Here is a 57,506-nt window from a genome sequence, read left to right as displayed (position 1 = left end):
GTAGTCGAAAAAGCCGGAACCGGTCTTGAGGCCGATCCGCCCCTCTTCCATGTTCCTGCCGATGATGTCGGGGGCGGCGTAGCGGTCGTCGCCGAAGGCCCCGGCGAGATAGCGGCTCGCGTAATAGAGGATGTCCCCGCCGCCCCAGTCGATGAATTCCAGCAGGCCGAGCACGCCGAAACGCAGACCGAAGCCATAGGTCACCGCCTTGTCGACATCCTCGGCGCTCGCCACGCCTTCCTCGACGATCCGTGCTGCCTCATTCATGGCCAGCGCCTGAATGCGCGGCACGATGTAGCCGGGGGATGCCTTGCAGACGATCGGCACCTTGCCGATGCCCTCCAGGAAGCCTTTCACGAAGGCCAGCGTCTTCTCGCTGGTCTCGTCGGCCGGGCTGAGCTCGACGAGCGGCATCAGGAAGGCCGGGTTGAGCCAGTGGGCGTTGAGGAAGCGCGCCGGCGCATCGGTCAACCCCGCAAGCTCGGTCGACAGCATCGTCGAGGTGGTCGAGGCAAGCACCGCCGCCTCGTCGGCATGGGCATCGAACAGGGCGAAGGCATCGCGCTTGGCCTCCATCACCTCCGGCACCGCTTCGAAGACGAGGCCGGCGCCGGCCATGGCGGCAGCCGCCTCGCCGCGCGGCACCACGCTGATGCGCGCCATGACGGCCGGGATCGCCGCGGCTTCAAAAGCGCCGAGAGCGGCGATCGACTGCAATGCCGTGCGAACTTCCTCGAGGGCTTCATGGGCAAGCTTTGCAAAGGCCGCGGCATCGCGTTCCTTGGCGTCGATCAGCCGCACGGCATGCCCCGCATAGGCAACGCACTGGGCGATGCCGCGCCCCATGCGCCCGGCGCCGATGCAGGTGACGATCAGCCCCTCGCCCATCATAACCCCTCGCGCAACATGGCCTGCAGCCCCTCGCGGCTCTCGCCGGCCAGGCCGAGGCGCTCCATCGTGCGGCCTTCGGTGCGAAAATCGCGCTCGGCAACGGCGCCGGCGATGGCCAAAAGGCCGGCAGCCACCGGACACGGGATGCCGGCCCAGTCACCGACCGAGACCAGGAAGGCGAGCCCCATACCGACATCCTCCAGCATGTAGCGGTGGGTCTTGAGGTCGAGGGTCTCGTGCCAATCGCCCGACCCCACCAGCTTGTCATGCGCGAGGTTGCCGTACATCCAGTCGCTGGTCTCGTAATGGTCGGCGAGCGGAAAATGCGGCGCCCGGTAGCCGAGCGCCTCGCGGATCGCTATGCGCTCATTGTCAAGCGCAGTGTGGGTGCGGCGGATGGCCGGCTGCGTGCCTTCATTGTGGATGTCCCAGCGCTCGAAATGCTCGATCGGGCCGGCGTTCATCAGGATCAGTGGCGGATGGATTATCGGGCCTGCATTCATCAGCGCGCCCGACAGTGCGTCCTCGACCGGCTCGATGGAGGCCGGAAACGCTGCGGCGATCACCGCAATCGCACGGTCCGTGTGCCGCGCCGGCAGGACACCGGTCGGCAGCCGCGATGCGCGCGTCGTCACGCGCACCTCAAGCGGCCCCTGCTTGCGCGTCAGCCATGGAAGCGTTCCCGTCTCGGCGATGGCAATGTCCGCCGTGGACCCCGCCTCCCGGATCCGCTTCATCATGATGTAGGACCCGAACGTGCCGGGAGGCAGGTAGATCACCTGCCCGTCTTCCAGGATCGGTGCGAGCCGGGCGGCGATGCTTTCCTGGGCGAAGGCCGGCGTCGGCGCGACGATCAGTTCCGCCCCCTTCACCGCCGCCGCCAGATCGTCGGTCGGCACGACGGCGACCGGGCGGCTGCCCTTGTGATCGGTCAGCGTGATGCCGCCCGCGGCGGCAACATCGGCGAAGCTCTCGCGATCGCGCCGCCACCAGCGCACCTCATGGCCGCCCTCGGCGAAATCGGCCGCCGCCGCGTAGGATCCGTTGCCGCCACCCAGCACTGCTATCTTCATGCCCGCTTCCCTCCATTGGCCCGGCTGATCGGCAAGACCGCCGTGGCCTCGATCTCGACCAGCGCATCCGCTTCCACCAGGCGCGTCACCTCCACGGTCGCCATCGCAGGGAAGCAGCGGCCGAAGACGTCCCGGTAGGCCTGCCCGAGCCCCTTCGGATCGGCCAGGTACTCCTCGATGCTCGTGACATACCAGGTGAGCCTGGTCAGATGCTCCGGGCCGGCGCCGGCCACCGACAGCACTTCGCGGATGTTGCGGAAGGTCTGATGCGCCTGCGCCACGAACCCGTCGGGGAAACGCCCTTCAGCATCCCAGCCGACCAGCCCGCCGGTGTAGATCGTTCCGCCATCGGTCATGACCGCGTTGGCATAGCCCTTCGGCACCGGCCAGCCCTGCGGCTGGAGCACATGGTGCAGAAGCCCGGCGCTCTGGCTGTCGGCCGGGTTTGTCGTTCCGTTCATCGTGAGGTCTCCTCCGTCTCCTCAAGCGCGACCGGGACACCCCCTCCGGCCCGATAAAGCGCGTGAATGTGCTTCAGCGCCTCCTTCAGGAGCGCCGCCTCGCCCGGCCGCATCTGCCGGACGATCGAGCGCTCATGCGCCCTTGCCGCCTCGACCAGCTCGGCGCCGAGCAGACGGCCGCTGTCCGTCAGATAGACGCGGACGCGGCGGCGGTCGCGGGCATCGCTGCGCCGCTTGACCAGCCCCTTGACGGCCATCTGATCGACGATCTTGGTCAGATGCGACTGTTCGATCAGCGAGAGCTGCGCGAGCTGGGTGACCATCTGCCCGTCCTCGTCGCTGAGGCAGGCGAGGATCCGCCATTCAGGCGCCTTGAGCCCGCGCGCCCGCACCCGGGCATGAAAATCCGCGCTGGCGGCATCGCTGGCGGCGGCCAGAAGATAGAGCAGGTACCCGCCGACAAACCCCTTGCTGTCCGAAACATCGACCCCTTCCTGCTTTTTCGCGATCGTGTTCATCGGCGCACCATCACATGGAATTCGGGATCAGAAGGGCCATGGCGGGGATCGCGATCAGCAGCCCGAGGCGGACGATGTCCATCACGACGAAGGGGACGATCCCGGCGAAGATGCGCTCGATCGGGATGTCCGGCGCGACGGTGCGCATGACGAAAACATTCATGCCGATGGGCGGCGTTATGAAGCTCAGCTCGGTGGCGATCACCACGAAGATGCCGAACCAGATCGGATCGAAGCCGAGGCCGGTAACGATGGGGAACAGGATCGGCACCGTCAGCGTGATCATCGAGATGCTCTCCAGCAGGCAGCCCAGTACCAGATAGATGACGACGATCATCAGGATGACCGGGTAGGGACCGACGCCGAGCGCGTTGATCCAGGTTCTCAAGTCGCCGGTCAGTCCGGAGAAATTGACATAGTTGAGGAAGTAGAGCGCGCCGAACAGGATGAAGAACATCACCGCGGTCGTCTTGGCCGTGTCGAACAGCGTCGCCAGCGTGTCCTTCAACGTCAGCCGTCCGCGCATGAAGGTCAGAAGAAAGGCCCCGCCCGCCCCCATTCCGGCAGCCTCGGTCGCCGTGAAGATGCCAAGATAGATGCCGCCGAGGACGAACACGAACAGGCCCAGCGCCCAGACGACGCCGCGCAAGGCGCGGAGACGGTCTGCAAGCGGCAGCTTCGCTTCCGTTTCCAGATGCTCGCGATAGACGGCCAGCGACAGGCGAACGGCGATCATGTAGCCGACGATGCCGATCAGGCCGGGCAGAATGCCCGCCAGAAACAGCTTGCCGATGTTCTGCTGGGTCAGGATGCCGTAGATGACCAGGATCACCGAAGGCGGGATGAGAATGCCGAGCGTGCCGCCGGCGGCGATGGAGGACGCCGCCAGGCGGTCCGAGTAACCGTATTTGCGCATGGCCGGCAGCGAGATGCGGGCCATGGTCGCGGTGGTGGCGAGCGAGGAACCGCAGACCGAGGAAAAGCCTCCGCAGGCGACGATGGTCGCCATGGCGAGCCCTCCCTTGCGGTGCCTCAGCCAGGCATTGGCGGCCGCATAGAGGTCCCCCGCCACGCCCGACTGGACGACCAGATTGCCCATCAGCAGGAACAGGGGAACGACGGACAGCGTATAGCTGCGGCCACTGTCGAAATAGACCTGGCCAAGCATCGCCAGGGCTGGCTGCCAGCCGATGATCGAAACCACGCCGATGAGCCCGACCGCAGTCATCGCGAAGGCGATCGGCACGCCGGCGAAGATCAGGGCGAGCAGCGCCGCCATGCCGACCGGCCAGGCCATCACACGCCCCCGCCGTCGCCCTTGGGCAATCTGAGCAGCGCCGTGACGAAGGTGATGAGCGAGCAGATGCCGGCGATGACGGCCGTGACCTGGGCGAACGGCCCGAGCGGCGCGCGCAGGAAAACGGTGACCTCGTTGTAGCTGGCGAGCTGAGAGCCGTGCTTCCAGAGCTGCCAGGCGACGACGGCCAGCATGATCGACACGATGAGCCGTGCGGCCATCAACTGCAGCTTCTCGGCCGCGCCGCGCAGGCCCGCCGTCAGGAGATCGACGCTGATGTGCCCGTCATCGAGGCACACCGCCGGCAACCCCACGAATACGATCGCCATGAGCAGGATCTCCGTGTATTCGGAAGCGCCCGGCAGCGGACTTGAAAGCAGGTAGCGGCCGATGACGTCGATCACGGTGACGAGGGTCAGCGTGACGAGGAAGGCGCCGCAAAGGACTGCGGTCGCCAGTCTTAACCACCGCCGAGCCCGCATTGCGACCTGCTCGGAGGAAGCGGCCATTATTCGGCCGCCACCGCTGCGATTTCCTTCTTGAGCTTGGCGAGCATGGCGTCGAAGTCGAGCCCCTTCGCCTTGTACGCCGCCGCCAGGTCGTCGAACATCGGCTTTGTCCGCTCCTGCAGCTCGGCCAACTCCTCCTCGGTCGCGTCGTGGAACGTCACCGTCTCGCCGATGACCTCCATCCCGGCCGCGTCAGCCGCGTCCCAGGCCTTGCCGGCCATGCGCGAGAAGGCCTCGCCGGACACCGCCTCGATGGCCGCCTTGTCCTCGGCGGAGAGGCTGTCGAACTTTGCCTGGTTCATGACGAAGAAGAACGACACGTTGTAGAGGCCGCCCGGCACGCGCAACGCCGTGTCGACGAGGCTTTCCAGCTTGAAGAACGGCACGGATTCGACGGGGAAGAAGATGCCGTCGGCGATGCCGCCGGAAAGGATCTCGTAGGACTGCGGCGACGGCGCCTGGATCGACACCATGCCCATGGCTTCGGCCAGCTTGTTGGTGATGTTGCCGGCCACGCGCACCTTGGCGCCCGCCAGAGAGGAGAGCGGCTCGACGGGCTTGCCCTTGGTGAAGAGAAGGCCCGGGCCATGGCCGAAGACGCCGAGCACCTTGGCGCCCCGATGCTCACCCGCCTGCGCAAGATCGCTCGCATAGAGCCGCCAGAAGGCGACCGAGAGGCTTTCTGACGTGTCGGCGAGGAACGGCATCTCGGCGATCTCGGTCAGGGTGAAGCGTCCCGGCGTATAGCCATGGACGCCGTAGGTGAGATCGACGGCGCCGTTAGCCGCGAGATCGAAGTGGGCCGGCGGCGGACCGAGCGGCGCGTCGAGAATCTGGACCTCGATGCGTCCGTTGCTCGCCTCCTTCAGCTTCTCGGCCCATGGGATCATCATGTCCCTGACGATGGGATGAGAGGGCGGAAGCCAATTCGACATGCGCAGGACCGTCTCCTGCGCTGTCGCGCTCAAGCTCAGTCCGGTCAGAATAATAGATGCAGATACAAGCTTTTTTATCGTGCTAGCCATCTTATGTTCCTCCATGATGGCATTCCCCTTTTCCCGAGGCTTCCACAAGTTTCGCCGCTCTTCAAGCTTAAAAAGATGAAATTTCACTTTTTTAAGTTTGAAGCTTGACAGGCAGAAACATGCGAATTCATATTCTTGCGACCCGTGGGAGAAGGCCGGCGCACGACAAGGCCAAACGAAGTCCCCGCGGATGGAGGAGATTTCGGGTATGGGCGAGCTCAGGCTCAAGGTGCGGAAGACGCAAGCGCCGACGGCACAGATCCGGACGCTTGAACTTGTCGCCGAGGCCGGCGGCTCGTTGCCCGGCTACGCGGCCGGCGCGCATATCCGGGTCACCCTCCCCGACGGCAGCGACCGGCACTATTCCCTCGTCAACGTTCATGCGGCACCGGGCGCGACCCGCTCACCCGAGGCATACCGGCTCGGCGTGCGGCTCGAGGAAGAGAGCAAGGGCGGGTCCCGCTTCATGCACGGCCTGAAGGAGGGCGACGTGATCACCGCGTCGATGCCGCGTAACGATTTCGCGCTCGCCGACACCGATGCCCCCGTCCTGCTGATCGCCGGCGGCATCGGCGTGACGCCGCTGATCTCGATGGCGGCCGAGCTGAAGGCGAAGGAGCACCCGTTCGATTTTCATTATGCAGGCCGCTCGCGCCCGATGCTCGCCTTCGTCGACGAACTCACGGCGATCGATGCCGGCAAGCTGAGCATCCACTGCGACGACGAACCCGACAACTCTATCGACCTGAAGGCGCTGATCGGCCAGGCGCCGGCGAACGCCCACATCTATGTGTGCGGCCCGCGCGGCATGATCGAAGCGGTGCGCGAAACCGCCCATGCACGCGGCTTCGCCAAGGACCACGTGCATTTCGAGCTGTTCGAGGCACCGCAGACCGAGACCGGCGACAAGGCCTTCGAGGTGGAGATCAGCTCGACAGGCCAGGTCTTCACCGTGCCGCCGGGCAAGTCCATCATCGAGGTGCTGGAAGCCGAAGGCGTCGATCTCCTCTATGATTGCCAGCGGGGAGATTGCGGCATCTGCCAGACGACGGTGCTCGAAGGCATTCCCGACCATCGCGACGTGATCCTGACCGACGACGAGCGCGCCGCCAACAACGTCATGCAGATCTGCGTTTCTCGCGCCAAATCCGAGCGGCTGGTCCTCGACCTCTAGGCGTGGACAGCGCACCACAAGGGAGCCCGCAAGCCATGAGCCGATATGCCAGCGACCGCAGAGCCATCGAAGCCCTGGTGCGGCCGACCGAAGTGCATCGCGATATCTACATCGACGAGGAGGTGTTCGAGCTGGAGATGAAGCATCTCTTCGCCAACACCTGGGTGTTCGTCGGCCACGAGAGCCAGACGCCCGGCAAGGGCGACTACATCACCACCGAGATCGGCACGCAGCCGGTCATCATGGTGCGCCACACCGACGGCGAGATCCGCGTCCTGCACAATCGCTGCCCGCACAAGGGCACCAAGATCGCCATCGACCGCGCGGGCAATACGGGCAAGTTCTTCCGTTGCCCGTACCATGCCTGGTCCTTCAAGACCGACGGCTGCCTTCTGGCGATCCCGCTGCGCAAGGGCTACAAGGACACCGGTCTCGAGGAGAGCGAATCCGTCAAAGGCATGGCGCCGGTCGGCGCGGTGAAGAACTATCGCGGCTTCGTCTTCGCACGCCTCAATGCGGAAGGCCCGGACTTCGAAGATTTTTTCGGCCAATCGCTGAGTTCCATCGACAATATGGTCGACCGCTCGCCGGAGGGCCGGCTGGAGGTCGCCGGCCCACCGCTGCGCTACATGCATCGCTGCAACTGGAAGATGCTCGTCGAGAACCAGACCGACACCTGCCACCCGATGGTGGCCCATGAGAGCTCGGCCGGCACGGCGATCGAGCTCTGGGAGCAGATGGAAAAGCCGGAAGGGACGAAGAAGCCCATGGCGATGGAGGTCATCGCCCCCTTCATGAGCCCTTACGAGTTCTTCGAGAACATGGGCATCCGCACCTGGCCGAACGGCCACGGCCACACCGGCGTGCATCACTCGATACACTCCGACTATTCGGCCATCCCCGGATATTTCGAGCAGATGGTGGCGGCCTATGGCGAGGAACGCGCCAGGGCCATTCTCGGCGAGAACCGTCACAACACGGTCTATTTCCCCAACATCATGATCAAGGGGCCGATCCAGCAATTGCGCCTGTTCAAGCCGGTCGCCGCCAACCGCACCCTGGTCGAAAGCTACATCTACCGGCTGGTCGGCGCCCCCGACATGCTGCTCGAGCGCACCGCCATGTACAACCGGCTGATCAACGCGCCCACCTCCATGGTCGGCCATGACGACCTGGAGATGTACGAACGGGCGCAGGAAGGCCTGCATTCGGACGGGCTCGAATGGGTCAACGTGCAGCGGCTCTACGCGCCCGACGAGAATTTTGATGAAATCGCCGTCGAGAACGGCACCACCGAGCGCCAGATGCGCAACCAGTTCCACGCCTGGACGAAATACATGACGATGACGATGGGAGGAGACGCGTGATGGCTTTCCCGACCCGCGACGACCTGATCGATTTCGTCTACGAGGAAGCGCGCATGCTGGACGACGGGCGCTTCGATGAATGGCTCGATCTGTGGACGCCCGACAGCTTCTACTGGATGCCGCTCGATTACAACCAGCAGGACGACAGGCACGTCACGTCCCTGCTGCACGAAGACGCCTTCATGCGCAAGCTGCGCATCGAGCGCTTCAAGGGCGAGCGCACCTTCTCGCAGAAGCCGAAGACGCGCTGCCACCACGTCCTGCAGCGTCCTTTCATCGACCATCGGGACGACGAGAAGGGCGAATACACGACCCACACCTCGTTTCACTACGTGGAGACGCGTCTCGACGATCAGATCCTGCTCGCGGCGACCGCGCGGCACGAGCTGAAGCTCATCGACGGCAGGCTGAAGATCACGCACAAGCGCGTCGACCTTTTGAATTCCGATGCCGCCTTCGGCAACATCCAGATGTTCCTTTGAGGCTGCCCGGCACATGACCAGCGAAACCCCGCCCTTCGACACGGTCTTTGCCGCATTCGAGGCTGCCGCCCGGCGCTGGCCGGAGCGCCCGTTCCTCAACGTGATGCGGGAGACCGCCGACATCTACGGCATTCCCGCCGGCGAGATCCCTTACGGCGCGGCGCTCGAGCGGGTGGAAGCGTTGCGCGACGCCTATCGGCAGGCGGGATACCGTGTCGGCATGCGGGTCATGCTCCTCATGGAGAACCGTCCCGCATTCTTCCTGCACTGGTTCGCGCTCAACGCGCTGGGTCTCTCGGTCGTGCCGATCAATCCCGACCTTCAATCGGCGGAACTCGAATACATGGCCGGCCACGCGCGTCCGGTCCTGGCGGTGGCCATCGAAGCGCGCGTTGCCGACCTCGAACGCGCATCGCGTGCCTCGGGCGTCGGCTTCCCGGTCACGACACCCGAGGCCGCCCCGCCCGTGCTGGATCGGCCCGTTTCCGATGAGAATGCGTCATCGCCGGCTGCGCTCTCCCGCGAGGCCGCGATGCTCTACACGTCCGGCACCACGGGCAAGCCCAAGGGTTGCGTGCTCTCGAACCTCTATTTCCTGCACTCGGGCGGCTGGTATGCGCGGGCCGGCGGGCTGTGCGCCATGAACGAGGACGGCGAGCGGATGATCACGCCGCTGCCGATCTTCCACATGAACGCCATGGCCTATTCGCTGATGGCGATGGTGACGGTGGGCGGCTGCCTGACCGCGCTCGACCGTTTTCATCCGCGCACATGGTGGCAGAGCGTGCGTGACAGCCGCGCCACCTGCCTGCATTATCTCGGCGTCATGCCCTCGATGTTGATGAAAGCCGCCCCCTCGCCCGAAGACCGCGCGCACTCGGTCCGTTTCGGCTTCGGCGCCGGCATCGATGCGAAGCTGCACGGACCGTTCGAAGAACGCTTCGGCATCCCCCTGATCGAGGGTTGGGCGATGACGGAGACGGGGGCCGGGGCCGTGATCGTCGCCAATCGCGAGCCGCGCAAGCGCGGCACCAACTGTCTCGGCCGGCCTGGCCCGGACATCGAGGCGCGCGTCGTCGCCGAAGGCGGCAGCGAAGCCAGACCCGGAGAGCCCGGGGAACTCCTCGTCCGGCATGCGGGCGAAGATCCCCGCTTCGGATTCTTTTCCGAATACCACGCCAATCCGCAAGCCACCGCCGAAGCCTGGGAAGGCGGCTGGTTCCACACCGGCGACGTCGTCATGCGCGATCAGGACGGCGACTTCTTCTTCGTCGACCGCAAGAAGAACGTCATCCGCCGCTCCGGCGAGAACATCGCTGCGGTGGAGGTCGAATCCTTTCTCATGCAGCATCCCGAGATCAAGGCGGCGGCGGTCGCCGCCGTGGCCGACGATCTGCGCGGCGACGAGGTCTTTGCCTGCATCGTGGTCGATGGCGAGCGCAGCGAGGCACGGGCGCGGACGATCGCGGAGTGGTGCCTGGAGCGTGTCGCCTATTACAAGGTGCCGGGCTATTTCTCCTTCGTCGACAGCCTGCCGCTGACCTCCACCCAGAAGATCCAGCGAGGCGAGCTGAAGACCCTGGTGGCGAAGCTCGTCGGCGATCCGGCAACGGTCGACACGCGCTCCATGAAGAAGAGGCGGGCAGCCTAGTGGCGGGACGTCGCCACAGGCGCCAGAGCTATGACGGCGTCGTGCTCGCCGCCCCCGCCACCGTGCCCTATCAGCGATTTTCGAAGGAAACCGCCCACTGGTGGATCGCCCGCGCCCTGCGGCAGTCACTGCAGGCGGCGGGCATGACGCTGCGGGATGTCGACGGATTTTCGGTGGCGAGCTTCTCGCTGTTTCCCGACACGGCGGTTGGCCTCACGCAGCATCTCGGGCTCACGCCGCGCTGGCTGGACCACATCCCGATGGGCGGAGCGAGCGGCGTTGCCGCCCTGCGCAGAGCCGCCCGCGCCGTGCAGGCGGGCGATGCCGACGTGGTGGCCTGCGTCTCCGGCGACACCAATCATGTGGACAGTTTCCGCCGCATGCTGTCGAGCTTCAGCCGGTTCGCCCAGGACGCCTCCTATCCCTACGGGGCGGGCGGACCAAACGCCTGCTTCGCGCTTCTCACCGATCACTACATGACCAGCTATGGCGCCAGGCGCGAGGATTTCGGACGCATCTGCATCGCACAGCGCGACAATGCGCTGAAGAACCCGCATGCGGTGATGAAGACCCCGCTGAGCCTCGACCAATACATGGAAGCGCGCATGATTTCCGACCCGATCGCGCTGTTCGACTGCGTCATGCCGGTGAGCGGCGCCGAGGCTTTTCTGGTGATGCGGGAGCAGGACGCCCGCGCGGCGGGTCTCCCTCATGCCCACATCCGCTCCACCATCGAGCGCCACAACGCCTTTCCCGACGACCCGATCCAGATGCGCGGCGGCTGGGCCATGGATGTCGACGAGCTCTATGCCATGGCCGATGCCAGGCCCGACGACATCGACCTGTTGCAGACCTATGACGATTACCCTGTCATCTCGATGATGCAGATGGAGGATCTCGGCTTCTGCAAGAAGGGCGAGGGGCCGGCGTTCGTGCGGCAGCACGATCTGACCATCGGCGGCGATTTTCCGCACAACACCTCCGGCGGGCAGCTTTCGGCCGGCCAGGCGGGAGCGGCCGGCGGGTTCATCGGACTTGTCGAAGCGATCCGCCAGGTCATCCGAACCGCTGGGCCGACGCAGGTGCCCGACGCCAGGACAGCCCTCGTCTCGGGTTTCGGCGTCATCAATTTCGACCGCGGCGTCTGCTCCGACGCGGCCATCATTTCGGGGGCGGCATGACCTCGCCGATCGTTCCGCCACCCAAGAAGGACCCGCAGAAGCGCACCCGCACGCAGACGCTGCCTTCGGGCGCCAGAAGCAGGGCCGCGCTCGGTCTGACCGCGGCGGCCGCCGAAGGCCGCTTCATGCTGCAGGTCTGTGCCGAATGCGGTGCCGTGCAGTATCCCCCGCGGGATGCCTGCAGCGCCTGCCTTTCGACCGACCTGCCCTGGAAGGACATCCCGCCAGCCGGCCGGCTGATCGCGGAAACGACCGTGCGCACGAGCACCAGCACCTATTTCCGCGAGCGCACACCCTGGCGCGTCGGCACGGTCAGGCTCGACGCCGGCCCCTCGGTCATCTGCCATGTCCATGGCGATGTGGCGCGGGGCGGCGCGGTGCACATCATCAACAGGCTCGACAAGTCGGGACAGGGCGTGCTGTTCGCCCTGCCCGCCGAGAGGACGCAGAACATGGAAGACGACCCGCAACTGCGCGAACTGACGGCCAACCCGAAGTTCCGCCGCGTGCTGATCACCGATGCACGCAGCGAAAACGCCCTTGCGCTGGCGCAGGCATTCTCGAAAGCCGAGGCTTCGATCATCTTCCTCGGCGAGGCGGAGGGCTGGCGGCCCTATCCGCACCGCGCGGCGCTGGCCGCCATTCCCGGGGTCGAGCTCGTGCCGCTCGACGTCACCGACACGCGATCCGTCGCCGAGCTCGCCGGTGAGATCGGCGGCAAGACCGATATCCTCGTCAACAATGCGCGCTTCATGCGCCCCGGCGGCATCATGGACCGCGGCGACACGATCTTCGCCCGCGACGAGATGGAGGTGAACTATCTGGGGCTGATGCGGCTGGCCCAGGCCTTCGGTCCGGCCATGCGCGGCCGCGGTGCCGACGGGCAGAACAGCGCCGCCGCCTGGGTCAACATCCTGTCGGTGTATGCCTATGCGAACCTGCCGGCCTTGGGAGCCTTCTCGGCGGCGAGCGCCGCCGCCTGGTCGCTGTCGCAGTGCCTGCGCGCCGAGATGCGGCCAGGCGGCGTTCGGGTGATGAACGTCTACACCGGACCGACCGACGACGACTGGCATCAGCCCCTTCCCCCGCCGAAGGTCGCGCCTTCCGTCTTGGCAAAAGCGGTCGTCGCCGGGTTGAAAGACGGGCTGGAAGACGTCTTCGTCGGCGACGTGGCGCGGGACCTGATCGACCGCTGGCGCGCCGGCCCGAAAATCCTCGAACGCGAGATGAGCGAAACCGACGGAGGCGGCGCATGACGGCCAAGACATCCAACCCCGCCGCCCTCATCGGCGACCTGGCGTTGGCGCTCGCTTCGGGCGCGATCGAGGTCGTCGACCTCACCCACACGCTCGACCAGGATTTTCCGGTCATCGTCCTGCCGCCGGAATTCGGCCAGTGCGCCCGTTTCCGCATGGAGGAGATCTCGGCCTACGATCATCGCGGCCCGGCCTGGAAATGGCACAATTTCACCTGCTGCGAGCACACGGGGACGCATTTCGACGCGCCCTCGCACTGGATCTCCGGCCGCGACGTGCCGAACGGCAGCGTCGACGAGATCCCCGCCGCACGCTTCATCGGCCCGGTCTGCGTCATCGACTGCTCGGAAGGCGCGAAGGCGAACGAAGATTTCGAGCTGACGCCGGAGATCATCGCGGCATGGGAGGCAGAGCACGGCCGCATTCCGCAGGAGAGCTGGGTCCTGATGCGCACCGACTGGTCGAAGCGGCGTGGCGCCGCCTATCTCAACATGCGCGAGGACGGCGCCCATTCGCCGGGCCCGACCCCCGAGGCTGTCAGGCTGCTGGTCCATGAGCGGGGCATACGCGGCTTCGGCACGGAAACGGTGGGCACCGACGCCGGCCAGGGCGCCCATTACACGCCGCCTTATCCGGCTCACCACTACCTTCACGGGGCGGGCCGTTATGGCCTGCAATGCCTCAACAATCTCGACCGGCTGCCGGCGACGGGCGCCATGCTGATCGCCACACCGCTGAAGATCAAGAATGGCACCGGCAGCCCCCTGCGCGTCGTTGCCCTTGTGCCGAACAGGGAGTCGGACTGATGGATCAGGACCTCACCGCCGTGATCACCGGCGGCAACAAGGGGATCGGCGCCAATCTCGCCCAAAGAATGCTCGACGAAGGATACCGCGTCGTCTCGGTGGCCCGCCGAGCCCCGGAGTTCACGCATCCGCGCCTGAGCTCGGTGGAAGCAGATCTGCTGGATGCCGCTGCAGTCGCAGAGGCGGCGAGGGAGATCGCAGCCGCACACCAGGTCACGCATTTCGTGCAGAATGCCGGCCTGATCTGGCCGAACCTGATCGAGGACGTCAAGCCGCAGGACATCACCGGGCTGGCGCAGCTTCACCTCGGCTCGGCCCTGACGCTGCTGCAGGCCTTCCTGCCGGCCATGAAGGAGCGCCGGTTTGGGCGCGTTCTCTTCAACGGATCGCGGGCGGCGCTCGGCGCCAAGACCCGCACGGCCTATGGCGCGTCCAAGGCCGGCATGATCGGCATGGCGCGCACCTGGGCCCTGGAGCTCGCGCCGCACCAGATCACCGTGAACGTGGTCGCACCGGGGCCGATCCTGACCGATAATTTCTGGGGCATCATCCCGAAGGGCAGTGCGCAGGAGGCGGATCTGGCCGCCCGCATCCCGGTCGGCCGCCTCGGCGTCGCCGAGGACGTCACCAACGCCTTCATGTTCTTCGCCGATCCGAAATCGGGCTTCGTCACCGGGCAGACGCTCTATGTCTGCGGCGGCGCCAGCGTCGGCAGCCTGCAGCTCTGAGCGGCGCGAGCCGAGGTTTGCACCAGATCTGCAATACGGGCTGAAGCCCGCTTCATAGAGGTTCCGCATGACCGTGAGGATCGAAACGACGCAGGCTCCCGCCGTCGAGGATCTGCGGTTTCTTGAGAAAAGCCTTTCCGCCTTCAACGACAGCGATGTCGGCCCGTCCGGCAAGACGCCGCTGGCGGTCTTCGTGCGCACCGAGGCCGGCGAGATCGCCGCCGGCGTGTCGGGCTACACCGCCTGGGGCTGGCTCTATGTGCAGTGGCTGTGGGTGTCGGAGAGCCTGCGCGGCCAGCGCATGGCCGGCAGAATGCTGGAGGCGGCGGAGCGGGAAGCGGTTCGCCGCGGTTGCCATGGCGCATTCATCGACACGTTCAATCCGAACGCCGCCAAGGCCTACAAGAGACAGGGCTATGAGCCTTTCGGTGCGCTCGAGGACTTTCCTGCCGGACGCAGCCGCACCTTCCTGCAAAAGAGGCTGCAGCCGGGACCGGGTGAGGATTAGCCGGCAAGCCGGCCGCCGCGCATCGGCTCGGGCACGCCGGTGGTGGTCGGGAAGCTGATCGGCATGTTCCGGAGCACGCGCACGGCAAGGAAGGCAAAGCACTCCGCCTCGATGGCATCGCCGCGCCAGCCCACCGTCTCGGCGGGGACCGCCTCGACGCCGGCCCGCACGCCGAGCATCTCCATGATCGCCGGGTTGTGACGCCCGCCGCCGCAGACGACGAGGCGGCGGGGCCGCTTCGGCAGGAGGTCGAGCGCCTTGCCGACGGCCGAGGTGGTGAACGCGGTCAGGGTTGCCGCCCCTGTCTTGGCATCGAGCCCGTCGGCCATCGACGCGCCGAAATCGAACCGGTCGAGCGACTTCGGATAGGGCGCGGCGAGGTAGGGGTGCTCGAGCAGGCGCGAAAGCCGCGCCTCGTCCACCGTGCCCGAGAGCGCCAGCGCACCGTCCCGGTCCATATCGCCAAGACCGAGACCCTTGACGAAATCGTTGATCGGCGCATTGGCCGGGCCGGTGTCGAAGGCGATGACCCGGTCCGCGCCGTCCCACCAGGTGACGTTGGCGACCCCGCCGAGATTGAGGACGGCGGTTTCGCCCGAAGCATCCACATCGCGCAGGAGCGCGGCATGATAGGCGGCCGACAACGGAGCCCCCTGCCCGCCCGCCCGCATGTCGGCGGAACGGAAGTCGTAAGCCACCTTGCAGCCGAGGATGGACTGCATCAAAGCGCCATCGCCGAGCTGACGGGTCTCGCCGAGGCATCCGGGCCGGGGGGCGCGGTGCAGGACCGTCTGACCGTGGAAGCCGACGATGCCGATGTCGGCCATCGCCAGGCCGGCGCTCTCGACCAGCTGGCGCACGGCTTCGGACTGGGCGCGCGTCAACACCTCCTCCGCCTCGCGGAAGATGGCCGGATCCGGCCCCTCAAAGTTCCAGGCACGCGCCTGCTGCAACGTCTCTTCCAGGAGATCCCGCGTGGCGCGCGGATAAGGCGCCAGCGTATAGGCGCCGAAGCGCTCCACCCGCTCGCCATCCGTCTTCAGGAGCGCGACATCGATGTTGCCGTCGAGAACGGTCCCGGTCATGAGGCCGACGGCCCAGATTGGTTCGAACTGTTGTCCCATGGTCGAGGTCCTAAACTTGATTGACGAGATCGCAGACGGCCTGGCGCAGAGGAAAAATGCCACTGTCGAAATGCCTTGTGGGGTGGATGCGGTTGGTGAGCAGCGTCCAGGCGCGGCCCCGGTCGAAATCGACCCACAGCGCGGTGCCGGTGAACCCGGTATGGCCGATGGTGCCGGGGCTGGCGAGCGTGCCGCCGTGCCACTGCGGATAGGGTCGCTCCCAGCCATGCGTGCGGTTTTCGGAGAGCGGGGTCCGCATCAGTGCCACCAGCGGATCGCCGGCCGCATCCTTCTCCAGGAGAGACTTCGCAAAATCGAGGACCGCATCGGCGGTGCCGAACAGGCCGGCATGGCCGGCTCCCTCCAGGGCGGAGCAGTTGTCGTCGTGGACTTCGCCGCACAGGATGCGATGACGCCAGGTGCAGTCCTCGGTCGCCGCCGCGACCTCGGGCGCGGCCGAGAAGGCGAAGCCCGGGCCGGAATCGAAATCCCTGAGCCGCTTTCCTTCCAGCCGTTCCATGGCAAGGCCGAGCAGGATGAAGTTGATGTCGGAGTAGACGGGGTTGGTCAGCCGCCGCCATTCCCGCTGCAGGACGAACGCCCGCAGAAGCTCGGGATCGCGGCCATAGGTGTAGATCGGCTCGACCGCCGGAAACGGCGTCTGATGGCCGAGGCACTCGCGGAAGGTGACCTTCCGCTCCCAGGCGGTCGGGTCGTATTGGCGCAGATCCGGCAGCACCGAGACCAGCGGCGCGTCGAGATCGATCACGCCATCGCGTGCATAGGCGAGGATGCGGGGGGTCGTGAAGATCACCTTGGTCAGCGATGCGAGATCGAACCATGTGTCCTCGCGCATTGCCCGCCGTTCCGGCACGGTCTGCGCACAGCCGGTCGCCCGCACGAGACGGGCACCGCCCCTATCGACGATACCGAACACGGCGCCGGGGATGCGCGCCGCCTGCACCGCGGCTTCGACAGGCTCGAAAGCCCGCTCGAGGAGAGGCGTCAACGGATGGCCGGCAGACACGTGGTTCCCTCCTCCTCCATTCACCGACTCAGGCCTCCGCAAGCGCCTTGTGATCCGGCCCGTAACGTTGCCACGCGGCAGGGTCCGGCTCGTAGCCGAGCGGGCGCACGAGCGAGGGAACCTGCCGGGTGTCGAGATCGAAGGTCTGGTGCCGCCGGTCTATGCTCGGCACGGCGGCGATCAGTCGCTTCGTATAGGAATGTTTCGGCTTCGAAAGGATAGAGGTCGCATCACCTATCTCGACGATCCGACCGGCATAGACGACGGCGATCCGGTGCGCGATGCGTTCCACCACCGCCATGTCGTGCGAGACGAACAGATAGGCAAGGCCGAATTCCTGCTGCAGCTCGACCAGAAGCTGCAGGACCTTTGCCTGCACCGAGACGTCGAGCGCCGACACCGCTTCGTCGAGCACGACCACCGAAGGGTTGAGCATCAGGGCGCGGGCGATGCAGAGCCTCTGCCGCTGGCCTCCCGAGAACTCATGCGGGTAGCGCTGCAGCGCGTCCTTCGGCAGGCCGACGCGCTCCAGAAGCTGCGTCATTCGCTGCGTCGTTTCCGCGGTGACGCGCCGGCCGGCCGCGATCACCGGCTCGGCGAGGATGCTGTCGACGCGCAGGCGCGGGTTGAGCGAAGCGTAAGGGTTCTGGAACACCATCTGCACGGCCGAAGACCCTTGGCCTTCCCGCAGATTCGTGTTGGCGGAAAAACGCCCCCTGGTCGGCGGCACGAGGCCGAGGATGGCGCGCGCCGTGGTAGACTTGCCGGAGCCGCTTTCCCCGACGATGCCGAGCGTCTCGCCCGGCATCAGATCGAAATCGACCCCGTCGACGGCGTGCACAGCCCCTGTCTGGCGGCGGAACAATCCGCTCGTCACCGGAAAACGCACGGTCAGCCCTTCGACTTTCAAGGCCGGCGCCGCCGGCGTGTCGGGCCTGCGAAAATCGGTTCGCGCCGCGCGGCCGGCCTCGAAATGCGGAACGGCGCTCAGGAGATGCCTGGTGTAGGGGTGCTGCGGCGTATCGAGGACCGTATCGAGCCTGCCCTGCTCCACGACCTCTCCGCTTTGCATCACCATCACCGTGTCGGCAATGCCGGCGACGAGGCCGATGTCGTGGGTGATGAAGATCATCGCCATGTCGGTCTCGCGCTTCAGTTCGGCGAGCAACGCCATGATCTGCGCCTGCACGGTTACGTCGAGCGCCGTGGTCGGCTCGTCGGCGATCAAGAGGCGCGGATTGCAGGAAATCGCCGCGGCGATCATCACCCGCTGCAGCATGCCGCCGGAAAGCTGGTGCGGGCAGTATTTCAGGCGTCGGGCAGCGTCGGGAATACGCACGCGGTCAAGCGCGTCCTTTGCGGCCGCAGACGCCTGGCGGCCGGTCAGGCCGCGATGCAGGCGGAACGATTCCTCGATCTGCTCACCGATGGTCAGCACCGGGTTGAGCGAGGTCATCGGTTCCTGAAAGATCATGCCGATCTCGCCGCCGCGGATCTTCGTCAGCTCTCGTTCGGAGGCCTGCGCCAGATCGAGCGTCCTGCCGTCGGCACGCGTGTAGGCGATGGACCCACGGGTGATCTGCCCACCCCCGTAATCGACCAGACGATTGATCGACAGGGCGGTGACGGATTTGCCCGAGCCACTTTCGCCGACGATGGCGAGCGTCTCGCCGGCGGCGAGGTCGAAGCTCACGCGCCGGACGATCTCGCTGGCCCTCGGATCGCGGCCGAAACCGACATGCAGATCGGAAACGGAAAGCAGCGGTGTCATGCGGCAACCCTCCGCGTCTTGGGATCGAGAATGTCGCGCAGCGCATCCCCCAGGAGGTTGAAGCCCAGGATCCCGATCATGATCGCCAGACCCGGGAAGACGAGCAGCCAGGGCGCCATTTCCATCAGGTTGCGGCTGTCGCTGAGCATCAAACCGAGCGAGGAGGCCGGCGGCTGGGTGCCGAGGCCGAGGAAACTCAAGCCCGCTTCGGTCAGAAGCGCCCAGGCGAGCGCCAGTGTCACCTGCACGGTGAGCGGGGCGACGAGGTTGAGCATCAGATGACGCGTCAGGATGTAGTATCGGCTGCTGCCGAAGGTGCGGGCGGCATCGACGAAATCGCGGGTCTTGAGCGACAGGGCGGGACCCCGCACGACACGGGTGAAGATGGGCGTGTAGACGATGGCGATCGCCATGACGCTGGTCCAGGTGCCCGGCCCCACGACCGCGATGATGAGCAGGGCGAGCAGGATCGCGGGAAAGGCAAGCAGGACGTCCATGATGCGCATGATCAGACCGTCCCAGCCCTTGCCGGACCAGGCGGCGGCAAGGCCCAGCACGACGCCCGCCGAGGCAGCGAGCGCAACGGAGGCAAAGGCGACGACGAAGGACTGGCTGATGCCCACCATCAACCGGCTTGCGACATCGCGTCCGAAAAGGTCCGTGCCCATCCAATGGACGGCATCGGGCGCCTGCAGGCGATCGATGCGGAACTGCATCAGCGGGTCATGCGGTGTGAAGCCCAGAGCACCGAGGATTGCGACGACGAGATAGAGGCCGACGATGGTTCCACCGATGCGGCCGCTCGGATGGGTGAAGATGGCCCGGAGAATGCGCATCAGCGATCTCCCAGTCGGATGCGCGGATCGAGCATCGCATAGGCGAGGTCGACGAGAAGATTGACGATCATGAAATTGAGCGCGATGAACAGGACGCTGCCCTGCACCAGCGCATAATCGCGCTGCAGGATGGCGTCGAGCACCATGCGGCCGAGACCCGGCAGCGCGAAGATCTGCTCGACGATGACGGCGCCGCCCAGCAGATAGCCGAACTCGACACCGCTCAGCGTGACGACGGGAATGAGGGCGTTGGGCAGCGCATGGCGCCAGAGCACGCTCATCGCCGGAGCGCCCTTGCTTCGGGCGGTGCGCACGTAGTCCTCGCTGAGCACATCGAGCATAGCCGAGCGCGCGATGCGCGTGACGGACGCCGCAAAGGCGAAACCGAGCGTCAGCGCCGGCAGGATGAGCTGACCCAGATTTTCCAGAGGGTCTTGGAAGAGCGGCGTGAACGCTCCCATGACCGGCAGCACGCCGAAGCCGACCGACAGGATGTAGATGAGCAGAAGCCCGACGACGAAATTCGGCGTCGACTGACCGATCATGGCGAAGATGCGTACGCCGAGATCGGACGGTTTCTCGTTGCGGGTGGCGGCGAAAACGCCGGCCGGAAGCCCGATGAGCAGCGCGATGGCCATGGAGAGCAGCGCGAGTTCCAGCGTCAGCGGAAAGCGCTCCAGGATCACGTCCAGCACCGGCTTGCCGAAGGTCACCGAGATGCCGAGATCGCCCTTCAGCGCCCCCAGAAGCCAGCGTCCGTATTGAACGGGCCAGCTCTGGTCTATGCCGAAATAGGCTTCCAGCGCAGCGCGCTGTTCGGGCGTCAAAAGTCCGGCCTCGGTTCCGAGCATCGCCGTGATGGCATCGCCCGGAACCAGACGGATCGAGATGAACACGAGGACGGACACCCCAAGCATGACCAGCGGAAAGGTCACCAGCCGTCGGGTCAGATAGTTCATGAAGCGGCCACCCCGCGTCCTTCCAACTGCAATTGTCTCATGCCCTGGCGTTCAATTCAAAGCGCCGCCGCCCTCTATCCCGCCGGCGCGGTTCGACACGCTCGCCACGGGGGCGCCTGGTGGGCCGCACCGGTCAGGCGCGGCCCCGCCATTCTTCATTTCGCTACCGAAACCTTGCTCAATCCGAACAGGGATCCGGTCGGGGTGGGCACGAAGCCCTCCACATTGTTCTGCTGCGCGGTGTAGCTGTAGGACGTGTAGAGCCAGATCCAGGGCGACACCTCGGCAAGGTGCTTTTCGAAGGCCGCGAAGATTTCCCGGCGCTTTTCCGGATCGCTCTCCACACGGCCCTGCTGCATCAGATCGTCGAGCGTGTCGTCGATGTAATTGGCCACCTTCTGCAGATTGCCGGCCTTCGTCCAGTAGCGGTTGTACATGGAATAGGGATCGGCGCGGCCACCGTTCAGCGCCACCGCCATGTCGAAATCGCCCTTCAGCCAGGTGTCGACATAGACGTTCAGTTCCATCAGCTTGATGTCGAGCTTGATGCCGATCTCGGCGAGCTGGGACTGGAGGACCTGCGCCTCCGCCGCGGCCGTGGGCGGCTCGCCGGTGGCGGCGATCACCGTGGCGGAAAATCCGTCCGCATAGCCGGCATCGGCCATCAGCTGCTTCGCCTTGTCGAGATCGCGCTCGTAGCAGAAGAGCTGCGACGGGTCGATGGCATAGGCGGGCATGGTGAGCGGACCGGTCACCTTGCCCTCGCCGAGCAGAGCGGTGTCGAGCACATCCTGGCGATCGACGGCGCAGGAGATCGCCTGACGCACGCCGAGTTCCGTCATCGGCGTGCGCGACGGGTTCAACTGCAGGACATGGTAGTTGAGCACCGGGGTACGGTCGAGCCGGAGGCCGGCTTCGTTGGGAACGAGCGTTGCCACCAGAGGGTCGTTGATCAGTGCGAAATCCACCTGCTTGGCGCGCAGCGCCGCCAGGATCGCCGTCTCGTCCGGAAGCACGCTGATGTCGATGCCGTCGATGGAGGTCTCGCCGCCGGCCCAATCCTTGTTGGCACTCAGCACCTCCTTGGCGTTCGGCTCCCATTTGTCGAGCTTGAACGGTCCGGAGCCGATGGCCTTGGTGCCGATCGTGCCGGCCGCGATCTCGCTCGCCGGAACCACCGCCGCGTTGATGTTCGTCATTGCCGTCAGAAGCGGCACGTCGGGCTGCGACAGATTGAAGACGACGGTCGTCTCGTCCGGCGTGTCGATGCTGGCGATCGACAGGAAGTTGGCACGCGCCGCCGCACCCGTCTCCTCGGCCATCAGGCGTTCGAACGAGGCCTTGACGTCGGCCGAGGTCACCTTGTCGCCGTTCTGGAACGTCGCGTCGGGATCGAGCTTGAAGGTCAGCGTCTTGGAATCCTGCGAAAACTCCCAGGACTGCGCCAGGGCGGGCACGATCTTCAACGCGTCGTCGAGGCGCACGAGAGGCTCGTAAATCAGCTCAAGAAGGCGCAGCGACGAGAAGGCCGTCTGCTTGTGCGGGTCGAGGCCTGTCGCGTCCTGCGACCAGGCCATGCGCAGCGTGGCGGCGGCGGCCGGCACGGCAAAGCCCGCCGCACCCAGCGCGACGGACAGTGCAACGCCGCATATCAGCTTTCCAGAAAATGACTTACCCATGTTTTTCTCCCTCTGAGAACAAGGACTGCTCCGCGTCCGAACCGGCCGGTTCGCCCGCCCCATACTTACTTCCAATCCTGCGCAGCCTCAGGCCGTCTCTCGTTGATCGCCTTGCGCAGGAACCCGCCGGCATCGGCGAGCGCCGTCCGCGCATCCTCCGCCTCCAACCCCGTCAGGGCAATCATGATCGCCAGCTTCACGTCGTTGTCGGCACTCTGCAGATAGCCCTTCGCCTCGTCGAGCGTGCAGCCCGTCGCCTCCATGACGATGCGGGAAGCACGGGCGAAGAGCTTCTGGTTGCTGATCGTCAGGTCGACCATCAGGTTCTGGTAGATCTTGCCCATGCGGATCATGCTGGCCGTGGTCAGCATGTTGAGAATGAGCTTCTGCGCGGTGCCGGATTTGAGGCGCGTCGAGCCCGTGAGGATCTCCGGACCGACGACGGGGGCGATCGCCAGGTCGGCGATGCCGCCGATCACCGAATCGGGATTGCACGACAGGGCGACGGTCGTCGCACCGATCTCCCTGGCATAGTTCAGACCGCCGATGACATAGGGGGTGCGTCCGCTGACGGCGATGCCGACAACCACGTCGCGCGCCGTAAGGCCGGCCTCCCGCAAGGCCTCGCGTCCTTGCGCCGGGTCGTCCTCGGCCCCCTCGACGGCATGCGTCAGGGCTTCGGGACCGCCGGCGATCAGGCCGAACACCATGTCTTCCGGCACGCTGAAGGTGGGCGGGCATTCCGAGGCGTCGAGCACACCCAGCCGACCGCTCGTGCCGGCCCCCATATAGATCAGACGGCCGCCGTTGCGAAAGGCTTCCACGACCTTGTCGACGGCGGCGGCGATCTGCGGGATCACCTGCTCGACGGCATGCGGAACGCCCTTGTCCTCATCGTTGATCAGCTTGAGGATTGCCGGGGTCTGTTGAAGGTCGATGTGCATCGTCTTCGGGTTCCGGCCCTCCGACACCAGCTTTTCCAGCTCTGACATCAACGCTTTTTCATTCATGACTTCTTCCCGAAACTCGGATGCTCAGACGTGCAAAGGGAATGGCGTCAAAATACCGCTCGCGACCGTCGGTCGAGAGCCGGTGAACCCGTGCGGCGCTGCCTTTTGTTTATCGCGCCTTCCCTGTCGTATCCGCAAAGGATTATAATTGAAAATTCCCACCGTCAATCGCCATTTGGAATAATGTATTCCTAATGTCGGCTCGAGAGAAGCTCTCAAAGTGCCCCGGCCGCTCTCCTGGCCAGGATGATCGCACCGGAGACGGCATCCCCGTCGGCGGGCTTCAGGCGGCGGCGCACGTCCGGCGACAACCACGGTTCCAGCGGTCCCGCGAGACCGCCGAGCAGGGTCACCCGCGGCGCACCCTGGTCGAACAGCGCGCGCACCAGCATGTCGATCTGCCCCGCCGCCGTTTGCACGATGCGCCGTCCGGCCGCATCGCCCTGGTCGGCGTGGCGCAGCACCATCGGCGCAAAGGTCGCGTAGTCGGTGGCCGTCGCCCGGTCCATCCACTGGACGACCTCGGCGGGATCGTCGCCGAAGCGCTGCAGGACTTCCGCCAGGAGGAGGCTCTTCTCGATGCGCCCGTCATGCGCCTGCAGCGCCAGCCGCAAGGTCATCAGGCCGATATCGGCTCCGCTGCCCTCGTCGGAGATCGGGAAGCCGTAGCCTCCCATGCGCAGGTCGCGCCCGCCGACGATGCCCAGACCGATGGAGCCTGTACCGGCAATGACGATCGCCCCGTCGAGGCCCGAATGCGCCCCGAGACAGGCACCGATGCCGTCGCTGACGAAATCGATGCTGGCGAACGGGTGGGAAAGCCGGCGCAGCGCCTCGAGAGATCCTTTGCGGGTCATGCCGGCAAGCCCTACGCCGGCATGGATGCGGGCGATGCCGGCTGCATCCAGTCCCGCCTCGGCGATGGCCGCGCCGAAGGCGCGCGACACCGAAGCCCACGCTTCCTCGATGCCGAGCCGGGTCGTGGCGGGGCCGGAAAGGCCCTGCCCGAGCACGGTTCCCGCCGCGTCCTCGATCCGCGCGCGGCACCCGGTCCCGCCGCCGTCCACGCCCAGAAAATAGCCCTTGTCTTCTGCCGTTTCGGTCATGGCTGTCTCAGTCATGGCTTCAGTCGCGCAGCCTTTCGATCTCGGCACCGCATTGGGCGAGCTTGCTGTCGATCTGCTCGTAGCCGCGGTCCAGATGATAGACCCTGTTGATGATCGTTTCTCCCTCGGCAGCCAGCGCGGCCAGAACGAGCGAGACGGAGGCACGCAGATCCGTCGCCATCACCTGCGCCCCCTTCAGGGCCGCTCCGCCGCGCACCGTGGCCGCCGTCCCCTGCAGCGCGATGTCGGCGCCCAGCCGCACCAGCTCGGGCACGTGCATGAAACGGTTCTCGAAGATCGTCTCGCGGATATGCGAGGTGCCCGCCGCGCAGCAGGCGAGTGTCATGAACTGCGCCTGGAGGTCGGTCGGAAAGCCTGGATAGGGCTCGGTGACGATATCGGCGGCGCGCAACGGGCCGCCGCGCGCGACCACCAGGCCGCGATTGCTTGGCCGGACGCTCGCCCCCATGATCTCCAGAACCTGGATCACCGCGGCGAGGTTCTCGATGCGGGCGTTGGTCAATTCCAGCTCGCCGCCGGTAATCGCAGCAGCGACCGCATAGGTGCCGGCCTCGACGCGGTCGGCGATGCCGTGATGCTTCGCCGGCTGCCATCCGGTCGGACCCTGGACCAGGATGCGGTGCGTTCCGGCGCCTTCTATCTCGGCCCCCATCGCGGTGAGGCAGGCGGCCAGATCGGCAACCTCCGGCTCGCGCGCGGCATTCACGATCTCCGTCTCGCCGACGGCCATGGTGGCGGCCATCAGCGCCGTTTCCGTCGCCCCGACGGAAGGCGCGCCAAGCAGGATACGCGCCCCTTTCAGCCCGCCGCGCGCGGAAGCCACGATAAGGCCGTTCTCGATGACGATCTCCGCTCCCAGCGTGGCGAGCGCATCGATGTGCATGTCGACCGGCCGCGCGCCAATCGCGCATCCGCCGGGCAGCGAGACCCGCGCCTCGCCGAAGCGGGCCAGCAGCGGCCCGAGAAACAGAACGGTCGCCCGCATGCGCCGCACCGTATCGTAGCTGACTTCACGCGATACGATGTCGCCGGCATCGATCGTCGTCGAATGCGCATTGCGCTCGACGCGGGCGCCGTAAAGCCGGGCCACGCTCAGCATGTTGTCGACGTCGGAGACCTGGGGAAGGTTTGTAAGCTCCAACGGATGAGGACTGAGCAGCGCGGCGGCGATCTGCGGGAGCGCAGCGTTCTTCGCGCCGGCGATCGTTACCGTGCCTTGCAGCCTGCCTCCGCCGACGATCCGCAATCTGTCCATGGCCGCAACCCCTCCGATATGATGGCGGCCACCCCGTGGGCCGCCGCATTGAAGGCCACTATTGGTATATTCCATTGTCGCATTGCTCAACGGAATATATTATTCCCATCGGCATTCGGCGCAGGCCGGTGCGCGCAGCTGTGAAAGGAATGCATGTCGATTCTCAAGGTCATCCGCGCGAAACTGGAGTCGATGGCGCCGGCCGATCGCCAGATCGGGCAGTTCATTCTCGACAATCCCGATAGGATGCTGCGCCTGTCGTCCGCCGCGCTTGCCGCAGAAACCGGGCGCAGCCAGTCGAGCGTGGTCAAGTTCAGCCAGAAGCTCGGATATGAGGGATATCAGGACCTGAAGCTTGCCGTCAGCAAGGCGAAGGCACAGGAATGGCACGTTCCGACCGAGATGATCCACAGCACCATCGAGGTCGATGACAGCTATGCCGTGGTCCTGCAGAAGCTGATCGGCAGCAAGCTCCTGTCGATGCAGGAGACGGTCGCCGCCAACAGCGAAACCGAGATCGGCAGGGCGCTTGCGGCACTCAACCGGGCTCGCCGCGTGCATATCGCCGGCGTCGGCGCCTCCTCGCTGGTCGCCCGCGATCTCACCTACAAGCTGCAGAAGCTCGGGCGATATGCGTTTCACGACAGCGACAGCCATGTGCAGATGGGCAGCGTCTCGGCGCTCGGACGGGAGGATGTCCTGTTTGCGCTTTCCCATTCCGGCAAGAGCATCGAGACCCTGCGCATCGCGGAGTTGGCGCGCAAGCGCGGCGCGACCGTCATCTCCGTCACGCGGCTGCAGGAAAATCCCCTAATGGGCGCCGCCGACATCCGTCTGCACACCGTGGCCGACGAAGAACGCGCGCGGTCGTCTGCGATCACTGCACGCGACGCGCAACTGGCCCTGACGGATCTGCTTTTTCTCCTTCTGGTCCAGCGCCAGCCCGACGCGAACGAGTATGTCCACAACAGCGAAGCCTCGGTGGCGGTCCTGAAACTGTAGCTCCACTTGCTGCGTCGGCCTCAAGGCCAGGCAGCAAAAGACTCCCCGCTCTTCGACTTGCGCCGCACGGCCTCCCTGCGCAGGCGGCCGGGAGCAACGCCGGTTTCCCGCTTGAAAAAGCGGTTGAAACATTCGGCATCCTTGAAGCCCGGGGGTTCGGCAACGAAAGCGCGGTGGTGGAATAAATCTTCAGCGCGCGTCCGCGAGGATCATGTCTGCCGCCTTCTCGGCGATCATCAGCGTCGGCGAGTTGGTGTTGCCGGAGGTTATGGTGGGCATCACCGAGGCATCGGCGATGCGCAACCCCGCCACCCCGTGCAGGCGCAGCCGCGGATCGACGACGGCATCCGGATCGACGCCCATACGGCACGTTCCGACGGGGTGGAAGATGGTCGTCCCCACCTGGCCGGCCGCCTCCACCAGTTCCTCCTCGCTCTGATAGCGATCTCCCGGCTTGAACTCCTTGGGCGCGTAACGCTGTAGGGCGGGCTGCGCGACGATGCGGCGGGTGAGCCGAATGGCATCGGCGGCCACGTGCCTGTCGCTCTCCGTCGACAGATAGTTGGGGCGGATCGCCGGCTGCTTGCGGAAGTCTCCGGAAACCGCGTGCACCGAGCCGCGGCTGTCGGGCCGTAGATTGCACACGCTTGCGGTGAACGCCGGAAAGGGATGCACCGGCTCCCCGAACTTGTCGAGCGACAGCGGCTGCACGTGATATTGCAGGTTGGGCGTCTCGCGCGACGCATCGGAGCGCGTGAACAGGCCAAGCTGGCTCGGCGCCATCGACATGGGACCGGAGCGGCTGACAAGATATTCCAGCGCGATCGCCGCCTTGCCGGCCAGGCGGCTCGCCTGCTCGTTGAGCGTGCGGATGCCCGACACCTTGTAGGCGCAACGCAATTGCAGGTGATCCTGCAGGTTCTCGCCGACAGACCGGTGCTCCTTCAGGACCGGAATGCCGGCGTTCTGCAACACGGCGCCACGACCGATGCCTGAGAGCTCCAGGATGTGCGGCGAGCCGATGGCGCCGGCCGCCAGCACCACCTCGCGCCGGCAGCGCGCCTCCTGCGCCGTCCCGTCCCGGTCATAGGCGACGCCGCGCACGGCACCGTCCTCGAAGAGCAGCGTGCGCACATGTGCGCCGGTCTCGACGCGCAGGTTCCTGCGATGGCGGACCGGCTTCAGAAAAGCCTTCGAGGCGTTCCAGCGCACACCGCCGCGCTGATTGACCTTGAAATAGGACGAGCCTTCGTTGCTGCCCCGGTTGAAATCGTCGACCCGCGGAATGCCCAACGCCTCGGCGGCGTCCTGGAAGGCGTCGAGGATGTCCCAGCGCACGCGCGCTTCCTCGACGCGCCACTCGCCGCCTGCCCCGTGCATCTCGTCGGCGCCGCGATAATAGTCCTCCGGCTTGCGGAAATAAGGGAGCACGTCGTCCCAGCCCCAGCCGGTGCAGCCCATCTGCCGCCACTGGTCGTAGTCGCGGGCCTGGCCGCGCATGTAGATCATGCCGTTGATCGACGAACAGCCGCCCAGCACCTTGCCGCGCGGATAAGCGAGCGAGCGGCCGCCAAGCCCGGCTTCCGCTTCCGTGGTGAAGCACCAGTCGGTGCGCGGGTTGGAGATGCAGTAGAGATAGCCGACCGGGATGTGGATCCAGGCATAATTGTCGCGCCCTCCCGCCTCGAGCAGGAGGACGGAAACGTTCGGATCGGCCGACAGACGGTTTGCCAGAAGGCAGCCGGCCGTTCCCGCGCCGACGACGATGTAGTCGAAAGTCCCGGTCATGGCGGTCAGACTTCTTCCCCGGAACCGCCACGCGCGAGGCGCGCCTGGATCTCACCGACAATGCCGCGCCGGAAGAGCAGGACGCAGATCATGAAGATCGCCCCGGTGATGATCGTGACGGGGAACTCGGACGTTGCCAGATAGTTCTGCAGCGCCACGACCAGCCCGGCACCGATGATCGGACCGAGCATCGTTCCGATGCCGCCGAGCAGGGTCATCAGGATCACCTCGCCCGACATCTGCCAGGTGACGTCGGTGAGCGTGGCGAACTGGAAAACCAGAGCTTTCATGGCGCCGGCAAGGCCCGCCAGGGCTGCGGACATGACGAAGGCGGCGAGCTTGTAGCGGGCCACGCTGTATCCCAGCGAGGTGGCGCGATTCTCGTTCTCCCGGATCGACTTCAAGATCATGCCGAACGGCGAGTTGACGATGCGCCAGATGGCAAAGGCGCCGAGCAGAAAGCAGCCGAGCACGAAATAGTACATGTTCAGCGACAGGCCGAGGTCGATGAACCCGAAGAGATGGCCGCGCGGCACGCCCTGAATGCCGTCCTCGCCCTTCGTGAACGGAGCCTGCAGGCAGAAGAAGTAGAACATCTGCGCCAGCGCGAGCGTGATCATGGAGAAGTAGATGCCCTGCCGGCGGATGGCGAAGAAGCCCATCACCAGCCCGAGGAGCGCCGCGCCGGCGACGCCGAGGAGGATGCCGGCCTCGGGAGTCCAGCCCCACTCCTTGACCGCATGCGCTGTGAAATAAGCGGCGCCGCCGAAGAAGGCGGCATGGCCGAAGGACAGCAGGCCGGTGAAGCCGAGCAGAAGATTGAACGCACAGGCAAACAGCGCGAAGCACAACATCTTCATCAGGAAGACCGGATAAAGAAAGAAGGGGGCGGCAAGGAGCGCGGCAACCGCCACCCCCACCAGCATCCATTCCGTGCGCGCACGGGTCCTGTTGCGGATACCGCTTGTCGTCAGAGCAGCCATGTCACGCATCCCTTCCGAACAGGCCGGCAGGCCGGACAAGCAGTACGATCGCCATGATGACGAAGATGACGATGTTCGAGGCTTCCGGATAGAACACCTTGGTCAGACCCTCCGCGAGACCCAGCATGTATCCTGTGACGATGGCGCCGAGGATCGACCCCATTCCGCCGACGACCACCACGGCGAAGACGACGATGATGAGGTTCGACCCCATCAGCGGGCTCACCTGATAGACGGGCGCGGCCATGATGCCGGCAAGGCCGGCCAGCGCCGAGCCGATGCCGTAGGTCAGCGTCAGGAGCAGGGGCACGTTGACGCCGAAGGCCTGCACCAGCGTCGGATTTTCCGTCGCTGCCCGCAGATAGGCGCCAAGCTTGGTCTTCTCGATCAGGAGCCAGGTGCCGAGGCAGATGAAGAGCGAGGCGACGACGACCCAGCCTCGATAGTTCGGCAGGAACATGAAGCCGAGATTGGTGCCGCCGGTAAGCTGCGACGGCGGTGTGTAGACCTGGCCCGAGACGCCATAGAAATAACGGAACGCTCCTTCGATGACGAGGGCGAGGCCGAAGGTGAACAGCAGACCGTAGAGCGGGTCGACATTGTACAGCCTCGACAGGGCCAGCCGCTCGATGATCATGCCGGTGACACCGACGATCAGCGGCGCCAGGATCAGCGCCGGCCAGTAGCCGATGCCGAGATAGGCCAGAAGCAGATAGCCTACGAAGGCGCCGAGCATGTATTGCGCGCCGTGCGCGAAATTGATGACCCGCAGCAGGCCGAAGATGATGGCAAGCCCGAGGCTCAACATGGCATAGAAGGAGCCGTTGATGAGGCCGACCAGCAGCTGCCCGAGGAGGGCCTGGATCGGAATCCCGAAAATCATGGTCATGGCTTCAAACTCCAATCACCTCATGCAGCACGGCCATGCGCTCCTCCAGCTCGCCGACCGGGAAGTCGACGGTGATCCTGCCGTGTTCCATGAGATAGAAGCGATCCGCGATGCGGCTGGCGAAACGGAAATTCTGCTCGACCAGCAGGATCGTCATGCCGCGCGCCTTGAGCGTGGCGAGCACCTCGCCGATGCGTTCGACGATCACCGGGGCAAGACCCTCGGTGGGCTCGTCGAGCAGCAGCAGCTTCACCCCGGTGCGCAGCATGCGGGCGATCGCCAGCATCTGCTGTTCACCTCCCGAAAGCTTGGTGCCGGAGCTGTTGCGCCGCTCCTTGAGGTTGGGAAACAGGTCGAATATCTCCGCGATGCTCATGCCGCCATCGGAGACGACGGGAGGCAGGATAAGGTTCTCCTCCACCGTGAGCGTCGAGAAGATGCCGCGTTCCTCGGGCACGAAGCCGAGCCCGGCATGCGCCGTGCGGTGCAAAGGCGTGTGCATCAGGTCGCGGCCGCCGAACTCAATCACGCCCTTGCGTTTGCGGATGATGCCCATGATGGCCCGCAAGGTGGTGGTCTTGCCGACCCCGTTGCGTCCGAGCAGCGTCACGGTCTCGCCCCGCATCACATCGAGGCTCACCCCGTGCAGCGCATGACCTTCTCCGTACCAGGCGTTGAGGTCGCGAACCTTCAGAAGCGGGCTTGCCTGCCGGTCAGTCATAGGCCGTCCCCATATAGGCCACCTTCACCTGCTCGTCCTGGCTGACCGTCGCGTAGTCGCCGGCGGCGATGATCTCGCCGCGCTGCAGGACCGTGATCCAATCGCACAGATCGGCGACCACCTTGAGATTGTGCTCCACCATCAGCACGGCGCGGTCCCGGGCGACGTCGCGAATGATCTCGGCGACGATGCCGACATCCTCGTGGCCCATGCCCGCCATGGGCTCGTCGAGCAGCAGGACCTTTGGATCGAGCGCCAATGTCGTTGCGATCTCCAGCACCCGCTTGCGCCCGTAGGAAAGATCGGCAGCAAGCCTGTGCCGTTCGTTCTGCAAGCCGACCGTCTCGAGCAGGGCCTCGGCGCGCGGGGTCAGGAGATCGAGGGCGCCCAGGGAGCGCCAGAACTGATAGCCGAGCCCGCCCGGCCGCTGCAGCGCGACGCGCACATTGTCGAGCACCGTCAGATGCGGGAAGATCGCCGAGATCTGGAACGAACGCACCAGCCCAAGCCGCGCCACCTTGGCGGGCGGCGTGTGGGTGATGTCGCGTCCAAGAAGCTCGATCCGGCCGGCACTGGGCGCCAGAAACTTGGTGAGAAGATTGAATACCGTGGTCTTGCCGGCCCCGTTGGGGCCGATCAGTGCGTGAATCTTCGCATGATGAACGTCCAGATCGACGTTCTTCACGGCGACGAAGCCGGCAAAGTCGCGCCGCAAACCGCGGGCGGACAAGACCACCCGCGGCTCTGCATCGACGCCCGCGCCGCCGGCAACGGCCTGCGCATTCATCATTTCAGCCGTCGTCACTGCGTGACCAGTGGGCAACCGCTCTCGGACGGCTTGATATAGGCTTCATCGCCGGGGATGGTCGCCAGAACCTTGTAATAGTCCCAGGGCTCCTTGCTCTCGTCCGGCGTCTTCACCTCCATGAGGTACATGTCATGGATCATGCGGCCGTTTGCTCCGACCTTGCCGTTCTCGGCGAAGAGGTCGTTGACGGGCATTTCGTGAAGCTGCTTGGCAACCGCCTCGGTCTCATCCGTGCCGGCCTTCTCGATCGCCTTGAGGTACTGCGTGACGGCCGAATACGTGCCCGCCTGCACCATGTTCGGCATGCGCTTCGTGCGCTCGAAGTAGCGGCGGGCGAACTCGCGCGACTCGTCGTTGCGGTCCCAGTAGAAGCCTTCCGTCAGCGTCAGCCCCTGCGCGGCCTCCAGGCCGAGACCGTGCACTTCGGCAAGGGTGAACAGCAAGGCCGCCATGCGCTGGCCGCCCGCGACGATGCCGAATTCAGCGGCCTGCTTGATGGCGTTCGCCGTGTCGAGGCCGGCATTGGCCAGGCCGATCACCTTGGCGCCCGAAGCCTGAGCCTGCAGCAGGAAGGAGGAGAAATCCGTCGTCGCCAGCGGATGACGCACGGCTCCGACCACCTCACCGCCCTTCGACTTGGCGAAGTTGCCGGTCTCTTCCTCCAGCGAATAGCCGAACGCATAGTCGGCGGTCAGGAAGAACCAGGTATCGCCGCCCTGTTCCACCAGTGCGCCGCCGGTGCCGACGGCGAGCGCATGCGTGTCATAGGCCCAGTGGAACCCGTAAGGGGAACACTGCTCGCCGGTCAGCGCCGTCGTCGCGGCGCCGGTCACGATGTCGATCTTCTTCTTTTCGGTGGAGATGCCCTGCACGGCCAGCGCCACCGACGAGGTGGTCAGTTCCATGATCGCATCCACCTGCTCGGTGTCGTACCACTGGCGAGCGATGTTGGAAGCGATGTCCGGCTTGTTCTGGTGGTCGGCGGTGATCACCTCGACCGGCTTGTCGAGGACCTTGCCGCCATAATCCTCGACAGCCATCCTGGCCGCTTCATAGGACCATTTTCCACCGAAATCCGCGTAGACGCCCGACTGATCGTTCAAGATGCCGATCTTGACGACGTCGTCGGAAACCTGCGCCATGGCCGGCAGTGCCGCAGAAGCCATCAGCGCAGTGGATATAAGAGTGAGTAATCTCATTGTCCGTCCTCCCTATGGTGAACCGCATGGTACGCGACAGCGCGCGCGGTGCTGTTTCCTGCCTGCAGGCGAGTGAACTCTCCTCGGTGCTCCCCCCAACAGGATCAATCGACGCACGAGATGTTGCGGCGAGACCCGCGCAAAACGGGTCTCCCTTCCCATGCGCGATCATGGTCAGAGTCATAGCATTGACCTTTCTGCACACAACCATTTATTTTCGCACAAACTCGGTGCAAAAACGTACAGACCCATGCGACCATTTTCCTGGGACGACCTGCAGTTTTTCCTGGCCGTCGCCAGAACGGGGCAACTTTCTGCGGCAGCGCGCAAGCTGAGAACCAACCATGCCACGGTGTCGCGGCGCATCGACCGGCTGGAGCAGGCGCTCGCCGCCAAGCTCTTCGAGCGCAACCCGCGCGGCTATGTTCTCACGGCTGCGGGGGAAAAGCTGGTCGAGCGCGCCGAAGCCGTCGAGCGCGAAGCTTCCAGCGTGGAGAGCGAGGTGGCCGGCGGCACGACGCCGGTGAGCGGCGTGGTGCGAATCAGCACGCTCGAGGGGTTCGGCAATTTTTTCCTGGCCGACCGCCTGCCGGGCCTCGCCCAATCGCTTCCCGGTCTCTCGATCGAGCTTCTGATCATCCAGCAGATCGTTTCGCTGTCGCGCCGTGAGGCGGACATGTCGGTGACGCTGTCGACCACCCGAACCGGCTCGCACCATTACGAAAAGATCACGCTCTACCGCCTTTTCCTCTACGGAACGCGCGACTATCTCGAGCGCCACCCGCCGGTGCGGCGCAAGGCGGATTTGTCGGGCCACCGCATCATCGGCTACATCGAGGACATGATCTTCACGCCCGGGCTCGATTACCATCGGGAAATCCTGCCGGGCGCGCGCGCCTTCTATCAGAGCTCGAGCATTCACGCGCAGCTTGCGGCGACGCGCAAGGGGCTGGGCCTTTGCGTGATGCCGCATTTCATGGCGCGCCATTATCCCGACCTGATACCGGTGATCCCGAAAGAGGTGCATCTGGAACGCTACTACTGGTGCATAGCGCATCAGGACATGGCGACCGCGCCGCGCATTCGCATGCTGACGGACTTCATCAAGACCGAGGCCAGGAAGGCCGAGGACGACTTTCACGGGCAGGTTCTGCTCGAGTGACGATGGTTCAGGCGGTCTCCGTCCCGGCCATGATCGCCTGCAGGGCGTCATAGGCGGCAAGAACCGTCCGCGCCTGCGCTTCATGGGCAAGGGCAAAGGCCTCGCCGTAGATCGTCTCGTCGGGATATTCGGTGATCAGCATCATCGGAGCCGTGTGTCGATCGTCTTCCGAAACGGTGCAGGGAAAGCCGTTCAGCACCTCGAACTGCAGCGCGCCGGCATGCACCTCGTAGAGGCGGATCTGCCGCTCGTTGAAGGCAAGCAGGCCGGGGATCGCACCGAGTGCGAGCGTCACCGCTTCCAGCACCGCGCGGGTTTGCTCCGCCCATCCCTTCTTGTGGCGCCCGATCAGGAAAAACCCCTTCGGGACGGTCCACATCTCGAAGCCGCGCGGTATGTAGCCGGTCAGCGGGCGGGTCCACTCATGGGAAGGGTAACCGTGCAGATTGACATGCAGCAGGGCGCCGGTTCGTGCGTGGCTCTCGCGGCGGATGCCCTTTTCGTGGAGCGGCTCAGCCTCGCGGTATTCGAGGTCGTCGCCCAACGCGGTGTAGCGGGCCGCATGGTGCATATGGCGCGGCTGGCTCCGGCACAGGCGCCAGTGCAGCGCATATCCATCCGGATTTTCCAGCGGCGAAACCGCAAAGTGAGCGTTGGGGCGGTCGGCAAGCAACCTGGCGCCGCGCAACGCACCGGCGATGCCGGAGACCTCGTTGGGATGCTGGCCGCCGCTCAGCATGATGGGGTGATCGGTGCCGCGCACATAGCGCGCCGGAACGTCGCGGCCGGCGCGGGATTTCACGCTGTAGGCTTCGCCGCCGATCTCCCCGAGAACCTCGTCGATCTGCGCGACGCCGAACGGCGCCTGCGCCCGATGGAGATCCTGCCGCGGCCATGCGGCGTCTTCGGATGAAAGCGGCCGGGTTTCGATGCGAAGGGTCACCGCTCCTTCGCTTGCCGCGATCTCGGGGACGATCTGGCCGGGCTGCAATCCCCGCGATCCCAGCGGCCGGCCCGACCTCTTCTGGAACAGCTCGAGCAACGAGAAGTAAAACTCCTCGTGCAGCGCCTCGTGCAGGCTGATCGCCTCTTCGCCCACCGGCAGGGCGCGATCGGATCCCGGAAGGGAAACGGCGACGTGCAGCGTCTCGAAGAGCGGCTCCTCAGCCCCCCAGCGGTGATCGGAAACCGCCCGCAGCGCCTCGTGGAACAGGGCCTCGTACTCGGTTTCAAGCGCCTCATCCACACTGCGACCATCGGGATGGCTGATGCGCAGCCAGCCGCAGGGAGACAGCGGCTTCTCGCCGACATGGTCCGGCGCCAGCCGGTTGGGCGCAAAGACGGTGCGGTGGAAGTCCGTGCCGTCCGGCCGCCTCGCGCGCACGGCATATTCGCATCGATCGCCAGGAGCCCCCGGCACGAAGGAGAGTTCGGCATCGCCGAGCATCCCGGCCAGAGGATAGGCTTCCAGCAGGAAGCGCTGTTCGACCGCCGCCTCGTTCACCGGATAGGTGATCTCGATGCGCTCGAACGGCCCCGAAGCCCCCTCCTCTTCCAGGAAGAAATGAACGAGCGGCTTGTAGGCGCTGTGCAGCCTGGCGGCGATGCCGGCCTTCGCAAACCTTTGCTCGGCGCCGCGTCTGCTTTCGGCGTCCTCGAACAGCCAGGCTTCAAGGCGCGCTCCGCGCCAGGCTTCGACGGCATGGTCGGCGACCAGGCGGTCCAGTGTTCTTTCGAAGGTCTTATCGAGAATGACGGTCATGCTTCGGTGCGTCCGGTCGGGTCGAGAAGATCGCGCAGCCAGTCGCCGAGAAGGTTCAGGCCGAGCACGGTGAAGAGAATGGCAAGGCCCGGGAAGACGCTGACCCACCAGGCGTTCTGCAGATAGGTGCGCCCGTCGGCCAGCATGCCTCCCCAGCTCGGGATCGTCGGGTCGACGCCGAGACCGAGGAAGGTCAGCGAACTCTCAAGCAGAATGTTCGTGGCGACGTTGAGCGTCATCAGCACCACCACCGGCCCTGCCAGATTGGGCAGGAGATGCTGGAACAGGATCTTGATGTCGGGCACGCCGATCGCCTTGGCGGCATGAATGAACTCGCGGTCGTTGAGCGACAGGACCGAGCCGCGCACGAGGCGTGCATACTGCACCCATTGCGACACAATCAGCAGGATGATGGTGTTGCCGAGCCCGCCGCCGACGATGGCGATGAAGGTGATGGCGAGCAGAATGAAGGGCAGTGCCAGCTGTACGTCGGCAAAGCGCATCACCAGCATGTCCCAGAAGCCGCGATAGTAACCGGACACCAGGCCCATCACCACGCCGACGACCACGGCGCCGGCGACGGAGGCGAAGCCCACGAGCAGCGAAATCCTGCCGCCGGTCACGACGCGGGCCAGAACGTCGCGCCCCAGGGGGTCCGTTCCCAGGAGGTGATGCCAGTCGGTGAACGGTCTGGTCAGCCGGGCCGCCAGGTTGATCTGCTCGCCGCCGTCGGGAAACAGCAGCGGCGACAGGAGCACAGCCAGCGTCATCGTGCCGGCAAGGACGATGCCGAGGATGAACTCGATGTTCTTGAAGTGGCGCAGCCGCGCGGCAGCCTGTGTCATCATCGCGTCCTTCTAGCGGGTGCGGATGCGCGGATCGACGAGACCGTAGGCGATGTCGACCAGCAGATTGATGCCGATGATCAGAAGCGACAGCACGCTGATGACCGCCTGCAGGACGGGATAATCACGACCGGCCACCGCGTCGAAGGCCAGCGTGCCGAGACCGGGCCAGTTGAAGACGCGCTCGATGACGACGATGCCGCCCAGCAGGCCGCCGAACTGCAGGCCGAAATAGGTGATCAGCGGAATGGCACAGTTCCGCAAGGCGTGCTTGTAGAGCACCGTCGTCTCGCTGAGACCCTTGGCGCGCGCCACCTGGATGTATTGCGAGCGCAGCGTCTCCAGCATCGCCGTGCGGACGAGGCGCACATTCGTGGCCGTCAGGATGATGCCCATGGTGACGGCCGGCATGACGAAGCTCGAAAGGCCGCTCATGCCCGATGGCGGCAGCCACTGCAGCATCACCGAGAACACCAGCACCAGCATGATGGCGAGCCAGAAATTCGGGAAGGAGAGACCGACCAGCGACAGGATCCGGATCACCTGATCCGCCGCCTTGCCCTTGTGCACGGCGGCGTGGATGCCGAGCGGGATCGAGATCGCGATCGAGACCAGCATGGAGGACAGCGCCAGCGCCAGCGTCGCCGGAAGCGCCTTGGAGATGAGCAGCGAGACCGACGTGCCGCCGAGAAAGCTGCGGCCGAAATCGCCGGTGAACAGGCCTTTGACGAAGCCCCAGTACTGAACGATGAAGGGTTCGTTGAGCCTCAGCGCCTCGCGGATGTTCGCCAGATCCTCCTCCGTCACGCTGCCGGCGCCCTGCGACAGCATGAGGGCCGGATCGCCCGTCAGCCGGATGGCGAACGAAACCGTCAGGGTGACGACGATGACGACGAACACCGCCTGCAGGATGCGCTTGAGAAGAAAACTGGCCACCAGAGCCTCCGGAAAACGTCCGAGCGCGCCGCGTGCCGGGTCGATGCGGCCGCTCGGTTTGCGAGAGCGGGGGATGGCGATGGAGATGCCGCCCCCCGTTTTCATCGGCGCCTGCTACTCGACGGTGACCTCGTTGAGGCGCATGCGGCTGTCGGGCGGAGCGACGAAGTTCTTCACCCGCTTGTTGACGCCGTAGAGAGCGTTGAGGTTGTAGAGCGGCATTTCGAGAGCGCGGTTCGCCGCGTATTCGGCGATCTGCTGCAGCACCTTCTCACGCGCCGCCGTATCCGTCATCGAACGCTGCGATTCCAGCAGGGCATCGAGTTCCTTGTCGCTGTCATACGGGTTCCAGCGCTCGCCCGTGTGGTACATCAGATAGGCGGTGTTGTCGTAGTCGAGGGTCCAGCCGCCCCAGCTCTGCTGGAACATCGCGCCGGTCTTGCCCTGCGGGATGATGTCGTTGAGCAGGACGTTCGTCTCATACGGCTTGATCGTCGCGGTGAGGCCGACCATCTGAAGGTAGCTCGCGACCGCCTGGGTCACCTCGCCGAACGTCGCGTCGTTGCCGCGGATGTCGATCTGCACCGGCGCACCGGCGGCGACGCCCGCCTCCTCTAAAAGCTCCTTGGCCTTGGCCGGATCGAAGGGAAGCGGCTCCATCTTCGGATCGTAGCCGAAGGACAGCTCGGACTGGAAGCTGGCGATCTGCTGGGCCTGCCCGCCGAGCACGGCATCGATGATCGCCTTGCGGTCCACCGCCATGATCATCGCCTTGCGCACCCGCTCGTCGGCGGTGATGCCGCTGCCGGTGTTGAAGCGCAACGCATAGACGGTCGGGCTCGTCACGCTGCGCACTTCCAGCTTGCCGTCGGCCTCGATGGTCGGAACCATGGAGATCGGGATGGTCGGCGGGATGACGATGTCGACACGCCCCGCCTGGAGTTCGGCAACCGCCGTGGCCGGCTCGGAGATGAAGCGGTATTCGACCGCGTCGAGCTTCGGCGCCCCGCCCCAATGGTCGGCGAAGGCTTCCAGCTTCACCCCCACCTTGGGCTCATAGGAGGCCATCTTGAAGGGGCCAGTGCCCACCGGATGTGCGTTGACGAAGTCCTCGGCGTTCTCGCTGACATATTTCGGCGGCACGATCATCGCACCGTAGCCAGCAAGCTTGGTGATCAGCACCGGGTCCGGCTGCTTGAGGATCAGGTCGACGGTGAAGTCGTCGATGATGTCGACCTTGTCGATGACGGCATAGTTGGAGCGCTGCGGGCCCTTCTTGCCTTCCTCGCCCAGAAGACGCTCGAAGGTGAACTTCACCGCCTCGGCGTTGAACGCCTCGCCATTGTGGAACGTCACGCCCTCGCGCAGCTTGAAACGCAGGCGCTTGCCCTCGTCCAGCACCTCCCATTCGGTGGCGAGCGCCGGGACGATCTTCAGGTCGGGACCACGGTAGACGAGGCCGTCGTAGATGTTGGTGGCGACCGAGGACCAGTTGACCAGGAAGGTGTCGATCGGATCCCAGCTGCCCGGGTCCTGCGGCGAGGAAATGGTGAGCGTGCCGGCCGCCTTCGCCGCGCCTGCCCCGAACGGCAATGCCGCCAGCAGGACGGCAAGCGCCACGCCGCTGGTTCTGCTTAACTTCTTCATGGATGTCCTCCGTTTGAAATTGGATGTTCCGTCATCAGCCGGCTGCGTCCTGCGCGATCATGTGATCGGGCGCGATGGCGACCAGGGGCTGGATTTTCGGCTCGTCGCCGACCCGCCGCACCGGGCTTGGTATCTCGCCTTCCAGCATCGGCCGCTCCGGCCGGCGCGTCGGATCGGCGACCGGTACGGCCGACAGCAATTTTCGCGTATAGGGATGCCTCGCCCGCTCGAAAACGGCTTCGCGCGACCCCGCCTCGACCACCTGGCCGAGATAGAGCACCGCCACCCGGTGGCTCACCTTCTCGACCACCGCCATATCGTGGCTGATGAACAGGTAGGAGAGGCCCTCGTCCGCCTGCAGCTCCATCATCAGGTTGATGATCTGCGCCTGCACCGACACGTCGAGCGCCGACAGGGCCTCGTCGGCGATGATCAGCTTCGGGCGGGATGCGAGCGCGCGGGCGATGCAGATGCGCTGGCGCTGACCGCCCGAGAATTCGTGCGGGTAGCGCCGCGCGTGCTCGGCCTTCAGGCCGACCCGCTCCAGCAGTTGGTGCACGCGCTTCCGGGTGGCGGCGGCCCCATCGATCAGGCGATGGGTGACGATCGGCTCGGCGATGGAGAATCCCACCGTGCGGCGCGGGTCGAGCGAGGCGAAGGGGTCCTGGAAGACGTACTGGACCTTCTGGCGCAGGCTGTGACGCTCGGCAGCCGACATGGCTGAAACCGCCTTGCCTTCGAAGACGACCTCGCCCCCGGTGGCCGCCTGGAGCTGCTGGATCGTGCGGCCGATGGTGGATTTGCCCGAACCGGATTCGCCGACCAGCGACAGCGTTTCGCCCGGCCATATGTCGAGGCTGACCTTCTCCACCGCATGGACCCGGTGCGTGACGCCGCCGAAGAAGCCCTTCTTGATGTCGAAACGGGTTTCGAGATCGCGCAGGCTGAGCAGCGGCGCGCCGTCGTAGCGCGCCGTGTCCTGCACGTGCTCCTCGCCGACGAGGCGCGGCGTTTCGCCGTCCATCACGGCGACGGGGAGCCTCTTCGGATATTTCTCGCCCCGCATGGAGCCGAGCGTCGGCACGGCCGACAACAGGGTCCGGGTGTAGGCGTGCTTCGGCCTGGCGAAGACATCCTCGACGGGGCCTTCCTCGACCTTCCTGCCTTGCCACATGACGACGACGTCGTCGGCGATCTCGGCGACCACACCCATGTCGTGCGTGATGAAGATCACGGCCATGCCGAGCTTCTTCTGCAGGTCGCGGATGATGGACAGGATCTGCGCCTGGATCGTCACGTCGAGCGCGGTGGTCGGCTCGTCTGCGATCAAGAGCTTCGGCTTGCAGGCCAGCGCCATGGCGATCATGACCCTTTGGCGCATGCCGCCCGACAACTGGTGCGGATAGCGCGACAGCAGTGCGCGCGCATCCGGCAGACGCACCATTTCCAGAAGATCGCCGGCCTGCTCGAGCGCCTTTCTCTTCGACGTCCCCTCGTGCAGCATCAGGACTTCGGCGATCTGCTCGCCGATGGTGAAGACCGGGTTCAGCGAGGTCATCGGCTCCTGGAAGATCATGGCGATCTCCTTGCCGCGCACCTTTCGCATGGTCTCGACGGATGCCTGCGCAAGATCGGTGCTGCCATTGCCCGCATTGAAGCGGATCTCGCCCTCGGCGATCGTGCCGTTCATGTGGTCGATCAACCGCATGATCGACAGGGAGGTGACCGATTTTCCCGAACCCGACTCGCCGACGATGGCGAGGGTGCGACCCGGTGCGACGCTGAAGCTCAGGCCGTCGACAACCCGGTTGCTGCCGAAGCGGACGGCGAGGGAACGCACATCAAGCAACGAGTCCTGCCCGGATTGCGGCATAGGGTCTCCCATCAGAAGGGGCAGCGCCGAACGATCCGATCGCCCTCGGCATTTCGCCGCCCTCCACGAACGGGGAGGAGCCCGGCAAAAAGCGGATTTCAGCGCCTCAAGAGCAACAATTTTCCCAAAGAAAACTTTTCTGCATATTTTGTCAATAAATTATCATTGACCGGGCGCGCGACCAGTCGTACCCCGCACGATGAGGTGCGTCTCGAGGACGTAGGACGCATCGCGGAGCGCCTGCGACTGCAGCATCTCCATAAGCAGCGAGACGGCGAGCTTGCCGGCTTCGACCGAGCGGCTCGAGACCGTGGTCAGCGCCGGCACCGTCAGCGGTCCGAGCGCATCGTCGCAGCCGACCACCGAAAAATCCTTCGGCACGCCGATCCCCCGCGCCGCCAGCCCGGCCAGGATGCCCTGCGCGGTGACGTCGTCGAAGGCGATCGCCGCCGAGGCGCCCTTGGCGAGAATGGCGTCGACCGCCTGCAGCCCCGCCTCGAAGCTCGGCACGGACGCCGAGACGAAGCTCAGATCCAGCCCGCGCTCGCCCGCCGCCTTGCGCACCGCGGCCCGGCGCTGCTTGTTCGACCACGACGTCGAGGGACCACTGACATAGACGATGTTCCTGTGGCCGAGTTCGGCAAGATGGGCCGTCGCTTCGCCGATGCCCGTCCCGCTGTCGATCAGGACACGCGGGATGCCCTCCACGTTGCGGTTTATGAGCACCAGCGGGCGCAGGGCCGCATGGGCGACAATCCGCTCGTCGGAAAGGCGCGGCGAGGCGAGGATTATGCCTTCCACCTGCCCCGCGAAACGGCCGAGCAGCTTGTCTTCCTTTTCCGGGTCCTCGTCCGAATTGCCAAGAAAGACGCAGAAGTCCGAGCGGTCCGCTTCCACCTGTGCGGCGCGGATCATCGGCGGAAAGAAGGGGTTGGCGACATCGGGGACGATCAGCGCCACATTGCCGTGCCGGCCGGTGCTGAGCGCGCGCGCGGTGTGGTTCGGCACATATCCCAGCCGCTCGGCCGCCATCTTGATGCGCTCGACGGTTTCAGGGCTCAGCATGTGCGGCCGGGTGTAGGCGCGCGATACGCTGGAGCGGGCAACGCCCGCTGCCTCCGCCACCTGGCTGATCGTCACTCCGCCCCTGCGCTCCGCTGCCAAAACCCTGCCTCGCCGCCTCAGCCGTTCCTTTGCCGCGCCAGAATGCACCGCGCCGCAGGCCCAGGCAACCGGTTGACATGCAACCGGTTGCACGCAATAGTGCGCATGGCTCGATACCACCCCTGGTCGCGGCGGAAGCGTCCGCTCCAGCACAATTCCGGAGTCTCCCATTGCCGCACGCGCAAGCCACCCGTCCGATCGCCCCGCTCTCCACACGACGCGTCGACAAGCTGCTGGTTGAGACCTTTGCGACCAGCCGGGACATGGGCGCCGCCGCAGCTTCCGCAGTCGCGGAAGCGATGACCGCGCGCCTTCAGGACCGTGACGGCATCCGGATGATCTTCGCCTCGGCACCCAGCCAATCCTCGATGATCGATCAGCTGCGCTCGACTGCCGGCATAGACTGGTCGCGCGTGACGGCGTTTCACATGGACGAGTTCATCGGTCTTGCGCCCGAGGCGCCGCAGCGCTTCGCCAACTGGCTCGACCGGCATCTCTTCCACGACCTTCCCTTCAGGGCCGTGCACCGCATCGATCCCGGCGCGGCACCCAAGGCCGAAGCCCGGCGCTATGCGGCGCTGCTCGACGAGGCGCCGATCGACTTCGTCTGCCTCGGCATCGGTGTCAACGGGCACATCGCCTTCAACGATCCGCCGATCGCCGATTTCGACGACCCGCTCGACGTCAAGGAGGTGGAGCTGGACGCCGTCTGCCGCCGGCAGCAGTTCGACGACGGCGGGTTCGAAAGCCTGGACGATGTGCCGCGCAGCGCGCTGACGCTGACCATTCCGAGGCTGCTGCGGGCGGATCGGCTGTTCTGCATCGTGCCCGGCGCGCACAAGAAGGAAGCAGTCCGGCAGGCGCTGCACGGGCCGACGACAACCGCCTGCCCGGCGAGTATCCTGCGCCGGCATGCCGACTGCACCCTCTATCTCGACGAGGAGGCCGACCCCGATGCCTGAAATCGACGCCGACGCGTTGTGTTCGGGATACCTTGCCGAAACACAGGCCCTGATGAATCGCATCCTGATCGAGGAACGCGATCCCCTCGATGCCGCCGCCGATCGCCTTGCAGAGCAGATCGAAGCCGACCGGCTCGTCCACGTCTTCGGCCCCGGCGGGCATTCGAATCTTGCAAGCCAGGAGGTCTTCTTCCGCGCCGGCGGGCTGATGCATGTCAGCGCCATTCTCGACGAGGGGACCCTGCTGTCGAACGGCGCGCTGCGTTCGATGGCGATCGAACGAACGCCGGGTTACGGCCGGATCGTCATCTCCAATGCGCAGCTCGGCGACCGGGATCTGCTGATCCTTGCCAATGCCTACGGGATCAACGCCGCGCTGATCGACGCCGCCCTCGAGGCGCGCTCGCGGGACGTCTTCCTGATCGGCGTCAGCTCGCGCCAGCACGCCGAGAGCACCACTGCCGACCATCCCGCCCGCCATCCCGGCAAGCACAACCTTCACGACGTGGTCGACATCGCGATTGACACCAAGGTGCCCGTCGGCGACGCCGTGGTGAAAGTGCCGGGCATGGGTGAAAGCATCGCAGCGATCTCCACCTTCGCCAACGCCTTCGCCCTCAACTGCCTGGTCATCCGGACCGTTGCCAAGCTCATGGAGCGCGGGGTCGAACCGCCGGTCTGGCGCAGCGGCAATGCGCCCGGCGGCGACGAGGCCAATAGCCGTTTCATCGCGCGCTTCAGAAACCGGGTGCGCGCCCTGTGACCGATGAGACCGTCATCGCCGGCATCGACCCGGCCTCCGGAAGAGGCCTTGCCGTTGCCGTGCATGACGGTCGCATCGTCGCCATCGAAGAGGCGGCCTGCGACGACGGGGCCTTTCTCTCACCCGGTCTGGTCGACCTTCAGGTCAATGGCTATGCGGGCATCGATCTCAACGACGGGCGGCTTCTTGCTGACAGCGTCTCGAAGCTCAGCCGCATGTTGGCCAGCCTCGGCGTCGCGGCCTATCTGCCGACGCTGATCACCGCATCGCAGGAGGCTCTCCTCGACGCGCTTTCCGCGATTGCCGCTGCGCGCGCGGCAGACCCGCTCTGCGCCCGCATGATCCCGGGCGTTCACATGGAAGGTCCTGCCATCGCCCATGAAGACGGCCCGCGCGGCGCGCATCCGGACCGTCATGTCCGCCCCCCTTCGCTCGAAGAGTTCGCCGGCTGGCAAAAGGCCAGCGGCAATCTGGTGCGTCTTGTCACCCTGGCGCCCGAACATGCCGGTGCGCCGGATTTCATCCGTGCCGTGACGGCGCAAGGCGTCCATGTGGCGCTCGGCCATTCTGCCGCGACCGCGGCCGAGATCCACGCCGCGGCGGCAGCGGGCGCCGACCTTTCCACGCATCTCGGCAACGGGGTCTCGGCTCAGCTGCCGCGGCATCCCAACCTCATCTGGGCCCAGCTCGCCGACGACCGCCTGACCGCGACATTCATTGCCGATGGCCACCACCTGCCCGCCGACACGTTCAAATCCATGCTCCGCGCCAAGGGGCTCGACCGTTCCGTGCTCGTTTCCGACAGCGTGGCGCTGGCCGGCATGCCTGCCGGCCTCTACAGCCAGGCGATCGGCGGCCAGGTCGAGGTCCGCGCCGACGGCCGTATCGGGATCGCCGGCACATCCTATCTTGCCGGCGCGGGCCTGCCCCTCATCGCCGACATCCCCATCGCCATGCGCATGGCCGGCCTTTCCCTGCCGCAGGCGCTCAGGCTTGCAACGGCAAATCCCGGCGCCTTCATCGGCAGGACCTGCCTCCTTGCCGTCGGAGAGCCCGCCGACCTCATTCGCTTTTCGGTTCCCGGGGACAGCGGTCCGTTGAGCCTCGAGGCCGCCTGGATCGCCGGCGAGGAGGTCTTTCGCGCATGATCCCGGCCGGCGTCGCCACCGTCGACATCACGCCGCCTCCGGGCCTGGCCATGTCCGGGTTCGCCGCCCGGACGGCAGCGGCGACGGGTGCCCACGACCGGCTCACCGTGCGCGCCCTGGCGGTTGGAGACACCGCCATCGCCGTTGCGGACGTGATCGGCCTGCAGGCGGACATGAGCGCCCGCATCCGCAGCCGCTGCCGCCTGCCCGACACGAATGTGATCGTCAGCGCGACGCACACCCATGGTGGCCCTGTCTCCATGAGCGACCGCCTGAGCATCGCCGCGGATGCCGCCTATCTCGAACAGTTCGAAGACGCTTGCGTCGAGGCCATAGACCTGGCCGTCGCCCGCCGGCGGCCGGCGATGATGACCGTCGGGCTCGGCCCGGATCCCGAGGTCGGCCGCAACCGGCGCCATCCGGACGGCCCGGTCGACGGCGCGGTGCCGCTGCTGCGCATCCGCGACGAGGCCGGCAACATTTTCGCGCTGATGGTGGGCTATGCCTGCCATCCGGTGGTGCTGGGCGCCGACAACAGGCTGTGGACCGCCGATTATCCGCATTTCGTGCGCACGGCCCTCGAAGCGGCCCATCCCGGCGCGACGGCGGTGTTCGTCACCGGTTGCGTCGGCGACGTGAACACCGGTCACAGCGCCCAGGCCTCGGTGTCGCTGAGTGCCAATCCCGAGCGCAGTTTCGCGGCGGCCGAACGAATCGGCGGCCGGATAGCGGCGGTCGCGCTCCGGGCGCCGGAAATCCGGCTTGCCGACCATACCGCGGCCCGCGAAGCGACACTGGAACTGCCCTTCGAGCGGCGTGAACGCGAGCGGCCGGCTATGTTGGCCGAAACCTGGCGCCGGCAATGCGCCGACGCCGATCCCGCCCGGGCGGCGCTTCTGCGCTGCTGGGTGGAATGGGCCGAAACCATCGCCCGGCAGAGCGCCCCGCCCCTGCCGGCGCGCGTGTCCCTGCTCGACTGGGGTGGCCTGCCGGTGCTCGGCCTGCCGGGCGAGATCTTTGCGTCCACCGCGCTTTCGATCCGCGCCGCCGCCGGTCGTCGCGACATCTTCATCACCGGCTTTGCCGAAGACAATCCCGGCTACATACCGCCTTTGGAAGAATATGCGTTCGGCGGCTACGAGGTGGACGAAGCGCATCGTTATTACGGGCAGGCGGCCACCTTTGCCCCCGGCTGCGCCGAAAGGCTCGCGGAGACTGCCAGGCTGCTCCTCGCCGAACGGGGAGCCTGAAAAAGGCCGGCGGCCACCCGGCAAACCGTCACCGACGTCGCGCCGGCGCGGTGTCGGACGCCTTCGGAAGAGGATTACATGCCGGCAACGAGACGTCCGCTTTACTTGACGCGCAACCGGTTGCATGGCAGATTTTCAACAGGGAACACATCCACCGACAGCTCACGTCCAACAGGGAGAACACAAGATGAGAGCGCACAGGCCCGACCTCCTCCATTTCACGGCAGCAAGACGCGCGGCGCTGGCGCTGACAGCCGCTGCCTTCATGATCCCTGCGGCGGCGTCCGCCCAGACCATCACCGTGTGGAGCGGTTATCCGGAGATGGCCCCGTTCTACGAGCATGTCGCAGCTTCCATGAAGGACGCCTATCCCGATCTGAAGGTGAATGTGGAAGCGATCGCGCTGCGCGAGCATGAAAAGCGCATCGCTCTCGGGCTGACCTCCGGCTCGGCCGGCGTCACGGTGATCGAGCTCGCCGGCTCCACCGCCAGCCGCTACATCGAAAACGAGCTGCTGCCGGCCGCTCCGCAGGCCGTCTCGGACTTTGTCTCCGACGAAGCCAATTTCGGAAGCTTCTTCGTCGAGGCCGCAAGCAGGGACGGCACGGTCTATGGGGTGCCGCTTTTCCGTGGCCAGGGCTCGCTGTTCTACAATCTCGACATGTTCGAGGCGGCAGGCCTCAAGGAGCCGCCGAAGACGATGGAGGAATACACCGCCTATGCGGATAAGCTGACGCAGCGCGATGCGAACGGGAACCCGACGGTGTCGGGCTGGAGCCTCCGTCTGTCCGGAGGCGGCCAGGGGATCGCCGAAAAGTTCTGGATCAACCTGTTCCAGTATGGCGGCTCGGTGATCGAGCCCGACGGCAACGGCAAATGGCGTGCCAACTATGCCAATGAAGCCGGTCGCAAGACGCTCAACCAGTATCTTCAGAACGTCCACGTGCTGAAGACCGTGACCCCGGAAATGCCCGCCGACGCGGAAGCCTTCGAACGTGGCCAGACGGCCATGTTCATCCGCGAGTCCTGGGTGATCGCCGACATCGCCGCCAAGGCGCCGGACCTGAAATACGCCACCGCGCCATTGCCGCGCGGCTCGATCGGCCTGCCGACCAACCTCTATGTCAATGCAGTCGAGGGCGACGATGCGGAGGCGGCCTGGGCCTTCACGCAGGCCGCCAACGAAGCCGAGAACCTGGTCTGGCTTCTCGACAATGTCGGCTGGCTGCCGAACCGTTCCGGCGTCGACTACACGGTGGTCACCGACAAGGTTCCCGCCTACGGCGCCTTCGTCGATTATCCGGAAGACTATGCATTCTTCACGCTGCCGGCGATCGGTCCGATCGAGGAGGTCCTGACGCGTCTCGCGGCCCAACTCACCAATGCCTATGGCAATCCCTCACTCGCCGATGACGACGCGGCGATCGATGCCTTCCTTGCCAAAGCGGCCGAGGAGACCAACACTATCCTGAAGCGCGAGGGCCTGCTCGCGGAATAGGCTTTGCCTTTTTGACGATGGCCGGGGCGGCAGTGGGCCGCTCCGGTCACGACCTTTACAGCGCCGTGCGTCCCTCCGGACGCATAAAGGAGGCTGTAAGTCCTTGAATCTGCGAACGGGGGCAGAATGCTGCAGCGGAAACGATGGCGCTTTGCGATCCTTGCGATCCTGCCGACCCTGGCGATCTTCGCCTGGGTGCGCATGTATCCGATCGCCGAGACGCTGAGGCTCAGCCTGCATGAATGGAACATCCTGTCGAAGAACAAGCCGTTCATCGGGCTCGCCAATTTCCGCGAACTGTTCCAGGATCAGCTCTTCCTCACCGCGCTGGTCAACACCTCGATCATCGCCTTCGGCGTCCTGATCGTCACCATTCCCACGGCACTGGTGATCGCGGCGCTGATCCATCACCGCACGCGCTCCCGCTTTGCCGGGTTCTATGAGACCTCGGTCTTCATACCGCATGTGGTGTCGCTGGTGCCGGCGGCGATGGCGTGGAAATGGATCTTCGATGCCAAGCTCGGCCCCCTCAACGCACTGCTTCAAATGTTCGGCATCCCGGCCCAGGCCTGGCTGTTCGATCCGGTCCTGTCGGTGATCTGCATCATCGTGCTGTGCTCTTGGCAGGCGCTCGGCTATGCCGTGCTCATCTACCTCGTCGGTTTCAAGAACCTGCCGGTCTCGCTGTTCGAGGCGGCCAAGCTCGACGGCGCTTCCGGAATCCAGCGCTTCTGGCATGTCTCGGTGCCGCTCCTGAAGCCGATCACGCTCTACGTCTCGGTGGTCACGCTGATCTCCGCCTTCAATGTCTATGCCCAGGCCTTCGTCCTGGCATCGGATTCGCAAGGGGCTCCCGGCCGGCAGGTGCGCGTGCTGGTGCTCGACATGCTGGAAAACAGCTTCCGCAACTATCGCGTCGGCTATGCAGCGTCCGAGGCCGTGGTGTTGCTCGCCATTGTGCTGGTGCTGACGCTGATCCAGTTCGGCCTATTGCGCGAGAAGGGTCGGTCATGACGGATGCAGCCATGAGCCGGCAGGCTTCGGCAAAGTCGGGCGGGCGGATGAAAACGCACGGAAAGCTGATCGATCTGTGCATCGACGTCTTTCTGTTCGGGTTTTCGCTGCTGATGATCCTGCCTCTGGTGTTCCTGGTGTCCAACGCGTTCAAGACGCCGCAGGAAATGCTCTCCTGGCCGCCGCGCATCATCCCGTCCGATCCGACGCTGGAGAACTTCCGTTCGGTTCTCGCCGACACGCCGCTGCCGCGCTGGATCTTCAACAGCATAGCCTTCGCCAGCCTGTCGATGGTGGCCATCGTCGCCACCTCGGCGATCGCCGGCTATGTGCTGGCGAAGTTCCGCTTCCGCTCGCTCAACATCATCTTCATCCTGATTCTCGCCACGGCCATCGTGCCGTTCGAGGTCTATATGATCCCGCTCTATTTCCAGGCGCAGATGCTCGGCATCCTGAACTCGATCTGGGGCCTGCTGCTCGGCTACCTGGTGATGAGCTTCGGCATCTTCCTGATACGACAGAACGTGATGCATTCGATCCCCGACGAACTCCTCGAAGCGGCGCGCATCGACGGTGCGGGCGAATTGTGGATCTTCTGGCGCATCGTCCTGCCGCTGCTGCGCGGCGCGCTGGGCGCGCTTGCCGTGCTCGCCTTCTTTCAGGCCTGGACCTCGTTCGCCTGGCCGATGATCGTCACCACCACCCGCGAGAGCTACACGATCGAGGTCGGGCTGGCATTGTTCCAGACCGGCTTCACGGTCGATCTGGGACGTCTCAGCGCTGCTTCGGCAGCGGTGCTCGTGCCGTCCATCACCCTCTTCGTCATCCTGCGCCGCAACTTCGTGCAGGGCGTCGCCAGCACGGGCCTGAAGGAATGAGCGCCGCCGCAGCCTTTTTCCGGGAGGCCGCCGCCCGCTATCGCGATGCGAACGCGGCGACCTTGCGCTGGATGCTGGACAGGCCGCCGCTCGGGCCGGGCTTCCTCAACACCAAGATGAACAGCCTGACGCTCGTCGACTACGAGGAAGCCGACGGATTGCGCGGGCCCTCCTACACCTATGGATGGATTCAGGGACGCGGGCTGGAAGCGCTTGCCACCCACGCCGCCTTCTTCGCCAGCCGCGATCCCGCCCTGACGCAGCGGCTCGATCACGCCGGCCGGCGGCTCTATGTGCTGCTGCAGGACCTGCGGCGTGTCGACGGCCATGTCTATTTCCGCCATGACGCCGACCTGGCACCCGTCCGCGCCGGGCCCGGCGGCGAAGTGGCGTCGCAGGATGCGGCCGGCGACATCTTCACCTATTCCGACGCGTTCGCGGCCAAGGGCCTCATCGCCGCCGCCGCCCGCTATGCGCCGGAGGAGCTTCCCCGGCATCTTGCCTATCTCGCCGCCGTGATCGAAGCCATCGAGGATGGACGTTTCCAGATCGATGAGCAGGCAAGGCTCGGCGGCGACGGATTGCGGCGGCAGCCCGACGACTTCGGACCGCGCATGATCCTCCTCGGTGCCGCCGGCCTGCTCGGGCGTCTCGACCTTCACGAGCACACCGGATTTGCCGGCCGCTTCATCGACCACGTGCTCGACCGCCATCTCGACCCCGCCACGTCGCTGCTTCGCAACGAACCGGGCGGGGACGCCTGCAATGTCGGGCACGGGATCGAGTTCGCAGGCTTCGCGCTGGAGCATCTGTCGCCCTGGCGCAAGGGATCGCTCGTCGCGCAGCTCGAGCGCATCCTGATCGCCTCCTTCAACGCCGGCTTTCACGAGACGGGGCTGAACCTTGCGGTTTCCGTTTCGACGGGCGCGGCGATCAGCCCATACCGTCCGTGGTGGTCGTTGCCCGAGACGGTGCGCGCCGCGGCCCTTGCCCACGCCGCCACGGGCAACCCCGAAAGCCTGTCCATCTGGCAGCGTGCCGATGCGGCCTTCTTCCGCCACTATTGGCGCGGCGAGCCACCTCTCGCCTACCAGACCCGTACGGCAGACGGCCCCGTCGACCATGTGCCGGCGACGCCCGATCTCGACCCGGGCTACCACACCGGGCTCAGCCTGCTCGGCGCATTGCACGTCGCGGAGGCCGCGTCTCCCGCTCATTCCGTCCACGCCGAGAGGTAGAAATGGCATCCGTCGACATTCAGGACGTCCGCAAGTCCTATGGGCAACTCGAGACCATCAAAGGCGTGTCCGTCGACGTGCCGGATGGCGCCTTCGTGGTTCTCGTCGGGCCTTCCGGCTGCGGCAAGTCCACGCTGCTGCGCATGATCGCCGGCCTCGAGGACATCAGCGGCGGCACCATCAGCATCGGCGGCCGGGTGATCAACGATGTGGAACCGAAGCATCGCGACATCGCCATGGTGTTCCAGAACTACGCGCTCTATCCGCACATGACCATCGCCGAGAACATGGGCTTCTCGCTGCGGCTCGCCAGGCGGCCGAAGGACGAGGTCGACAAGCGCGTGCGCGAAGTCGCCGCGATCCTGGGGCTCGCCGACTACCTGGATCGCTACCCACGCCAGCTTTCGGGCGGCCAGCGCCAGCGCGTCGCCATGGGCCGGGCCATCGTGCGCAGCCCGCAGGTCTTCCTGTTCGACGAACCGCTGAGCAATCTCGACGCCAAGCTGCGTGTGCAGATGCGTGCCGAGCTGAAGGACATTCACGCCCGTCTGAAGACCACGACCATCTATGTCACGCATGATCAGATCGAGGCGATGACCATGGCCGACCGCATCGTGGTGATGCGCGACGGCATCGTCGAGCAGGTGGGCGCTCCGCTCGATCTTTATGACCGGCCGAACAACACGTTCGTCGCCAGCTTCATCGGTTCGCCGGCGATGAACCTGCTCGACGGCGCGCTTTGCGAAGACATGCGCTCGGTCAGCGTCGGCAACGGCATGCGGCTGCCTTTTGCAGGCAGCGTGCCGGCTAGCGGTCGGGTGACCTACGGCATCCGGCCGGAGCATCTTCACCTGGTTCAGGGAACGGACGGCTTCGAGGCGGTGGCGACCAGTGTGGAGCCGACCGGTTCGGAGACCTTCATCCAGGCCCGCATCGGCGAACAAGCCATCGCCGCGCAGATACGCGATCGCGTTGCAGTGCGGACCGGCGACGTGATTCACCTGCGGGCGATGGCCGACAAGGCCCATCTGTTCGATGCCGAAACGGGCCGCCGTCTCGGGTAGAGCGTTTTGCCACCCGCCCTCGGCACCGCCTGAATGCGGGCTAGATCAGCGCCTTCTGCCGGCGGTATTCGCCGGGCGAGCAGCCAACCTGCTGCTTGAACAGGCGCGAGAAATGCGCGACGTCTCCAAAACCGCGGCGGAAGCATATCTCCGCAACGGAAAGCCGGGTACCGGGTGCGCGCAGATCCTCCTTCACGGCTTCGATCCGCATGTCGCGGATCCACTGGCCGAGCGTGCGGTCGGTGTCGCGGAAGAGCTCGTGCAGATACCGCACGGAGATTCCGCAGCAGCGTGCGATGAGGTCGGGATCGAGTTCGCGCCGGGACAGGTTGGCGCGAACGAAATGCTCGACGCGGCTCAGATGCGCCGCGCGCACCGATGAGGTTCCGGAGGTCAGCGTGCGCTCGTCGGAGTGGATGGACAGCGCCAAAAGGTCCACCAGTTGCAGCCCGACCGCTTCGCGCGCTTCCACATTCATCGCATCGAAGCGTTCGGGAATGTGGTGCAGCATGTCGACGAACAGGCCGGAGATGCCGCCCGCCGCATTGAACTGCATGCCGCAGAAGCGATCGGGGGCGCGTATGCGGCCGCCAAGCGCACCGGCCTCCACTTTCATCACCCAGAGATCGGCACGTTCGGCGTAGCTGAACTCATAGGGTTCATGACTGCGCTCGATGATGTAGCCGCCGGGGCGGCAATGGACCTCCCGCCCCGACTGGGCGAAATAGACTTCCGCGCGCATGGGTATGGTGATCAGGAGATGCTCCTGCTCGTCACAGGCAAGGTGCCTCGGCAGACGGTGGTAGGACAGCGCCTCCGATCGCAGGCGTGACAGCGACACGCCGCCGAGCGTCCACTCTTCGAGCCGCCCGCCGAAGCGTTCCGGCTCCTTGAAGTGCAGGTCGAGCGGAAAATAGGCCTGCGCGATCGCCTGGTGCCAGTGCACACTGCGATTTGTCGGATCAACACCGCCTGTCGAAATCAGCGTCCTCATCCAGCAATCTCCCACGGTGAGGATACGCCAGAGCGGACACCGGCACAAACGGCTGCAGACCGTTGTGCGCTCGAAGACAAAATATCCCGCACTCACACGCAAAGACACGCATCCCATGGCGTTCCTACAGTGCCGCAGGAACCAGAAGGAGAACGAGACGGCATGGAGGAGGCCCGTGCATGCAGGGCGGATCCCGTCCGTCGACGAAAGGCATGAGGATGGAACATTTCGTCGGAAAACCGGCCGCAGCGAAACGGGCTGAGGTCGATCCCATCACACTCTCGGTGGTGCGCGGTATTCTCGAGACCACGCAGCGCGAGATGACGCTGTCGCTGGAGAAGACGGCGCGCTCGAGCGTCTTCAACCTGGCGCATGACTATTCGACGGCGCTCTTCAACGCGACGCCGGAGATGATCCTGCAGGGGCAGGACATCCCGATCCATCTGGGCTCGCTCATCCCGGCAATGAAGGTGGTGTCGGCCTATTTCGGCGACGACATCCACGAGGGCGACCTGATCCTGCACAACGACCCCGCCTATGGCGGCAGCCACGCCATCGACACCTGCATGTACAAGCCCGTCTTCTACAAGGGCGAGCTCGTATACTGGACGGTGTGCAAGGGGCACCTGACCGACATCGGCGGGCCGGTGCCGGCCGGCTACAATCCCGATGCCAAGGAAATCTACGCCGAATGCCTGCGCATTCCGCCGGTCAAGATCTGGGACAAGGGCAAGCCGCGCAACGACGTGCTCAACCTGCTCCTGACCAACATGCGCGCGCGCCGCGACCAGGAGGGCGATTTCAACGCGCTGATCGGCGCCTGCCAGGTGGGTGAGCGCAATCTCATCCGCATGCTCGACAAATACGGCAAGGAGCAGGTGGACGCCTGCATCGAGGAGCTTCTGGTGATGGCGGAGCGGCAGATGCGCACGCTGATCCGCTCGGTGCCCGACGGCACCTATGAAGGCACGGCCGTTCTGGAGGATGCCGGGCACGGCTTCGGCGATTTCGACATCACGGCGAAAGTCACCATCGAGGACGACAATTGCCATATCGAGATCTCGAGCCCGCCGCAGGTGCCCTATTTCATCAACTCCTATGAGGGCAATTCCTATTCCGGTGTCTATCTCGGCCTGATGATGTTCGCCCAGCTCCCGCCGCCCTACAATGAAGGGCTCTATCGTTGCGTGAGCGTGAACATGGGACCGAAGGGCACGCTGTGCAACGCCAGAGAACCGGCGCCGCACATGAACTGCACGACAACGCCCATGGAAACCCTGACCGACGCCGTGCGCCTCGCCTTCGAAAAGGCCATGCCCTCGAAGGTCGCCGCCTCCTGGGGACACGCCAACGGCCTCAACATCGCCGGCTGGGACAAGCGCCACGACGAGGAATATGTGACGATGGTTCTCGCCACCATCATCTCGGGCGCCGGCGCGACACCGCAACAGGACGGCTGGCACGCCTGCGGGCCTGAATGCTGTTTCGGCGCGCTGACCTCGGGCGATGTGGAACTGCTCGAACATTCCTACCCGATCGTCATCCACCGCTACTCGCTGATGACCGACAGCGGCGGCGCGGGACTCTATCGTGGCGGGTCCGGCACCGCCTGGGAGGTGGAGCCGCTCGACAGCGAGATGACCTTCATCATGTTCGGCGAAGGGCGCCGCATTCCCGCCCTCGGGGCGGCCGGCGCGCTATCGGAAATGACCGAAACCAAGGTCGGCCGGCTCGACCTCAAGCGCGACGGCAAGGTGGAGACCATCCGCAACAACACGATCGGCGTTATCAAGCCGGGCGAGACCGTGACCAACATGAACCCCGGCGGCGGCGGCTATGGAGACCCCAGGAAACGGCCGGTCGAGAAGGTGGTCGCCGACATCAGGCTGGGGCTCGTCTCGCTGGAGGGCGCCCGGCGGGACTACGGCGTCGTGATCGAGGACGAAAAGACCCTGAAGGTCGATCTGGAGGCGACGCGCAAGCTGCGCGCGGCCTGATCCCTTCCTCAAATTCGAGGACAAGACCATGAACAGCAAATACAGGCTCGGCATCGATGCCGGCGGCACCTTCACCGATTTCGTCCTGGCGGAACAGGCCGGCGGAAGCCGGCTCTACAAGACGCTTTCCACGCCCGCAGACCCGACCCTTGCCATCCGCAACGGGCTGGCGCTGATCGCCGAGGATTTGGGCGTGGCGCTGGAGGAGATCATCCCCAATTGCGACCTGTGCATCAACGGCACGACGGTCGGCCTCAACGCGCTGATCCAGCACAAGGGGGCGCGCACCGGGCTGATCTGCACGGCGGGGCACGAGGATTCCATCGAGATCCGCAACGGCCACAAGGAAGACGGCTATCGCTATGACGCGGAATATCCGCCGGCGGTGATGCTGGTGCCGCGCAATCTGCGCAAGGGCGTGCGCGAGCGCGTGTTGTCGAACGGCACGGTGCGCACCCCCATGGAAGAAGAGGATGTGCGGGCGGCCTGCCGGACCTTCATCGAAGAAGGCATCGAGACGGTCGCGATCTCCTTCGTCTGGTCCGTGCTCTACCCCGACCACGAAAAGCGCGCAGCGGAGATCGTGCGCGAGATGATGCCCGATGCGCTGGTCACCATCGGCTCGGAGCTCTATCCGCAGGTGCGCGAATACACCCGCACATCGACGGCCATCACCAATGCCTATCTGGCGCCGATCCTGAAGCGCTACGTGACCGCCGTCGACGCCTATTTCCGATCGCTCGGAGCCCGAGCGCCGGTGCGCTATTTCCAGTCGAATGGCGGGCTCGCCACGGGCGATGTGGTGGCCGACCGCTCGGTCTATGCCATTAATTCCGGGCCGGCCTCCGCGCCGCGCGCCGGGCTGCACGTGACCGAGCCCTTCGACGAGAAGAACGTCATCACCGTCGACATGGGGGGCACCTCTTTCGACATCACGCTGACCTACGAGGGCGTCACCAACCTCAACAAGAACATAGACTTCCTGCGCTACCGGATCGGAGTGCCGATGATCCAGGTGGAGACGCTGGGCGCCGGCGGCGGCTCGATCGGCTGGATCGACGATATGGGCCTTTTGCAGGTCGGACCGCAGAGCGCTGGCTCCGATCCCGGTCCCGCCTGCTACGGACGGGGTGGGGCCGAGCCGACCACGACGGATGTGAACCTGGTGCTCGGCTATCTCAACCCGGACGGGCTCGTCGGCGGGCGGCTGCCGCTGGACAAGATCAAGGCAGAGGAAGCCATCCGCGGCAGGATCGCCGAGCCGCTCGGGCTCAGCCTCGAAAAGGCCGCCTATGGCATGTTCACCATCGTCAACGCCAACATGGTCAACGGCATCCGCCGCGTCTCCATCGAGCGTGGCTACGACCCGCGCGACTTCGTCTTGGTCTGCGCGGGCGGGGCGACGGGAGCCCATATCACGGCCATCGCCCGCGAGATGGGCATCAACCGCATCATCGTGCCGAAGCTCGCCTCGGGCCTGTGCGCCTTCGGGCAGATCATCTCCGACGTGAAATACAACCACATGGCCACCTGCCCCGTGCGCCTCGACAATGAGGAGGCCTATGAGCGGGTGAATGCCCTCTTCCGCCAGATCGAGCAGGAGGGCCGCGAGCATCTCCACAGGGACGGCTTTGCCGATGAGCGCATCCGCATCAAGCGCAGTCTCGACATGCGCTATGTCGGGCAGGTGCATGAATGCACGGTGGACGTGGACACGTTCGACATCGACGCGCAGACGGTCGAACGGCTGAAGGACGCCTTCCACCGCCGGCACGAGCAGCTCTACACCTACAGCGAGCCGAAGAACACGGTGGAGGTGGTGAACATCGAAAGCACGCTCTACGGCATCGTCGACAAGCCGAGCGACGCCCGCCTTTCCTCAGGCAGCGGATCAGATGGTGCCCTGAAGGGCACCCGCATGGCGATCTTCTCCCGTGAAGGCGAGCGCACCCGCACTCCGGTCTATGACGGCCGCAAGCTCGGCGCCGGCGACCGCATCGAGGGGCCGGCCATCATCGAGGAAGTGACGACGACGATCGTGGTGGAACCCGGCTGGACGGCGGAGCTGCACGAAAGCGGGTCTTACGTGATCTCGGCGCAACGATAGGGCGGAGCAGCCTTTCCGCGAAACGATGAAGCGAGAGGAGGCGCCGGCCCCTCATCCCCCTGCCGGGACCTTCTCCCCGCATGCGGGGAGAAGGAAGCC

The 57,506-nt window shown here is 65.6% G+C and carries 51 protein-coding genes (1 of these 51 running past the window's edge); 22 read left to right on the top strand and 29 right to left on the bottom strand.

Going from position 1 to position 57,506, the window contains the following annotated elements; all coding sequences use genetic code 11:
* The 7 genes in view from NUU27_RS00255 to NUU27_RS00225 are tightly spaced (at most 26 nt apart) and all read right to left on the bottom strand, a layout consistent with a single transcriptional unit that may run on beyond the window.
* Window positions 1–888 carry the 5' portion of a 3-hydroxybutyryl-CoA dehydrogenase gene (locus NUU27_RS00255; RefSeq protein WP_257760020.1) on the bottom strand. 96 nt of this gene lie to the left of the window's left edge, so only the first 888 of its 984 coding nucleotides appear in the window; the start codon lies at window positions 886–888; its stop codon lies beyond the left edge, outside the window.
* Window positions 888–1,964, bottom strand: coding sequence for an NAD/NADP-dependent octopine/nopaline dehydrogenase family protein (locus tag NUU27_RS00250; RefSeq protein ID WP_257760019.1), 1,077 nt, complete (start codon window positions 1,962–1,964; stop codon window positions 888–890). The genes NUU27_RS00255 and NUU27_RS00250 overlap by 1 nt, the downstream gene beginning before the upstream one ends.
* Window positions 1,961–2,425, bottom strand: a complete 465-nt coding sequence (locus NUU27_RS00245; protein WP_257760018.1) for a RidA family protein — start codon at window positions 2,423–2,425, stop codon at window positions 1,961–1,963. The genes NUU27_RS00250 and NUU27_RS00245 overlap by 4 nt, the downstream gene beginning before the upstream one ends.
* Window positions 2,422–2,943, bottom strand: a complete 522-nt coding sequence (locus NUU27_RS00240) for a MarR family winged helix-turn-helix transcriptional regulator (RefSeq protein WP_257760017.1) — start codon at window positions 2,941–2,943, stop codon at window positions 2,422–2,424. Before NUU27_RS00240 ends, NUU27_RS00245 begins: the two co-directional genes overlap by 4 nt.
* A gap of 10 nt (window positions 2,944–2,953) precedes the next feature.
* Window positions 2,954–4,240: a TRAP transporter large permease gene (locus NUU27_RS00235; protein WP_257760016.1), complete on the bottom strand. Its 1,287-nt coding sequence runs from the start codon at window positions 4,238–4,240 to the stop codon at window positions 2,954–2,956.
* A complete protein-coding gene (locus NUU27_RS00230) occupies window positions 4,240–4,722 on the bottom strand; it encodes a TRAP transporter small permease (RefSeq protein WP_257760015.1) in 483 nt (160 codons plus the stop codon). Before NUU27_RS00230 ends, NUU27_RS00235 begins: the two co-directional genes overlap by 1 nt.
* A gap of 26 nt (window positions 4,723–4,748) precedes the next feature.
* A complete protein-coding gene (locus tag NUU27_RS00225) occupies window positions 4,749–5,684 on the bottom strand; it encodes a TRAP transporter substrate-binding protein (protein ID WP_257760014.1) in 936 nt (311 codons plus the stop codon).
* Between the two features lie 298 nt (window positions 5,685–5,982).
* Here NUU27_RS00225 and NUU27_RS00220 point away from each other — a divergent pair, with 298 nt between their 5' ends.
* The 9 genes from NUU27_RS00220 (at window position 5,983) to NUU27_RS00180 (ending at window position 14,927) form a co-directional block, all read left to right on the top strand.
* Entirely contained in the window at window positions 5,983–6,948 is a 966-nt protein-coding gene (locus tag NUU27_RS00220) for a PDR/VanB family oxidoreductase (RefSeq protein ID WP_257760013.1), read from the top strand.
* A gap of 35 nt (window positions 6,949–6,983) precedes the next feature.
* Window positions 6,984–8,315, top strand: coding sequence for an aromatic ring-hydroxylating dioxygenase subunit alpha (locus NUU27_RS00215; RefSeq protein ID WP_257760012.1), 1,332 nt, complete (start codon window positions 6,984–6,986; stop codon window positions 8,313–8,315).
* Window positions 8,315–8,797: an aromatic-ring-hydroxylating dioxygenase subunit beta gene (locus NUU27_RS00210; RefSeq protein WP_257760011.1), complete on the top strand. Its 483-nt coding sequence runs from the start codon at window positions 8,315–8,317 to the stop codon at window positions 8,795–8,797. Before NUU27_RS00215 ends, NUU27_RS00210 begins: the two co-directional genes overlap by 1 nt.
* Window positions 8,798–8,810: 13 nt before the next feature.
* The gene (locus NUU27_RS00205) at window positions 8,811–10,448 is read left to right on the top strand and encodes an AMP-binding protein (RefSeq protein ID WP_257760010.1); all 1,638 of its coding nucleotides are present in this window, start codon (window positions 8,811–8,813) and stop codon (window positions 10,446–10,448) included.
* The gene (locus NUU27_RS00200; protein ID WP_257760009.1) at window positions 10,448–11,629 is read left to right on the top strand and encodes a thiolase family protein; all 1,182 of its coding nucleotides are present in this window, start codon (window positions 10,448–10,450) and stop codon (window positions 11,627–11,629) included. Before NUU27_RS00205 ends, NUU27_RS00200 begins: the two co-directional genes overlap by 1 nt.
* A complete protein-coding gene (locus NUU27_RS00195; RefSeq protein ID WP_257760008.1) occupies window positions 11,626–12,885 on the top strand; it encodes an SDR family NAD(P)-dependent oxidoreductase in 1,260 nt (419 codons plus the stop codon). Before NUU27_RS00200 ends, NUU27_RS00195 begins: the two co-directional genes overlap by 4 nt.
* The gene (locus NUU27_RS00190; protein WP_257760007.1) at window positions 12,882–13,691 is read left to right on the top strand and encodes a cyclase family protein; all 810 of its coding nucleotides are present in this window, start codon (window positions 12,882–12,884) and stop codon (window positions 13,689–13,691) included. Before NUU27_RS00195 ends, NUU27_RS00190 begins: the two co-directional genes overlap by 4 nt.
* Entirely contained in the window at window positions 13,691–14,419 is a 729-nt protein-coding gene (locus NUU27_RS00185) for an SDR family NAD(P)-dependent oxidoreductase (protein ID WP_257760006.1), read from the top strand. Before NUU27_RS00190 ends, NUU27_RS00185 begins: the two co-directional genes overlap by 1 nt.
* Before the next feature lie 67 nt (window positions 14,420–14,486).
* On the top strand, window positions 14,487–14,927 hold the full coding sequence (locus tag NUU27_RS00180) for a GNAT family N-acetyltransferase (protein WP_257760005.1): 441 nt from the start codon (window positions 14,487–14,489) through the stop codon (window positions 14,925–14,927).
* On the opposite strand, the gene NUU27_RS00175 is transcribed toward NUU27_RS00180, so the two are convergent.
* The 9 genes from NUU27_RS00175 to murA all read right to left on the bottom strand — a co-directional run bounded on the left by NUU27_RS00175 (window position 14,924) and on the right by murA (window position 25,715).
* Window positions 14,924–16,051 (bottom strand): anhydro-N-acetylmuramic acid kinase, encoded by a 1,128-nt coding sequence (locus tag NUU27_RS00175; RefSeq protein ID WP_257760004.1) that lies wholly within the window; start codon window positions 16,049–16,051, stop codon window positions 14,924–14,926. The two genes, NUU27_RS00180 and NUU27_RS00175, sit on opposite strands and share 4 nt — an antisense overlap.
* Window positions 16,052–16,061: 10 nt before the next feature.
* Window positions 16,062–17,078: a serine hydrolase gene (locus NUU27_RS00170; protein ID WP_257760003.1), complete on the bottom strand. Its 1,017-nt coding sequence runs from the start codon at window positions 17,076–17,078 to the stop codon at window positions 16,062–16,064.
* Between the two features lie 28 nt (window positions 17,079–17,106).
* On the bottom strand, window positions 17,107–18,849 hold the full coding sequence (locus tag NUU27_RS00165; protein WP_257760002.1) for an ABC transporter ATP-binding protein: 1,743 nt from the start codon (window positions 18,847–18,849) through the stop codon (window positions 17,107–17,109).
* Window positions 18,846–19,685, bottom strand: a complete 840-nt coding sequence (locus tag NUU27_RS00160) for an ABC transporter permease (RefSeq protein WP_257760001.1) — start codon at window positions 19,683–19,685, stop codon at window positions 18,846–18,848. The genes NUU27_RS00165 and NUU27_RS00160 overlap by 4 nt, the downstream gene beginning before the upstream one ends.
* On the bottom strand, window positions 19,685–20,644 hold the full coding sequence (locus NUU27_RS00155; RefSeq protein WP_257760000.1) for an ABC transporter permease: 960 nt from the start codon (window positions 20,642–20,644) through the stop codon (window positions 19,685–19,687). Before NUU27_RS00155 ends, NUU27_RS00160 begins: the two co-directional genes overlap by 1 nt.
* 155 nt (window positions 20,645–20,799) lie before the next feature.
* Window positions 20,800–22,323 carry an ABC transporter substrate-binding protein gene (locus tag NUU27_RS00150; RefSeq protein WP_257759999.1) on the bottom strand — a complete coding sequence of 508 codons (1,524 nt, stop codon included), beginning with the start codon at window positions 22,321–22,323 and terminating at the stop codon, window positions 20,800–20,802.
* A 65-nt stretch (window positions 22,324–22,388) separates the two neighbouring features.
* A complete protein-coding gene (gene murQ / locus NUU27_RS00145) occupies window positions 22,389–23,333 on the bottom strand; it encodes an N-acetylmuramic acid 6-phosphate etherase (protein WP_257759998.1) in 945 nt (314 codons plus the stop codon).
* Window positions 23,334–23,548: 215 nt separating this feature from the next.
* Window positions 23,549–24,439 carry an N-acetylglucosamine kinase gene (locus NUU27_RS00140; RefSeq protein ID WP_257759997.1) on the bottom strand — a complete coding sequence of 297 codons (891 nt, stop codon included), beginning with the start codon at window positions 24,437–24,439 and terminating at the stop codon, window positions 23,549–23,551.
* Window positions 24,440–24,458: 19 nt separating this feature from the next.
* On the bottom strand, window positions 24,459–25,715 hold the full coding sequence (gene murA / locus NUU27_RS00135) for a UDP-N-acetylglucosamine 1-carboxyvinyltransferase (RefSeq protein ID WP_257759996.1): 1,257 nt from the start codon (window positions 25,713–25,715) through the stop codon (window positions 24,459–24,461).
* Between the two features lie 153 nt (window positions 25,716–25,868).
* Between murA and NUU27_RS00130 the strand changes: the two genes are divergently transcribed.
* A complete protein-coding gene (locus tag NUU27_RS00130; RefSeq protein ID WP_257759995.1) occupies window positions 25,869–26,717 on the top strand; it encodes a MurR/RpiR family transcriptional regulator in 849 nt (282 codons plus the stop codon).
* A gap of 189 nt (window positions 26,718–26,906) precedes the next feature.
* On the opposite strand, the gene NUU27_RS00125 is transcribed toward NUU27_RS00130, so the two are convergent.
* From NUU27_RS00125 to NUU27_RS00100, 6 genes are read right to left on the bottom strand one after another with little or no spacing between them, the layout of a single operon-like run.
* Complete coding sequence (locus NUU27_RS00125) at window positions 26,907–28,505, bottom strand: GMC family oxidoreductase (RefSeq protein ID WP_257759994.1); 1,599 nt, start codon at window positions 28,503–28,505, stop codon at window positions 26,907–26,909.
* 5 nt (window positions 28,506–28,510) lie between these two features.
* Window positions 28,511–29,431 carry a branched-chain amino acid ABC transporter permease gene (locus NUU27_RS00120; protein ID WP_257760211.1) on the bottom strand — a complete coding sequence of 307 codons (921 nt, stop codon included), beginning with the start codon at window positions 29,429–29,431 and terminating at the stop codon, window positions 28,511–28,513.
* 58 nt (window positions 29,432–29,489) lie between these two features.
* Window positions 29,490–30,377, bottom strand: a complete 888-nt coding sequence (locus NUU27_RS00115; RefSeq protein WP_257759993.1) for a branched-chain amino acid ABC transporter permease — start codon at window positions 30,375–30,377, stop codon at window positions 29,490–29,492.
* A 4-nt stretch (window positions 30,378–30,381) separates the two neighbouring features.
* The gene (locus NUU27_RS00110) at window positions 30,382–31,098 is read right to left on the bottom strand and encodes an ABC transporter ATP-binding protein (protein WP_257759992.1); all 717 of its coding nucleotides are present in this window, start codon (window positions 31,096–31,098) and stop codon (window positions 30,382–30,384) included.
* A complete protein-coding gene (locus NUU27_RS00105; protein WP_257760210.1) occupies window positions 31,091–31,885 on the bottom strand; it encodes an ABC transporter ATP-binding protein in 795 nt (264 codons plus the stop codon). The genes NUU27_RS00110 and NUU27_RS00105 overlap by 8 nt, the downstream gene beginning before the upstream one ends.
* Before the next feature lie 14 nt (window positions 31,886–31,899).
* Window positions 31,900–33,105 carry an ABC transporter substrate-binding protein gene (locus NUU27_RS00100; RefSeq protein WP_257759991.1) on the bottom strand — a complete coding sequence of 402 codons (1,206 nt, stop codon included), beginning with the start codon at window positions 33,103–33,105 and terminating at the stop codon, window positions 31,900–31,902.
* Window positions 33,106–33,355: 250 nt separating this feature from the next.
* On the opposite strand from NUU27_RS00100, the gene NUU27_RS00095 reads away from it, so the two are divergent.
* Window positions 33,356–34,267 carry a LysR family transcriptional regulator gene (locus tag NUU27_RS00095; protein ID WP_257759990.1) on the top strand — a complete coding sequence of 304 codons (912 nt, stop codon included), beginning with the start codon at window positions 33,356–33,358 and terminating at the stop codon, window positions 34,265–34,267.
* Window positions 34,268–34,274: 7 nt separating this feature from the next.
* Here NUU27_RS00095 and NUU27_RS00090 read toward each other — a convergent pair whose 3' ends face one another.
* The 6 genes from NUU27_RS00090 to NUU27_RS00065 form a co-directional block, all read right to left on the bottom strand.
* A complete protein-coding gene (locus tag NUU27_RS00090; RefSeq protein WP_257759989.1) occupies window positions 34,275–36,029 on the bottom strand; it encodes a peptidase M14 in 1,755 nt (584 codons plus the stop codon).
* On the bottom strand, window positions 36,026–36,874 hold the full coding sequence (locus NUU27_RS00085) for an ABC transporter permease (protein WP_374565077.1): 849 nt from the start codon (window positions 36,872–36,874) through the stop codon (window positions 36,026–36,028). The genes NUU27_RS00090 and NUU27_RS00085 overlap by 4 nt, the downstream gene beginning before the upstream one ends.
* A gap of 12 nt (window positions 36,875–36,886) precedes the next feature.
* Window positions 36,887–37,810: an ABC transporter permease gene (locus NUU27_RS00080; RefSeq protein WP_257760209.1), complete on the bottom strand. Its 924-nt coding sequence runs from the start codon at window positions 37,808–37,810 to the stop codon at window positions 36,887–36,889.
* 114 nt (window positions 37,811–37,924) lie between these two features.
* On the bottom strand, window positions 37,925–39,457 hold the full coding sequence (locus NUU27_RS00075) for an ABC transporter substrate-binding protein (RefSeq protein ID WP_257759987.1): 1,533 nt from the start codon (window positions 39,455–39,457) through the stop codon (window positions 37,925–37,927).
* A 34-nt stretch (window positions 39,458–39,491) separates the two neighbouring features.
* Window positions 39,492–41,330, bottom strand: coding sequence for an ABC transporter ATP-binding protein (locus NUU27_RS00070; RefSeq protein ID WP_257759986.1), 1,839 nt, complete (start codon window positions 41,328–41,330; stop codon window positions 39,492–39,494).
* A 162-nt stretch (window positions 41,331–41,492) separates the two neighbouring features.
* The gene (locus tag NUU27_RS00065) at window positions 41,493–42,494 is read right to left on the bottom strand and encodes a LacI family DNA-binding transcriptional regulator (RefSeq protein ID WP_257759985.1); all 1,002 of its coding nucleotides are present in this window, start codon (window positions 42,492–42,494) and stop codon (window positions 41,493–41,495) included.
* A 170-nt stretch (window positions 42,495–42,664) separates the two neighbouring features.
* Here NUU27_RS00065 and NUU27_RS00060 point away from each other — a divergent pair, with 170 nt between their 5' ends.
* From NUU27_RS00060 to NUU27_RS00020, 9 genes are all read left to right on the top strand, one after another.
* The gene (locus NUU27_RS00060; protein WP_308219944.1) at window positions 42,665–43,456 is read left to right on the top strand and encodes a glucosamine-6-phosphate deaminase; all 792 of its coding nucleotides are present in this window, start codon (window positions 42,665–42,667) and stop codon (window positions 43,454–43,456) included.
* Complete coding sequence (locus NUU27_RS00055) at window positions 43,449–44,219, top strand: sugar isomerase domain-containing protein (RefSeq protein WP_257759984.1); 771 nt, start codon at window positions 43,449–43,451, stop codon at window positions 44,217–44,219. The genes NUU27_RS00060 and NUU27_RS00055 overlap by 8 nt, the downstream gene beginning before the upstream one ends.
* Window positions 44,216–45,367, top strand: coding sequence for an N-acetylglucosamine-6-phosphate deacetylase (locus NUU27_RS00050; protein WP_257759983.1), 1,152 nt, complete (start codon window positions 44,216–44,218; stop codon window positions 45,365–45,367). Before NUU27_RS00055 ends, NUU27_RS00050 begins: the two co-directional genes overlap by 4 nt.
* On the top strand, window positions 45,364–46,617 hold the full coding sequence (locus NUU27_RS00045) for a neutral/alkaline non-lysosomal ceramidase N-terminal domain-containing protein (protein WP_257759982.1): 1,254 nt from the start codon (window positions 45,364–45,366) through the stop codon (window positions 46,615–46,617). Before NUU27_RS00050 ends, NUU27_RS00045 begins: the two co-directional genes overlap by 4 nt.
* Before the next feature lie 187 nt (window positions 46,618–46,804).
* Entirely contained in the window at window positions 46,805–48,115 is a 1,311-nt protein-coding gene (locus tag NUU27_RS00040) for an ABC transporter substrate-binding protein (protein WP_257759981.1), read from the top strand.
* A 126-nt stretch (window positions 48,116–48,241) separates the two neighbouring features.
* On the top strand, window positions 48,242–49,129 hold the full coding sequence (locus tag NUU27_RS00035) for a carbohydrate ABC transporter permease (RefSeq protein WP_257759980.1): 888 nt from the start codon (window positions 48,242–48,244) through the stop codon (window positions 49,127–49,129).
* Window positions 49,130–49,176: 47 nt separating this feature from the next.
* Window positions 49,177–50,007 (top strand): carbohydrate ABC transporter permease, encoded by an 831-nt coding sequence (locus NUU27_RS00030; RefSeq protein ID WP_257760207.1) that lies wholly within the window; start codon window positions 49,177–49,179, stop codon window positions 50,005–50,007.
* Window positions 50,004–51,245, top strand: coding sequence for a hypothetical protein (locus tag NUU27_RS00025; RefSeq protein ID WP_257759979.1), 1,242 nt, complete (start codon window positions 50,004–50,006; stop codon window positions 51,243–51,245). Before NUU27_RS00030 ends, NUU27_RS00025 begins: the two co-directional genes overlap by 4 nt.
* A 2-nt stretch (window positions 51,246–51,247) precedes the next feature.
* Window positions 51,248–52,309, top strand: a complete 1,062-nt coding sequence (locus NUU27_RS00020; protein WP_257759978.1) for an ABC transporter ATP-binding protein — start codon at window positions 51,248–51,250, stop codon at window positions 52,307–52,309.
* Window positions 52,310–52,349: 40 nt separating this feature from the next.
* Here the strand turns inward: NUU27_RS00020 and NUU27_RS00015 are convergent, their stop codons facing one another.
* Window positions 52,350–53,303, bottom strand: coding sequence for a helix-turn-helix domain-containing protein (locus NUU27_RS00015; protein WP_257759977.1), 954 nt, complete (start codon window positions 53,301–53,303; stop codon window positions 52,350–52,352).
* A gap of 179 nt (window positions 53,304–53,482) precedes the next feature.
* Between NUU27_RS00015 and NUU27_RS00010 the strand changes: the two genes are divergently transcribed.
* The gene (locus tag NUU27_RS00010) at window positions 53,483–55,300 is read left to right on the top strand and encodes a hydantoinase B/oxoprolinase family protein (protein ID WP_257759976.1); all 1,818 of its coding nucleotides are present in this window, start codon (window positions 53,483–53,485) and stop codon (window positions 55,298–55,300) included.
* Window positions 55,301–55,328: 28 nt separating this feature from the next.
* On the top strand, window positions 55,329–57,407 hold the full coding sequence (locus tag NUU27_RS00005) for a hydantoinase/oxoprolinase family protein (protein ID WP_257759975.1): 2,079 nt from the start codon (window positions 55,329–55,331) through the stop codon (window positions 57,405–57,407).
* Window positions 57,408–57,506: the final 99 nt, after the last annotated feature.

The organism is Nitratireductor sp. ZSWI3 (genome assembly GCF_024655565.1).
GTDB lineage: Bacteria > Pseudomonadota > Alphaproteobacteria > Rhizobiales > Rhizobiaceae > Nitratireductor.
The sequence above is the reverse complement of the archived record's forward strand: the minus strand, read 5'-3'. Positions and strand labels throughout refer to the sequence as shown.

Coding starts and splice junctions, on each gene's coding strand:
- NUU27_RS00250 (WP_257760019.1), bottom strand. CDS start 1,964: ATGAAGATAGCAGTGCTGGGTGGCGGCAACGGATCCTACGCGGCGGCG.
- NUU27_RS00245 (WP_257760018.1), bottom strand. CDS start 2,425: ATGAACGGAACGACAAACCCGGCCGACAGCCAGAGCGCCGGGCTTCTG.
- NUU27_RS00240 (WP_257760017.1), bottom strand. CDS start 2,943: ATGAACACGATCGCGAAAAAGCAGGAAGGGGTCGATGTTTCGGACAGC.
- NUU27_RS00235 (WP_257760016.1), bottom strand. CDS start 4,240: ATGGCCTGGCCGGTCGGCATGGCGGCGCTGCTCGCCCTGATCTTCGCC.
- NUU27_RS00230 (WP_257760015.1), bottom strand. CDS start 4,722: ATGCGGGCTCGGCGGTGGTTAAGACTGGCGACCGCAGTCCTTTGCGGC.
- NUU27_RS00225 (WP_257760014.1), bottom strand. CDS start 5,684: ATGTCGAATTGGCTTCCGCCCTCTCATCCCATCGTCAGGGACATGATG.
- NUU27_RS00220 (WP_257760013.1), top strand. CDS start 5,983: ATGGGCGAGCTCAGGCTCAAGGTGCGGAAGACGCAAGCGCCGACGGCA.
- NUU27_RS00215 (WP_257760012.1), top strand. CDS start 6,984: ATGAGCCGATATGCCAGCGACCGCAGAGCCATCGAAGCCCTGGTGCGG.
- NUU27_RS00210 (WP_257760011.1), top strand. CDS start 8,315: ATGGCTTTCCCGACCCGCGACGACCTGATCGATTTCGTCTACGAGGAA.
- NUU27_RS00205 (WP_257760010.1), top strand. CDS start 8,811: ATGACCAGCGAAACCCCGCCCTTCGACACGGTCTTTGCCGCATTCGAG.
- NUU27_RS00195 (WP_257760008.1), top strand. CDS start 11,626: ATGACCTCGCCGATCGTTCCGCCACCCAAGAAGGACCCGCAGAAGCGC.
- NUU27_RS00190 (WP_257760007.1), top strand. CDS start 12,882: ATGACGGCCAAGACATCCAACCCCGCCGCCCTCATCGGCGACCTGGCG.
- NUU27_RS00185 (WP_257760006.1), top strand. CDS start 13,691: ATGGATCAGGACCTCACCGCCGTGATCACCGGCGGCAACAAGGGGATC.
- NUU27_RS00180 (WP_257760005.1), top strand. CDS start 14,487: ATGACCGTGAGGATCGAAACGACGCAGGCTCCCGCCGTCGAGGATCTG.
- NUU27_RS00175 (WP_257760004.1), bottom strand. CDS start 16,051: ATGGGACAACAGTTCGAACCAATCTGGGCCGTCGGCCTCATGACCGGG.
- NUU27_RS00165 (WP_257760002.1), bottom strand. CDS start 18,849: ATGACACCGCTGCTTTCCGTTTCCGATCTGCATGTCGGTTTCGGCCGC.
- NUU27_RS00160 (WP_257760001.1), bottom strand. CDS start 19,685: ATGCGCATTCTCCGGGCCATCTTCACCCATCCGAGCGGCCGCATCGGT.
- NUU27_RS00155 (WP_257760000.1), bottom strand. CDS start 20,644: ATGAACTATCTGACCCGACGGCTGGTGACCTTTCCGCTGGTCATGCTT.
- NUU27_RS00150 (WP_257759999.1), bottom strand. CDS start 22,323: ATGGGTAAGTCATTTTCTGGAAAGCTGATATGCGGCGTTGCACTGTCC.
- murQ (WP_257759998.1), bottom strand. CDS start 23,333: ATGAATGAAAAAGCGTTGATGTCAGAGCTGGAAAAGCTGGTGTCGGAG.
- NUU27_RS00140 (WP_257759997.1), bottom strand. CDS start 24,439: ATGACCGAAACGGCAGAAGACAAGGGCTATTTTCTGGGCGTGGACGGC.
- murA (WP_257759996.1), bottom strand. CDS start 25,715: ATGGACAGATTGCGGATCGTCGGCGGAGGCAGGCTGCAAGGCACGGTA.
- NUU27_RS00130 (WP_257759995.1), top strand. CDS start 25,869: ATGTCGATTCTCAAGGTCATCCGCGCGAAACTGGAGTCGATGGCGCCG.
- NUU27_RS00125 (WP_257759994.1), bottom strand. CDS start 28,505: ATGACCGGGACTTTCGACTACATCGTCGTCGGCGCGGGAACGGCCGGC.
- NUU27_RS00120 (WP_257760211.1), bottom strand. CDS start 29,431: ATGCTGGTGGGGGTGGCGGTTGCCGCGCTCCTTGCCGCCCCCTTCTTT.
- NUU27_RS00115 (WP_257759993.1), bottom strand. CDS start 30,377: ATGACCATGATTTTCGGGATTCCGATCCAGGCCCTCCTCGGGCAGCTG.
- NUU27_RS00110 (WP_257759992.1), bottom strand. CDS start 31,098: ATGACTGACCGGCAGGCAAGCCCGCTTCTGAAGGTTCGCGACCTCAAC.
- NUU27_RS00105 (WP_257760210.1), bottom strand. CDS start 31,885: ATGAATGCGCAGGCCGTTGCCGGCGGCGCGGGCGTCGATGCAGAGCCG.
- NUU27_RS00100 (WP_257759991.1), bottom strand. CDS start 33,105: ATGAGATTACTCACTCTTATATCCACTGCGCTGATGGCTTCTGCGGCA.
- NUU27_RS00095 (WP_257759990.1), top strand. CDS start 33,356: ATGCGACCATTTTCCTGGGACGACCTGCAGTTTTTCCTGGCCGTCGCC.
- NUU27_RS00090 (WP_257759989.1), bottom strand. CDS start 36,029: ATGACCGTCATTCTCGATAAGACCTTCGAAAGAACACTGGACCGCCTG.
- NUU27_RS00085 (WP_374565077.1), bottom strand. CDS start 36,874: ATGACACAGGCTGCCGCGCGGCTGCGCCACTTCAAGAACATCGAGTTC.
- NUU27_RS00075 (WP_257759987.1), bottom strand. CDS start 39,457: ATGAAGAAGTTAAGCAGAACCAGCGGCGTGGCGCTTGCCGTCCTGCTG.
- NUU27_RS00070 (WP_257759986.1), bottom strand. CDS start 41,330: ATGCCGCAATCCGGGCAGGACTCGTTGCTTGATGTGCGTTCCCTCGCC.
- NUU27_RS00055 (WP_257759984.1), top strand. CDS start 43,449: ATGCCTGAAATCGACGCCGACGCGTTGTGTTCGGGATACCTTGCCGAA.
- NUU27_RS00045 (WP_257759982.1), top strand. CDS start 45,364: ATGATCCCGGCCGGCGTCGCCACCGTCGACATCACGCCGCCTCCGGGC.
- NUU27_RS00040 (WP_257759981.1), top strand. CDS start 46,805: ATGAGAGCGCACAGGCCCGACCTCCTCCATTTCACGGCAGCAAGACGC.
- NUU27_RS00035 (WP_257759980.1), top strand. CDS start 48,242: ATGCTGCAGCGGAAACGATGGCGCTTTGCGATCCTTGCGATCCTGCCG.
- NUU27_RS00030 (WP_257760207.1), top strand. CDS start 49,177: ATGAAAACGCACGGAAAGCTGATCGATCTGTGCATCGACGTCTTTCTG.
- NUU27_RS00025 (WP_257759979.1), top strand. CDS start 50,004: ATGAGCGCCGCCGCAGCCTTTTTCCGGGAGGCCGCCGCCCGCTATCGC.
- NUU27_RS00020 (WP_257759978.1), top strand. CDS start 51,248: ATGGCATCCGTCGACATTCAGGACGTCCGCAAGTCCTATGGGCAACTC.
- NUU27_RS00015 (WP_257759977.1), bottom strand. CDS start 53,303: ATGAGGACGCTGATTTCGACAGGCGGTGTTGATCCGACAAATCGCAGT.
- NUU27_RS00010 (WP_257759976.1), top strand. CDS start 53,483: ATGCAGGGCGGATCCCGTCCGTCGACGAAAGGCATGAGGATGGAACAT.
- NUU27_RS00005 (WP_257759975.1), top strand. CDS start 55,329: ATGAACAGCAAATACAGGCTCGGCATCGATGCCGGCGGCACCTTCACC.